Here is a 57671-nt window from a genome sequence, read left to right on the forward strand (position 1 = left end):
AGGTCTGTGACGAGTCAAATGCAATAAGGCTTGAACAAAGTGAAAGCCAGCGTCTTTAGGCGCTGGCTAGTTATCTGGGCTTATAGCCCTGGTACAAACCACCCGTTTGACGGGTGGTCATGATTTTCTTATATGTTATTTTCTAATGAAACAATAGAAATGTTTGTTTTTATTCGTAATCAACTAGATAGTAATAAAAATATTAGAAGGGTAGTTCGGTTTTTTGTTTAAAATCCCTAAGATATATAGTATAATCATAAGTAAGATTAGGAGGAAAACGAAGAGAACAAAGAAAAAATTCGGGATAGAAAATGACAAAAATTTTCCTGATATTTTTACATGATTTTACAGGAATAAACTTGAAAATTAAGTGAGTTTATAGTAAAATAAAAACATGTAGAAAACGCTTTCAAAAACAAAAAGAGGTGAGTTTATGGATAGAAGCACAGATTTATGGACGTTTGGAAGAGGGGATAATTTCCGTCTTCAAGAGTACTTAGGAGCTCACAAAGAGTTCGAAGGAGATCAAGAAGGTTACACCTTCCGTGTATGGGCCCCGAATGCTCAGGCAGTTGATCTGATTGGTGATTTCACTGATTGGGAAGCCCGTAAAATTCCAATGGTTCGTAATGAAGGAGGCGTCTGGGAAGTCTTCTGTCCCGATGCAAAAGAGGGAGATATATACAAGTACTTGGTGACGCGACAAAATGGTCATCAGGTACAAAAAATTGATCCTCTAGCGTTATGGATGGAAAAGAGACCCAATACAGGATCTATTATTAAGACCATTCCAGAGAAAAACTGGAAAGATGGTCTTTGGCGGGCACGCCGTAAAAAGCTTGGTTTTAAGGAACGACCTGTTAATATCTATGAGGTGCACGCAGGATCGTGGAAACGAAATGAAGATCACAGTTCCTATACCTTTAAACAACTAAAAGAAGAACTGATTCCTTATCTGGTTGAGATGAACTACACTCACGTGGAATTTATGCCAGTTATGGCCCATCCATTGGGACTGAGCTGGGGATATCAGCTCATGGGTTATTTTGCACTCGAACAGACTTATGGTAGTCCAGAAGAGTTTCAAGACTTCGTGGAAGAATGTCATCTCAATAATATCGGTGTTATCGTGGATTGGGTACCTGGTCATTTCATTATCAATGATGATGCCTTGGCTTATTATGATGGAACACCAACTTTTGAGTATCAGGATGAACATCGGGCCCATAACTATGGTTGGGGAGCTTTGAACTTCGATTTAGGAAAAAATCAAGTACAGTCATTCTTGATTTCTAGTTTGAAGTTTTGGATTGACACCTATCATTTAGATGGAATTCGGGTTGATGCCGTGAGCAATATGCTCTATCTTGATTACGATAGCGGTCCATGGACACCAAATATTGATGGGGGAAACCTCAACTATGAAGGGGTTCATTTCCTCAGACGTTTGAATGCGATTATCAAGAACGAACACCCAGATGTTATGATGATTGCAGAAGAAAGTTCTGCTGGTCAAAAGATCACAGGCCCTGAAGAAGAAGGTGGTCTTGGTTTTGACTATAAATGGAATATGGGTTGGATGAATGATATTCTCCGATTCTATGAGGAAGACCCGGTCTACAGGAAATTTGACTTTAATCTGGTAACCTTTAGTTATATGTATGCATTTTCCGAAAATTTCCTTCTTCCTTTTTCACATGATGAAGTAGTGCATGGCAAGAAGAGTTTGATGCACAAGATGTGGGGAGATCGTTACAATCAATTTGCTGGACTCCGTAACCTTTTGACTTATCAGATTTGCCATCCAGGAAAAAAATTACTCTTTATGGGTTCGGAATTTGGTCAATTTTTGGAATGGAAGTCAGAAGAGCAACTGGAATGGGGCAATCTAGAGGATGAAATGAATGCTAAGATGCGTCGTTTCACTTCTCAGCTCAATCATTTCTACAAGGAACACAAGGAATTGTGGGAGATTGATGATAGCTTTGATGGCTTAGAGATTATTGATGCAGATAACCGGGATCAGAGCGTCTTGTCTATGGTCCGGAAAAATCGTAAGGGCGATCTTTTGGTGTGCGTTTTCAATATGGCACCAGTAGAACGCAAGGACTTTACGATTGGTGTGCCTGTATCAGCGGTCTATGAAGAAATTTGGAATACAGAATTAGAAGAATGGGGAGGTGTCTGGAAAGAGCACAATCCGACAGTTCAGTCTCAAGAGGGACTGTGGAAGGATTATGAACAAACCTTGACCTTTACTTTGCCGGCTTTAGGAGCTAGTATTTGGAAGGTGAAACGCAAGGTGCGTAAGACAAAATCTAAAACATCAGATAAGAAATGACGATCGGTTGACTCTATGGGAGTCCAGGCTTTAAAAAGAGGAAGTAGTCAATGAAGAATGAAATGCTCGCTTTAATTCTTGCCGGTGGGCAAGGAACACGTCTTGGAAAATTAACCAAAAACATCGCAAAACCTGCGGTTCAATTTGGTGGGCGCTATCGGATTATCGATTTTGCGCTATCAAACTGTGCCAACTCAGGAATTCACAATGTTGGTGTGATTACACAGTACCAGCCACTTGCCCTTAACAGCCATATTGGGAATGGTTCCAGCTGGGGCTTGGATGGAATCAATACGGGTGTGTCTATTCTCCAACCTTATTCAGCTAGTGAAGGAAATCGTTGGTTTGAAGGAACTAGCCATGCCATCCTCCAAAACATCGACTATATCGACAGCATCAATCCGGAATATGTCTTGATATTATCTGGGGACCACATCTATAAGATGGATTACGATGATATGCTTCAAGCGCACAAGGATAATAATGCAAGCTTAACTGTTGCCGTCCTAGATGTACCTTTGAAGGAAGCAAGCCGTTTTGGAATCATGAATACAGATGCCAATAATCGGATTGTCGAATTTGAAGAAAAACCAGCTGAACCAAAATCTACCAAGGCTTCCATGGGGATTTACATCTTTGACTGGGCTCGTCTCCGCAATATGTTGGTTGCTGCTGAAAAGAGTGATATCGATATGTCAGACTTCGGTAAAAATGTCATTCCAACTTATCTAGAATCAGGCGAAAGTGTTTATGCTTATGAATTCAATGGTTATTGGAAAGACGTTGGTACGATTGAGTCTCTTTGGGAAGCCAATATGGAATATATCGATCCAAATAATGCCTTGGATAGTCGCGATCGTCACTGGAAAATCTATTCACGCAACCTCATTTCTCCACCGAACTTCTTTGGGGAACATGGCCACGTCGAAGATTCTCTTGTCGTCGACGGTTGTTCGGTAGACGGTACAGTCAAACACTCCATCTTATCAACAGAAGCTCAAGTTCGTGAAGGAGCAGTTGTCGAAGATGCTGTCGTGATGAGCAATGCCATTATCGGTAAAGGAGCTGTCGTGAAACGCGCGATTATCGGGGAAGGTGCAGTCATTGCAGAAGGTGTCGTGATTGATGGAACAGAGGAAGTACAAGTTGTCGGTTACAATGAAAAAGTGGGGGTAGCAACAGATGAAGATTGATAAATATTCAGCCATTTTAGGAAATACAGTTGGGTATCATGATATGTCCACTTTGACTAGCCATCGTCCGGTAGCATCCCTACCGTTTGATGGGAAATACCGCTTGATTGACTTTCCATTGTCTAGTCTTGCAAATGCTGGTATTCGTAGTGTTTTTGGGATTTTCCAACAAGAAAATATTAGTTCGGTCTTTGACCATATTCGTTCAGGTCGTGAGTGGGGCTTGTCTACTTTATTGAGCCACTATTACCTCGGAATCTATAATACTCCAGTTGAAAATACAACGGTAGGACCAGAATACTACCAACAATTATTGACCTATTTGAAACGGTCTGGTTCTAACCAAACAGTTGCTTTGAACTGTGATGTTTTGATGAATATTGATCTCAATCAGATTTTCCACCTTCATAATACCATTGATCGTCCGATTACAGTGGTTTATAAAAAGTTGCATCTTCAAAATATCTCTGAAGTGAATGCTGTCTTGGAAATTGATGAAACAGACCATGTTACAGAGCAAAAACTTTTTGATGGCAAGGATCCTGATGAAGTATACAACATGTCAACAGATGTCTTTATTGTGGATACTCCTTGGTTGATTGAAAAAATAGAAGAAGAAGCTAAGAAAGAATACCCACAAAAATTGCGCTATATCTTGCGTGATTTGGCGGTGGAATACAATGCTTTTGCTTTTGAATATACAGGCTACCTAGCAAATATTCATTCAGTTGAATCCTACTACCATGCAAACTTGGATATGTTGGAAAACCAAAAATTCATGAAGCTCTTTTCACCAAATCAAAAAGTGTATACGAAGGTGAAGAATGAAGAACCAACTTATTATTCCAAGACTTCAAATATTAAAACGTCTCAATTTGCTTCGGGTAGTATTGTAGAAGGAACCGTTGAACGCTCTGTTGTTTCACGTCGGGTACACCTTCATCAAGGTTCAGAAGTCCGTAGTAGTCTTCTTTTCCCTGGTGTTGTAATTCATGAAAATGCAATCGTCGAACATGCCATCCTGGATAAGGGGGCCGAAGTGGCTGCTGGTGTGACGATTCGTGGGACAGAAGAAGCACCTGTCGTGGTTAAAAAAGGAACGATTGTTACAGAGGATATTGTCTAATGAAACTATTATTTGTTGCAGCTGAAGGAGCACCGTTTTCTAAAACAGGGGGGTTGGGAGACGTCATTGGCGCTCTTCCTAAATCCTTAGCTAAAAGTGGTCATGATGTGCGCGTGATCCTCCCATACTATGATATGGTAGAGGCCAAGTTTAGAGATCAAATCGAAGATGTCTTGCATTTTGAGACCAAAGTTGGCTGGAGAAGTCAATATGTTGGTGTGAAACGCATTGTGCGCGATGGAGTCACCTTTTACTTTATTGATAACCAACACTATTTCTTTAGAGGCCATGTGTATGGTGACTTTGATGATGGCGAACGCTTTGCCTTCTTCCAGCTTGCGGCCTTAGAAACGATGGAACGGGTTGACTTCATTCCAGATGTTCTTCATGCACATGATTACCATACAGCGATGATTCCTTTCTTGCTTAAGGAGAAATACCGTTGGATTCAAGCTTATCATGGGATTAAGACAGTATTGACCATCCATAATTTGGAATTCCAAGGTCAGTTTGACCCAGGAATGTTATGGGATCTATTCGGAGTGGGATTTGAACGCTATGCAGACGGAACGCTTCGGTGGAATGATTGCCTGAATTGGATGAAAGCCGGCATTCTATATGCTGACCGTGTGACAACCGTATCTCCTAGTTATGCACATGAGATTATGACTTCTGAATATGGTTGTGGCTTGGATCAGATCCTTCGGATGGAGTCTGGCAAGGTGACCGGTATTGTTAACGGGATTGATGCGGATCTATATAATCCTGAAACTGATCCGCTTCTGACGTATCACTTCAGTCTCTCAGATCTTTCAGGTAAAGCAGCTAGTAAACGAGCTCTTCAAGAACGTGTCGGTCTACCCGTTCGCGATGATGTACCTTTGTTTGGGATCGTCTCTCGTTTGACACGCCAAAAAGGTTTTGATGTTGTGGTAGAAGAGTTGCATCAACTCTTGCAAAAGGATATTCAGATTGTCTTGCTCGGTACAGGAGATCCTGGATTTGAAAATGCCTTTGCTTGGTTCGGTCAAGCCTACTCAGATAAACTTTCAGCTAATATCACATTTGATGTCCAATTGGCCCAAGAAATCTATGCAGCGTCAGATGTCTTCTTGATGCCAAGCCGCTTTGAACCGTGTGGTCTTTCTCAAATGATGGCCATGCGTTATGGAACCCTTCCTTTGGTGCATGAAGTCGGCGGACTTCGAGATACGGTTCAACCGTATAATGTTGTTGATGGAAGTGGAACAGGCTTTAGCTTCAATAATTTGTCTGGCTATTGGTTTAACTGGGCAGTTGATGAAGCTTTGGCTGTCTACTACAAAGACAAACAGGCTTGGTATGGTCTGCAAGAGCAAGCTATGACTCGTGACTTCTCATGGGATACGGCTAGTCAACGATACAATGATTTGTACCAATCCTTATAAATAGAACTATGATACAAACGCCTTTCGAGGCGTTTTTTGTTTTGCTTTCTTCCTATAAATAAAACGGTTTATTTTTTTGAGTTTTAGTGCTTGCTAAAATAGAAGAAAAAAGATAAGATAGGTGAAGGTAAAAAATCTCGGGAAGTTCCTTGCTTTCGGAAACTATTTTCCTTCTCCATATAAAATAAGGCTTTGACCTGAGGTTTGAATATTACTATATAGGAATTTTAGGATGAAAAAAGCAAAACAATTTTTTGAAAAGAAGACCAAATATTCGATTCGGAAATTATCCGTTGGGGTTGGTCCAGTGGCCATTGGAGCCTTTTTATTTGGAGGAAGTCTGTTAGGAGCTCGTCCTGTCAAAGCTGATCAGGTGACCTTATCTGCTAATGTGCACTTAGGATATGTGACAGAAGAAGAGCTAACTGCTGAAGAAAAGGCACAGGTGATTCATGCAATCCCTGAAGCATATCAAAATGAAGATACTTTCTATCTCGTCTATAAGAAGAAGGAAACAACTCAGCCAGTTCTTCCTCAAACAGGAAGTCAGGAAGTCGCCCTTTTTGGGTTAAGCTTAGCCACTGCTTCCTTTGCGGTCCTCTTGCTTTCTAAAAAGCACCGGAAGAAGGTCATGGGTGTCCTTTTGATTGGAGCCATGGGACAAAGTCTTCTACTTCCAGTTGAAGTTGCAGCCCTACAAAATCAAGTCTTGCGCGCCTATAATCAGGATCTTGCGATCACATCGAGCAAAGATCTTGAAAATGGCGTGCTTCATATTGACGGCTATGATTATGTTGGCTATCTGCGCTACCCGTCAGTCCAAAAGACGAGCTTACAAGAGCCAAAGACTATGCAGGAAACGAAAACTTCTGTAGAAGGAACGATCAAAGCAAGTACAGGGATTCTACCAGTGGAACCACAAGCGCGTGTGACCCCAGAAGTCGCTCCAGCCTTTCCTCAAGTTGAAAAACCAAGCCTGGAAGTCTCTACTGAGCCTGTACCATTTGAAACGGTCCACCAAGCTGATCCTACATTAGCCAAAGGGCAAACCAAGGTGCTGACTGCTGGCCAAAATGGGGAGCGGACCATATTGACGGAAGTGAGTGTGGTAGATGGACAAGAAGTTCGCAGAGTAGTTGAAAGCAAGGTCACTAAAGAACCAGTTTCACAAATTCTTGCTGTTGGGACAAAAGAAGATGCCCAACCAACCCCTCAACCCAATCCTTCTCCAGTTGTAACGGCCAAAGGGACACAAGAAGAAGGTCATGTCGGTGAAGCTCCTGTTCAACCAGAAAATCCAGTCTATACAGGCGTAGTGGAAGCTAAGGGAACACAAGAAGAAGGCCATGTTGGCGAAGCTCCTGTTCAACCTGAGAACCCAGCCTATACAGGAGTGGTGGAAGCGAAAGGAACACAGGAAGAAGGCCATGTCGGCGAAGCTCCTGTTCAACCAGAGAACCCAACCTATACAGGTGTGGTAGAAGCCAAAGGGATACAAGAAGAAGGCCATGTCGGCGAAGCTCCTATTCAACCAGAGAACCCAACCTATCAAGTAACGGAAGGGACAGTAACAGAGACAGAAACGGTAATCCTTCCATATGAAACAGAGTATGTAACGGATGCCAATCGTTACACCGATGAAGAAAGCCTTCTTCAGAAAGGTGAGGCCGGTAGCCAGGAAATTCGCCGTGTTTATAAGACGGTCAATGGTGAGAAAAATGGTGAGCCCCTCAGCACGACAACTGAAACGGTAAAAGCTCCTGTGACAGAAAGAATCAGTCGTGGGACCAAGGCGATTGAAGGCCAAACAGAGGAAGTTGCTTTTGAGGAGATTCCATTTAAGACGGTAACCGAACAAGATGCCACCTTGCTAAAAGGATCAGAAACAGTTTCTCAAGCCGGTAAAAATGGGAAGAAGAAAATCACCAAGGTTTACAAGACTATTAAGGGGGTCAAAACGGCGGATGCTCCTACGATTTCCGAAGAAGTGGTAGAACAAGCGCAAGATCAAATCATTAAAAAAGGAACAAAGGAATTAGATAAGCCAACCTTGACCTTGACCAATCTTGATCAGGAAGTGTTGAAGCGCAGTGCTAAAGCTACTTATCATTTGGACAAACCAGAGGGTGTGACCATCAAGTCTATCCAGGCGGTATTGAAAAAGGGCGATCAAGTGGTGAAAACCCTGACCCTTTCAGAGACGAACTTGGCAGCTACCTTAGCAGACTTAGACTATTACAAGGATTATACGCTCGCAACGACCATGGTCTATGATCGTGGAAATGGGGATGAAGAAGAAGTTCTCAAGGAAGAACCGTTGAGGATTGATCTTAAAAAAGTTGAAATCAAAAACATCAAGGAAACCAGTCTGATTAGTGTGGATGACCACGGACTTGAGACGGATAGCAGTCTCTTGACTGAAACACCGTCTGATGTGAAGCCATACTACTTAAAGGTTACCACCCATGATAATAAGGTCACAAAACTAGCCGTTGATAAAATTGAAGAAGTGACGGTAGATGGCACGACCCTTTACAAAGTAACAGCCAAAGCTCCTGATCTCATCCAACGGACTGCGGACAACCAATTTAGTGAGGAATATGTCCACTATATTGCGAAACCCAAAGCACATGAAGGTGATGTCTACTACAATTTCAACGAACTTGTAAAAGCCATGCAAGCCAATCCGACTGGTACCTTTAAACTGGGTAGCAATATGAATGCGGCTAATGTCCAGCCAGCAGGGAAATCCTATGTGACCAATGCCTTCAAGGGAATTTTGGAAAGTGCGGATGGAAATACATTTGCCATCCATAACATTACAAGACCATTATTTGGGAACATCGAAGGTGGCTCGGTTAAGAATCTCTTGCTTGAAAATGTCAATATTGACCTACCTGGGACAGATCGAGTAGCCCCAATCGCAGGTGTCATCAAAAACAATGCAACTGTCGAGAACGTTAAAGTAACAGGAAGTGTTGTCGGGAACAATGACGTAGCAGGAATTGTCAATAAAATTGATGGCAGTGGGAAAGTCAGTAATGTTGCCTTTATCGGGAAACTGCACGCTGCAGGTAATAGAGGAGGCTATCTAGCGGGTGTCCTTGGTGAGAACTGGAAAGGTGTCGTTGAAAAAGCTTACGTTGACGCTGAAATCACTGGTAACAAAGCCAAAGCGGCAGGTCTCGTTTATTCCTCTCAAAATGGTGCTAATAACTACACGGTCGGTAAAGAAGGGGTCCTCAGAAATTCAGTTGCTAAAGGTTCAATTGAACTCAAAGAAGCGGTCCAATCGGGTGGATTACTCGGGACCAACTGGGCCTTGGGGACTATTGAAGACAATATCACCATGATGAAAGTCAAAACTGGTGAGATGGTCTTCGGACACTCGGATATCGATGCAGATGATTACTTCACCTATTCAAGAACCAAGCGCAATTACAGTGTGGAGGGCGTGAGTGAAGGGAAGAAATCCTTTAACAATTCCCGTAGAATCCCAAGCATCTCGCTGGCAGAAGCTGAGCAGAAGATTGAAGCAATGGGAATCACTGCTGATAAATTTACCAGCAGTAAACCGATTGAAGTTACGCTCAATAACCTTGTTAGCAAAGACGATCAATACAAGGCAATCACTGCTTATGATGCGACTCGTGAGCTAGCTTACCGCAATATTGCTAAATTGCAACCATTCTACAACAAAGAGTGGATTGTAGACCAAGGGAATAAATTGGATGCAACTAGTCCTCTCTTGACCAAGGAAGTCTTGTCTGTGACGGCTATGAAGGGCAATGATTTTATAACTGAACTAGCTGATGCTGATCACATCCTGATCCATTATGCGGATAAGACAAAAGATATTTTTAGCATTACACCGAAAGACTCTAAGGTCAAACAAGTCAAAGAGTACAGTGTAGCGGAGCTCGGTGAAGTGGTCTACACGCCGAATATGGTGGACAAAGACCGGAGTGATCTCATTAGTGCCATTGTTGAAACATTAAATCCCGTCGAATTACAATCAGACCCTATCTACACACACCTTGGTAGAACAGGACCAAACAAAGTCAATGCCATTAAGAATCTTTACCTTGAAGAAAGCTTTCAAGAAGTCAAGGACAATCTGACTCACTTTGTGAAACAACTAGTTGAAAACCAAGACCATCAATTGAATACAGATGAGGTTGCTAAACGGGCCCTTATCAAGAAGATTGATGATCATAAGGCTGCTGTTCTTTTGGGGCTTTCTTACCTCAATCGCTATTATGGAGTGAAGTTCGATGATGTCCATCTCAAACAGCTCATGTTGTTCAAGCCAGACTTCTATGGGAAGAATATCGATGTTTTAGATCGCTTGATCGAAATTGGTTCAAAAGAAGATTATATCAAAGGGACTCGTACCCACGATGCCTTCCGAGAAGTCGTGGCTAAATCGACTCTTTCTGGTAACCTAAATGACTTCTTGAAGTACAATATGGAGCTCTTTACAAGTGATAGAGACTTGAATGATTGGTTCATCAAAGCAACCAAAGACAATGTCTATATAGTGGAGCCTGAGACGACCAATCCAGCGTTCGTATCTGCCAAACACAGAGCTTATGAAGGCTTAAACAATGATGTTCACGGTAAAATGATCTTGCCACTCTTGAACTTAAAAGATGCCCATATGTTCTTGATTTCAACTTACAATACCATGGCCTACAGTTCCTTTGAGAAATATGGCAAGAATACGGAAGCGGAACGAACTGCCTTCAAAGCGGAAATTGACAAGGTGGCTAAAGGACAACAGAATTACCTAGATTTCTGGTCACGTCTAGCAACGGATAAGGTTCGCAATCAACTCTTGAAGAGCAATAATATGGTGCCGACCCCTGTCCTTGATAATCAAAACTACAAGGGCATTAGTACAGATCGCTATGGCCATACCAACAGTGGCAAAGATGTCGCTCCAATTCGTGAATTGTATGGACCAACCGATCGTTACCATGCGACAGATTGGCGTATGGGAGCAACTGCTCGTGTCTATGGAAATCCTTATAAAGATGATTCTGTCTTCTTTATGGTGACGGATATGATCAGTGACTTTGGGATTTCTGCTTTTACCCATGAAACGACCCACGTCAATGACCGTATGGTATACTTGGGTGGCTGGAGACACCGCGAAGGGACAGATATTGAAGCCTTTGCCCAAGGCATGCTCCAAACACCATCTGTATCCAATCCAAATGGGGAATACAAAGCCTTAGGTCTCAACATGGCTTATGAACGTCAAAACGATGGAAACCAATGGTACAATACAAATCCAAATGATCTCACCTCACGTGAGGAGATTGATCGGTACATGAAAGGCTATAACGATACGCTCATGCTTCTGGATTACCTAGAAGGGGAAGCTGTATTGGATAAACATAGCAAGGACTTAAACAATGCTTGGTTCAAGAAGGTTGATAAACAATACCGAGGAGCGAACACCAAGAATCAATTCGATAAGGTTCGACCGTTGAGTGATGAGGAAAAAGCCATTGCTTTACATACAGTAGATGACCTCATCACCAATAATTTCATGACCAACCGTGGTCCTGGAAATGGCGTCTATAATCCATCTGACTTTGGTTCAGCCTATGTGACTGTGCCGATGATGACAGGGATCTATGGTGGGAACACCAGTGAAGGGGCTCCTGGAGCCATGTCCTTCAAACACAATACTTTCAGGATTTGGGGCTATTATGGCTATGAAAAAGGATTCCTGGGTTATGCTTCGAACAAGTATAAACAAGAATCCAAACAAGCTGGACTTGCCACTCTAGGAGATGACTTCATCATTAGCAAGATTTCTGATGGAAAATTTAACACTCTTGAAGACTGGAAGAAAGCTTACTTCAATGAAGTTGTGACAAGTGCCAAAAATGGAATTCAGGCTATTGACATCGATGGTAAAACCTACAATAGCTATGAAGACTTGAAACGTGCATTTGCTGATGCAGTGGATAAAGATAAGGCTACTCTAAGTAACGGTTCTGTCAAATTTGACAATACGGTTGAACTGAAAGAAAAAATCTTTAAGAAATTGCTACAACAAACGGACAGTTTCAAAACCTCTATCTTTAAATAATTGAATTCTCTCATCTGCTGAGCAGGTGAGAGTTTTTTAGAAGAAAAAATGAATAGAGGTGGACAAAGTGTCTAAAAATTAAAAGGAATCAATCGTAGATCGGAAAAATTATCATATTAAAAAAATAACGTAATTTAACAAAAACGCTTTCTTTTCTAGGAAATATTTGACTATTATATCTTTTAGGAGTAAACTAAGGAGGTAAAATTAATAAAAGGAGAATTCATCATGAATTTAACATTTTTAGGTCTTTGTTTAGCCTGTTTTGGTGTATCACTGGCAGAAGGTTTGATGATGAGCAGCTTATTGAAGTCTGCGTCTCGTCAACCAGAAATTATCGGTCAATTACGTAGTCTTTTGATCCTTGGTGTTGCCTTTGTCGAAGGTACTTTCTTCGTAACTTTGGTTATGGCCTTTATTATCAAATAAGCACTTCTAATTTAGAAAAGGAGGTGTCAAAACTTGGAAGAAAGTATCACTCCAACGATAACTCTTGGACCTGTAACTTTTAATTTGACCCTACTTGCTATGACCTTGATTGCTGTTTTGGTGGTTTTTGGCTTTATTTATTGGGCCAGCCGTAAAATGACGATCCGACCCAAGGGCAAACAAAATGTGCTGGAATACGCATATGACTTTGTCGTAGGCTTTACAAAAGGAAATATTGGGGAACATTATATAAAGGACTATTCCTTGTTCTTGTTTGTTCTTTTCCTATTTCTTTTAGTGGCCAATAACATTGGATTGATGGCTAAAATCGAAACGACCAATGGTTACAATTTGTGGACATCACCAACCGCTAACCTCGGTTATGACTTTGCCTTTTCATTTTTGATCACCTTAATCGCCCATGTAGAAGGAATTCGCCGACGTGGTGTGAAGGAATATTTAAAGGCTTTTGTGACACCTGGATTTATGACCCCCATGAATATTTTGGAAGAATTAACGAACTTTGCCTCCTTGGCACTTCGGATCTTCGGAAATATCTTTGCGGGTGAGGTACTAGCAAGCTTACTTGTGACTTTGTCGCATCAGGCTGTTTATTGGTATCCATTTGCCTTTATTGGAAGCATGGCGTGGACAGCGTTTTCGATTTTCATTTCATGTATCCAAGCCTATGTGTTTACCATGTTGTCATCAATCTATATTGGTAAGAAAATTAATGGCGAAGAGTAAGTAGAGGAGGAGTAGAAGAATGCATGTATCAATGAGTGAAATTATTGGTAACTTTATTCTCATTGCTGGTTCCTTCCTATTATTAATCTTTTTAATAAAGAAATTTGCATGGAACAATATCAATGTAATTTTAGAAGCGCGTGCCAAAAAGATTACAGATGATATTGATGGAGCAGAATCAGCTCGTCAAAAAGCTGAGGAACTAGCAAGTAAACGTGAAGAAGAGTTGGCAGGTAGCCGCAAAGAAGCTGCGTCTATCGTCGAAAATGCAAAGGAAACTGCAGAAAAGAACAAATCTCAGATCCTTTCAGAAGCCACTCAAGAAGCAGTACGTTTGAAAGAAAAAGCGCAACAAGAAATTGCGCATAACAAAGAAGAAGCATTGAACAGTATCAAAGGCGATGTGGCAGATCTCACTGTCAATCTTGCCGGCAAATTGTTGAGTCAACAGCTGGATGCTGAAGGTCAACGCCAACTGATTGATCGCTATCTTGATGAATTAGGAGAAGCCTAATGGACAAAAAGCAACTGATGGTGATTGAGAAATATACCCAGCCTTTTGTTCAATTGGTCTTTGAAAAAGGAGAACAAGATCTTGTCTTTGAAAAATTGACCCAAATCAAGGGCATTTTTGAGGAGACTGGACTTGCTAACTTCTTAGCTCATATCGGTGTAGAGGATGAAGAGAAAGCAAAAAGTCTCAGACTTTTTCACCCCTCTGATTCACAATTACTCGACCATTTGATTGAAGTGGTTATTCTCAATCATCGTGAAGCCTTATTTTATGACATTGTAACGATTTGTTTGGATCAGATTCAACTGTTGAGCAACGCATTTGTCGTCACTGTTACGACAGTTGCTGGTTTGGATCCTGTTCAAGAGCAAAAGCTAGTACCCATTATCGAAAGAAAATTTGGGATTCAAGTTCGCTCAATCCAACAAAAGATCGATCCAGATTTAATTGGTGGCTTTGTCGTGACAGCCAATCATAAAACGTTGGATACCAGTCTCAAACACCAATTGCAAGTTATAAAATCTAAATTGAAATAGAAAGTGGTGTGAATTTTGGCGATTAACGCACAAGAAATCAGCGCTTTAATTAAGCAACAAATTGAAAATTTCAAGCCAAACTTTGACGTCACTGAGACAGGTGTTGTAACCTACATTGGTGACGGAATTGCCCGTGCTCATGGGCTTGAAAATGCCATGAGTGGTGAGTTGTTGATCTTTGAAAATGGCTCATACGGGATGGCCCAAAACTTAGAAACAACGGATGTCGGGATCATCATCTTGGGTGATTTCACGGATATTCGTGAAGGAGACTCTGTCCGTCGTACAGGTAAAATCATGGAAGTCCCTGCAGGGGATGCCTTGATTGGTCGGGTTGTCAACCCACTTGGCCAACCAGTAGATGGTTTAGGTGAGATTGTGACAGATAAATTCCGTCCAGTTGAAACACCAGCTCCTGGCGTTATGCAACGGAAATCTGTCTCAGAACCCCTACAAACTGGTTTGAAAGCTATTGATGCCCTTGTTCCAATCGGACGAGGTCAACGGGAATTGATTATCGGGGACCGTCAAACAGGGAAAACTTCGATTGCCATCGATACCATCTTGAACCAAAAGGGTCAAGACATGATCTGTATCTATGTGGCGATTGGTCAAAAAGAATCAACAGTTCGTACGCAAGTAGAAACTCTTCGTAAATACGGAGCCATGGATTATACGATTGTGGTAACCGCTTCGTCTTCCCAACCGTCTCCATTGCTCTACTTGGCACCTTATGCCGGGGTTGCCATGGCAGAAGAGTTCATGTATAACGGTAAACACGTTTTGATCGTCTATGATGATTTGTCAAAACAAGCCGTAGCCTACCGTGAATTGTCCCTTCTTCTTCGTCGTCCACCAGGACGTGAAGCCTTCCCAGGGGATGTCTTCTATCTCCACAGCCGTTTGTTGGAACGTTCAGCTAAAGTTTCAGATGAATTGGGTGGTGGCTCTATTACAGCTCTTCCAATCATTGAAACCCAAGCAGGAGATATTTCTGCTTATATCGCAACCAACGTGATTTCGATCACAGATGGACAAATCTTCTTGCAAGATAGTTTGTTCAATGCTGGTATTCGTCCGGCCATTGATGCAGGTTCTTCTGTATCCCGTGTAGGGGGAGCTGCCCAAATCAAGGCTATGAAGAAAGTTGCGGGTACTCTTCGTATCGACCTCGCTTCATACCGTGAATTGGAAGCCTTCACGAAATTTGGTAGTGACTTGGATGCTGCGACTCAAGCGAAATTGAACCGTGGCCGCCGAACAGTTGAAGTCTTGAAACAACCCGTTCATGAACCATTGACAGTTGAAAAACAAGTCGTGATCTTGTATGCCTTGACTCATGGTTTCTTAGATAGTGTTCCAGTAGACGATATTCTTCGTTTCCAAGAAGAGTTGTTTGATTACTTTGAAGCACATTATAATCAAATCTTTGAGACGATTCGTTCGACACATGATCTTCCAGCAGAAGAAGAACTGGATGCAGCCCTTACAGAATTTGTCAACCAGTCAAATTTCAAATAGAAATAGGAGTGGAAGATGGCAGTTTCATTAAATGATATAAAAAATAAAATTGCATCCACTAAAAATACTAGTCAAATTACCAATGCCATGCAGATGGTGTCTGCTGCTAAACTCGGAAAATCGGAGCAAGCAGCCAAGGATTTTCAGGTTTATGCTGCTAAGGTACGTAAGTTACTAACAGACTTGCTCCATGGACATGAAACAGAAAATGCTAAGTCCAATCCCATGTTGGTGAGTCGGCCGGTAAAAAAGACAGCTTATATCGTGATTACATCCGATCGTGGTTTGGTCGGAGGCTACAATGCCTCCATCCTTAAAACCATGATGGAAATGAAGGCAGAATACCATCCAACTGGAGATGACTTTGAAGTGATCTGTATTGGAAGTGTCGGGGCGGATTTCTTCCGTGCCCGTGGGATTCAGCCGGTTTATGAATTGCGTGGTTTGCCTGATCAACCTAGCTTTAAGGAAGTTCGTACGATCATTTCGAAAACAGTCCAAATGTATCAGGAAGGCTTGTTTGATGAGTTGTACGTCTGTTACAACCATCACGTCAACAGTTTGACTAGTCAAATGCGGGTAGAACAGATGCTTCCGATTATTGATTTGGACCCCAATGAAGCAGATGAGGATTATGTATTGAATCTAGAATTGGAATCTAGTCGAGATGCCATTTTGGATCAATTGCTCCCTCAATTTGCTGAAAGCATGATCTATGGTGCCATTATTGATGCTAAAACAGCTGAAAATGCTGCGGGGATGATGGCCATGCAAACTGCAACAGACAATGCCAAGAAAGTCATTGATGAATTAACGATTCAATACAACCGTGCTCGTCAAGCAGCGATTACACAAGAAATTACTGAAATCGTTGCTGGTGCTAGCGCCCTTGAATAGTTGTCGGATACAATTTTATATACAAAAACAGATGCTCGAAAAAGAACTTTTGAGCAGTAGAAATTACTTAGAATAGGAGAATGACATGAGTTTAGGCAAAATTTCTCAGGTCGTAGGTCCCGTCGTAGACGTTGCCTTTTCCGTTGGAGATAAACTTCCTGAGATCAATAATGCGCTTGTAGTCTATAAAAATGACCAACAAAAATCAAAAGTCGTTCTTGAAGTAGCTTTGGAACTTGGTGATGGGGTCGTACGGACCATTGCCATGGAATCAACTGATGGTTTAACACGTGGAATGGAAGTCTTGGACACTGGTCGTCCAATCTCTGTTCCTGTCGGAAAAGAAACCTTGGGACGTGTCTTCAATGTTCTTGGAGATACCATTGACTTGGATCAACCTTTTGCTGAGGATGCTCCTCGTGACTCCATCCACAAAAAAGCTCCATCCTTTGACGAGCTCTCTACTTCAGAAGAAATTCTTGAAACAGGGATCAAGGTTATTGACCTCTTAGCCCCTTATTTGAAAGGTGGGAAGGTCGGACTCTTCGGTGGTGCCGGAGTTGGGAAGACCGTCTTGATTCAAGAATTAATCCATAATATTGCCCAAGAACACGGTGGTATTTCTGTATTTACCGGTGTTGGGGAACGGACACGTGAAGGGAATGACCTTTACTGGGAAATGAAAGAATCTGGCGTTATTGAAAAAACAGCCATGGTCTTTGGACAAATGAATGAGCCACCTGGAGCACGGATGCGTGTTGCTTTGACTGGTTTGACCATTGCGGAATACTTCCGTGATGTCGAAGGTCAGGACGTTCTCTTGTTTATCGACAATATCTTCCGTTTCACACAAGCCGGATCTGAAGTATCAGCCCTTTTGGGACGGATGCCATCAGCCGTTGGTTACCAACCTACTTTGGCAACTGAAATGGGGCAATTGCAAGAACGGATTACGTCAACGAAGAAAGGTTCTGTTACATCCATCCAAGCCATCTATGTGCCAGCCGATGACTATACAGACCCAGCGCCAGCAACCGCCTTTGCCCACTTGGATTCAACCACCAACTTGGAACGTAAATTGGTACAATTGGGGATCTACCCTGCGGTGGACCCATTGGCATCAAGCTCACGTGCCCTTTCTCCAGAAATCGTAGGAGAAGAACACTACGCAGTAGCTTCTGAAGTCAAACGCGTCCTTCAACGTTACCATGAATTGCAAGATATCATTGCCATCTTAGGGATGGATGAATTGTCTGACGAAGAAAAGACCTTGGTTGCTCGTGCTCGCCGGATCCAATTCTTCTTGTCACAAAACTTCAACGTTGCGGAACAATTTACAGGTCAACCAGGTTCTTATGTACCGGTTGGAGAAACTGTTCGTGGCTTTAAAGAAATTTTGGATGGAAAATATGACCATCTTCCTGAAGATGCCTTCCGTGGTGTTGGATCGATCGAAGATGTGATCGCCAAAGCTGAAAAAATGGGATTCTAAGAAGAGGTGAAAGATGAGTCAAATGAACGTCCAAATCGTTACACCGGATGGACTGGTTTATGATCATCATGCCGCATTTGTATCTGTCAAGACAATTGATGGTGAATTAGGGATTTTACCTCATCATATCAATACCATTGCGGTTTTGGCTGTAGACCAAGTAAAGGTTCGTCGTGTCGACGATGACAAACATATTGATTGGATTGCAGTCAATGGGGGGATTATCGAAGTAGCTGATAATGTCATTACCATTGTTGCCGATTCTGCCGAACGTGCTCGAGATATCGACATTAGTCGTGCAGAACGTGCCAAACTGCGAGCTGAAAAAGCGATTGAAGAAGCCAAAGATCAGCATTCGGTTGATATGGAACGTCGTGCTAAAATTGCTCTTCAACGCGCCATTAACCGGATTAATGTCGGAAATCGTTTATAACATATTAAAAATAAGGTGGAGGTTTTGTCCTCACCTTATTTTTGTTGGGAGAGAATCAAAAGAAGAAAGTAAGGACCAAATATGGTATAATAGCTATATGATTCAAATGATTTTTAATCTTTCTAGCCATCTATTGTTTATCTTTTTTGCCTATTACCTATTGTTGAACCTAGTTCAATGGGAAAAGTTTTTAAAAGTAAGTGCTGAAAATGCGGTTAAAATCCGTTTTTTGATCTTAATGATCAGCGTTGGAATAGGGTTTCTAGCTAGCTCGTTTTTTATCAGTGTATATGAGATGAGTCGGCAGCTATTTATTGGAAATTTCTAACCACATTTTATAAAAAATATGGTATGATAGAAGTCGTGACTTTAAGAAATTGGAGATCGATCTCGTATGGAAAAAATAATCATTAATGGTGGTAATAATCGTCTGGTTGGAACTGTCAAAATCGAAGGAGCAAAAAATGCTGTTCTTCCTCTTCTTGCTGCAACAGTTTTGGCAAGTGAAGGGGTAACAACCTTGAAAAATGTACCTGTTTTATCAGATGTCTATACAATGAACAATGTTGTTCGTGGTTTGAATGCACAAGTAACCTTCAATGAAGAAGAAAATACAGTTGTCGTAGATGCACAAGAGAAATTGTCTGAGGAAGCTCCTTATAAATATGTGAGCAAGATGCGGGCTTCTATCGTTGTCTTGGGTCCTGTCTTGGCACGTAATGGTCATGCTAAGGTTTCCATGCCTGGAGGCTGTACGATCGGCAGTCGTCCGATTGACCTCCACCTGAAAGGTCTGGAAGCCATGGGGGCTGTAATTACCCAAACAGCTGGTTATATTGAAGCGAAAGCAGATCGTCTCAAGGGAGCACATATCTATATGGACTTCCCATCAGTAGGTGCGACTCAAAATATTATGATGGCCGCAACCTTGGCAGATGGGGTCACTGTGATTGAAAATGCTGCGCGAGAACCTGAAATTGTTGACCTAGCTCTCTTGCTGAATAAAATGGGAGCTAATGTCAAGGGAGCAGGAACTGAGACCTTGACCATCGTTGGTGTGGAGAGCTTGCACGGGGCAGACCACAATGTTGTGCAAGACCGTATTGAAGCAGGAACTTTTATGATTGGGGCAGCCATGACGGGTGGAGATGTCTTGATCGAAGATGCCATTTGGGAACACAACCGTCCGCTTCTGTCTAAGATGCAGGAGATGGGTGTGACGGTAACCGAAGAAGAAAATGGAATTCGGATTCAATCGGATATTAGTAAGCTTCGTCCAGTGACCGTTAAAACCCTTCCGTACCCAGGATTCCCAACGGACATGCAGGCTCAATTTACGGCTTTGATGGCTATGGCTAAGGGTGAGTCCACCATGATTGAAACAGTATTTGAGAATCGTTTCCAGCATTTAGAAGAAATGCGTCGGATGGGGGTTCATTCAGACATTATGCGGGATACAGCTCGAATCGTAGGAGGAGAAAGTCTCCAAGGGGCAGAGGTCATGTCGACTGATTTACGAGCGAGCGCAACCTTAGTCTTGATGGGCTTGGTGGCTGAAGGAGAGACAAAAGTCAGCAAATTAAGCCACTTAGACCGTGGTTATTATCAATTCCATGAGAAATTGGTGGCACTAGGTGCAGACGTGAAACGTGTAGAGGAAGCAGACGATGAAAACTAATCTTCGCTATGTTGGAAAACAGCTAGGAATTGTCCTCCTGTTGGCTGTGATTGGAATCATCATTTTTGCAGTTGGTTTGGTCATTGGCTATGGAGTGATTGGAGATGGAAAAAATCCATGGTCCATTCTCTCTCCGGATACTTGGTCAGAGATCATTGGAAAGCTAACAGGCAAATAAGATTTAAATAAAATTGAGTAAAAAGGAGAGCAGCGATCGGGTCAATGACCCATCTAGAGCTGCTCTTTTTTGGAGAGAGGAATGACAAAACAAATAGTAAGCAAACGAACCAAACAAACCCTAGCAGGCTTCGTGGTTGCAACAGCCTTAGCAATTGGTGGTTATTATTTTAATCAACCGTCGGTAAAAGAAGCGACGGATCAGGTTGTTTCCGTGGTGACTAGTAGCCAACAAGAAACACCCAGTAAAGAGTTAGCTAGCTCTGTACTAACGAAATCTGCCCATTCACAATTGGGGAATGACTTGGAATGGAACGGAGCTGGAGCCTTTGTAGTTAAGGGGAATCGAACAGATCTGGATGCCAGTGTGGCTAGTCAACCCTATGCGGATAACAAGACAAAAGAAGTGAATGGAAAGACCGTGCCGACGGTTGCGAACGCCATTATGACCAAGGCGACTCGCCAGTATAGAGATCGCAATGCAACAGGAAGTGGCCTAACCGAATGGAAACCTGCAGGTTGGCATCAGGTCCACAATCTGTCAGGCGAGTATGACCATGCAGTGGATCGAGGCCATCTATTGGGCTACGCCTTGATCGGCAATCTCAAAGGTTTCGATGCTTCGACAAGCAATCCCCAAAATATCGCCGTACAAACGGCTTGGTCCAATCAAGCCAATGATCCTCATTCCACTGGTCAAAACTACTATGAGACCCTGGTTCGAAAAGCACTGGATAAGAACAAGCGGGTTCGCTATCGGGTCACCTTGATCTACAACCAGCCAGAAGATTTGATTCCTTTAGGTTCTCAGATCGAAGCTAAATCGAGTGATGGAACCCTTGAGTTCAATGTCTTTATTCCCAATGTTCAAAGTGGGATTAGCCTGGATTATCAGACAGGCAAAGTAACCGTCCATCAATAAGCTAGAAAGCATGGCTATTTAAGTTATTTTTAAGAATGGGGTGTTACAATAGCATACCTTCTTTAAGAGAAAGGAGAATGTATGAGAACCATTTTTCGATTTTTCAGAGGAATCCTTCGTATAGCATGGAGTCTCTTTTGGGGATTTTTCTGGACCATTGCGATCAGTTTTCTCGTCCTAGTGGGGATCATCTATTTTACAGATTCTCCTAGTTCTGGTATGGATGGAGTTGGGCGAGCTGCCCAAAAGGTTGTTTATCAAGTCGGCAATTTGTTTGGTGATCAGGGCTTTGCATCGCGCTTTGGGATGACACCTAGTTCACAGACCACGCAGACGGACAATCATGAGCATAGTGGGGCTCGCTGGGAAAAAGCGGAGGCCACAGTCTACCTGGATCCCAATATCAGTCAAACTTTTGTAAAAGCTTATCGGGATGCTATTGAGGCTTGGAACCAAACAGGCGCCTTTACCTTCAAGTTGGTTACAAATGAAAAAGAGGCTAATGTGGTCTTGACGGAAATGGATAACGCATCGGTTTCTGCAGCAGGAGAGACTGCCTCTCAGACCAACCTCTTAACCAACCGCTTCACCCACATCACAGTGCGTCTCAATCGCCATTATCTTTTAAATTATGTCTATAACTATAGTTATGATCGGATTGTCAATACAGCTGAGCATGAGTTAGGCCATGCGATAGGGCTGGACCACACGGATGGAGAATCGGTCATGCAACCGGCCGGCTCTTTCTACAGTATTCAGGATACAGATGTGGAAGCAGTCCGACAATTATACAAGGAAGAATAAGTTTTAAAATACTTTCTAAAAGTTCTGAGCCTCAAGGGGCTCAGGATTTTTTTGATGGCTCGTCTTTCCTTGTTTAATCTGAAAAAAGATAGTAAAATAGGGACATGATTATTTTACAAGCCAACAAAATTGAACGCTCTTTTGCAGGGGAGGTTCTTTTTGATAATATCAGCCTGCAGGTGGATGAACGGGACCGGATTGCCTTGGTTGGAAAGAACGGAGCCGGTAAGTCTACCCTCTTAAAAATCTTGGTGGGAGAAGAAGAGCCGACTTCTGGGGAAATCAATAAAAAGCGGGATCTTTCTCTCTCCTATCTGGCCCAGGATAGCCGCTTTGAGTCGTCCAATACCATCTACGATGAGATGCTTCATGTCTTTGACGACCTCCGTAAAACGGAGAAAACTTTGCGGCAGATGGAGCTTGAGATGGGGGAAAAAACTGGGGCTGACTTAGAAAAGCTCATGCAGGATTATGACCGTTTATCGGAAGAATTCCGTCAAGCTGGTGGCTTTACCTATGAGGCAGATATCCGCGCTATTCTTAACGGCTTCAAGTTCGATGAGTCCATGTGGCAGATGAAGATTGAAGAGCTGTCTGGTGGGCAAAATACCCGTCTCGCTCTGGCCAAGATGCTCTTGGAAAAGCCAAATCTCTTGGTGTTGGATGAGCCAACCAACCACTTGGATATTGAGACCATCGCCTGGTTGGAAAATTACTTGGTTAATTATAGCGGAGCTCTTCTCATTGTCAGCCACGACCGGTATTTCCTAGACAAGGTCGCCACCATTACACTGGACTTGACCAAGCATTCCTTGGACCGCTATGTCGGCAATTACTCCAGCTTTGTCGAGCAAAAAGAACAAAAATTGCTGACCGAAGCCAAGAACTACGAGAAGCAACAAAAAGAAATCGCGGCGCTGGAAGATTTTGTTAATCGCAATTTGGTGAGGGCGTCGACTACCAAGCGAGCCCAGTCTCGACGCAAGCAGTTGGAAAAAATGGAGCGCTTAGATAAGCCTGAAGCTGGGACCAAGTCTGCCCATATGACCTTCCATTCCGATAAGACATCTGGAAATGTCGTCCTGACAGTAGAAGAGGCAGCCGTCGGCTATGACGATCAAATCCTCTCAGAGCCTATTAATTTGGATATCCGCAAGATGAATGCAGTCGCTATTGTGGGACCAAATGGGATCGGGAAATCGACCTTAATCAAGTCTATTGTCGGACAGATTCCTTTTATCAAGGGGGAAGCCCGTTTTGGGGCCAATGTCGAGGTGGGCTACTATGACCAGACCCAAAGTAAACTAACGCCTCACAACAGTGTCTTGGATGAGCTCTGGAATGACTTTAAACTGACGCCAGAAGTGGAAATTCGCAATCGCCTGGGAGCCTTTCTTTTCTCTGGGGATGATGTTAAGAAAACCGTCGGCATGCTGTCAGGTGGAGAGCGGGCCCGCTTGCTTCTAGCCAAGCTGTCTATGGAAAATAACAATTTCTTGATTCTCGACGAGCCGACCAACCACTTGGATATCGATAGCAAGGAAGTGCTGGAGAATGCCTTAATTGATTTTGACGGCACCTTGCTCTTTGTCAGCCACGACCGTTACTTTATCAATCGGGTTGCTACACAAGTTTTGGAACTCTCAGAAGAGGGCTCAACTCTTTATCTAGGAGACTACGATTATTATCTGGAGAAAAAAGCTGAGTTAGAGGCTCTTGCTGCAGCGAAAGCAGAAGCCGTGTCTGTCTCTTCGACCGAAGAAGTCACCAGCAATGACTATCACCTGCAAAAGCAAAACCAGAAGGAACTCCGGAAAATCACTCGTCGTATTGAGCAATTGGAAGCAGAGATGGAAGAGCTGGATCAAAAAATCCAAGACATCACCGAAACCATGCATAGCACCAACGATGCAGCTGACTTGGTCCAACTCCAGAGCGAGCTGGATCAACTGACTGTCCAGCAGGAAGCAGTCATGGAAGAGTGGGCAGAACTGTCAGAGCAGGTGGAATAGATGGAAGATCTTGGAAAAGTTTTTCGCGAATTTCGAATCAGTAAGAATTATTCGTTAAAAGAAGCTGCAGGCCATCAATGAACCCGGCGAACTCATGGAGAGCCAGTAGCAAATCGACCAGCTGACTGTCGCCCAAGAAGAAGCCATGCTAGAATGGGAAGAACTAGCGCAGTAAGTATAGTTTTCTAATTTGTATAAGGAGAACATTATGGCGACTGAAAATGATTGGTTTATGAAGCAGGTTAAAGGTGTAGCCGACATGATTGGTACAACTTTGCGCCTACAGATTCAGAATTTAGATTTGGGGCAGTATGAGGATGAGGAAGGAAGACTCATCAACGGGGCTCACTATCTTCAGCAAGTTCTAGAAGAGCAGCGCTTTGCAGAGGCCATTTCTTTTGTTGAAGAGCAGATGAAACGCCTACCTCTTCATCAGTATGATCTATTGGTTGATTGGCTGATTTCCTACCTAAGACAATTAGATGTTTCCGTGAAAGAAGATCAAGGATTCTACGAAGGGTACTTGCAAGAGTTAGAAAGGCACTTAAAGGAATTTAAGTGGTAATCAAATGGAAGATCTTGGAAAAGTTTTTCGTGAATTTCGAATTAGTAAAAATTTTTCATTGAAAGAAGCTGCAGGAGAAGCTTGCTCGACCTCCCAATTATCCCGTTTTGAATTGGGAGAGTCGGATCTGGCTGCTTCACGCTTCTTTGACATTTTGGACAATATCCATGTGACGATTGAGAATTTTATGGATAAGGCCAGAAATTTTCAACACCATGAGCATGTCGCCTTAATGGCTCAGTTGGTTCCTCTTTATTACGCCAATGATATTGCAGGTTTTCAAAAACTTCAAGAGGAGGAACTTGAAAAAGCTAAGAGTTCGACCAATCCCCTCTATTTTGAGCTGAACTGGATCCTGCTACAAGGCCTCATTTGCCAGAGAGATGCAAACTTCTCGATGAAGCAGCCTGATCTGGACAAGGTGGCAGATTATCTCTTTCAAACGGAAGAGTGGACCATGTATGAGTTGATCCTCTTTGGCAATCTCTACAGCTTTTATGAGGTGGACTATGTTACACGGCTTGGGAGAGAAGTGATGGAGCGCGAGGATTTCTACAAAGAAATTGGTCGCCATCGAAAACTGGTCTTAATTCTAGCCCTGAATTGTTACCAGCATTGTTTAGAACACCGTTCTTTTGAAAATGCCAGCTATTTTGAAGCCTATGTAGAAAAGATTATCGGGAAGAGCATCAAGCTCTACGAACGCAATATCTTTCATTATCTCAAGGGATTTGCCCTCTATCAGAAGGGGCAAACAGAAAAAGGGTGGCAGCAAATGCAGGAAGCCATGCATATTTTTGACGTGCTAGGACTGCCGGAGCAGGTGGCCTATTATCAAGAACACTTTGATAAATTTGTAAAAAATGAATGTTATAAATAGGACAGTGATAAAGGAGATTTTATGAACCGACATGCGGTCCAATTAATTAGTCGTGGAGCTATTAACAAAATTGGAAATATGCTCTATGACTATGGAAATAGTGTCTGGCTGGCTTCGATGGGGACTATAGGAAAGACGGTATTAGGGATCTATCAAATTTCTGAATTAGTGACAGGGATTCTCGTGAATCCTTTTGGAGGAGTGATTTCAGACCGTTTTTCTCGTCGCAAGATTTTGATGACGACCGACCTGGTTTGTGGACTCCTTTGTTTGGCGATTTCTTTTATCACAAATGATAGCTTGATGATTGCGGCTCTTATTTTTGCCAATATTGTTCAGGCCATTGCCTTTGGTTTTTCTCGACCTGCCAATAAAGCCATTATTACCGAGGTAGTAGAGAAAGACGAGATTGTGACCTATAACGCTCACTTGGAGTTAGTCTTACAGGTTGTTAGTGTCTGTTCACCTGTTTTTTCTTTCCTAGTTCTACAATTTGCCAGTCTTCATATGACCCTCTTATTAGATGCACTGACCTTTTTCATTGCTTTTGTCCTAGTGGCTTTCCTTCCGAAAGAAGAAGCTAAGGTTCAAGAGAGGAAACAGTTTACCGGGAAAGATATTTTTTCTGATATCAAGGATGGGTTAGACTATATCTGGCATCAGAAAGAGATTTTCTTTCTCTTGTTGGTGGCTTCTAGCGTCAATTTCTTTTTTGCAGCTTTTGAGTTTTTACTTCCCTTCTCGAATCGTCTATACGGGGTTAAAGGAGCTTATGCGACTATTTTAACGCTGGGAGCTATTGGATCTATTCTAGGAGCGCTTGTTGCCAATAAAATGAAATCAAGTATGAAAATTCTCCTGTTTTTACTGATCATGGCAGGGGTCGGAGTGTTCATAATGGGCTTGCCCCTTCCGCCTTATCTTTCATTTTCAGGAAATCTGGTCTGTGAATTTTTTGTGACCATTTTCGACATCCACGTTTTTACCCAAGTACAAACCAAGGTGGAAGATGATTATCTGGGGAGAGTCTTGAGCACAATTTATACTTTGGCTGTTCTCTTTATGCCCATCGCCAAGGGTTTGATGACTTGGTTGCCAAGCGTCCGCATGGAATCATTTCTTTTTATTGGAGCTGGAGTTATTCTCTTTTCACTCTTGGCTCAGCTAGTAGCTAAGCAGCTTCAATCAAAAGAACAGTAGGGATCCTTTGATAAATTTGTAAACCGTTATTTTTCCCAAATAGGGGACAAAATGAAAACCTCTTTCATGAACTGATACAATAGTTTCAGAAAATGAAGGAGGTTTTTTATGAATCGACATGCTATCCAGTTGATTGCTCGTGGAGCGATCAATCGAATGGGAAATATGCTCTATGACTATGGGAACAGTGTTTGGCTGGCCTCGATGGGGACGGTGGGAAAAACGGTATTAGGGATTTATCAGATTTCTGAACTTGTCACCTCCATTCTAGTCAATCCATTTGGTGGCGTGATCTCAGACCGTTTTTCCCGTCGCAAGATTTTGATGACAACCGACTTGGTTTGTGGTCTCCTTTGTTTGGGCATTTCCTTTATCACAAATGATAGCTTGATGATTGCAGCCCTGATTTTTGCCAATATTGTCCAGGCCATTGCCTTTGCATTTTCTCGTACGGCTAATAAAGCCATTATCACAGAAGTTGTAGAGAAGGACGAGATTGTGACCTATAATGCCCACTTGGAGTTGGTCTTACAGGTTGTTGGTGTCAGCTCTCCTGTGTTCTCTTTCCTTGTTTTACAATTTGCCAGTCTCCATGCGACCCTCTTACTGGATGCGCTAACTTTTTTCATCGCCTTTATTCTGGTGGCATTCCTTCCGAAAGAAGAAGCCAAGGTTCAGGAAAAGAAACGGTTTACGGGAAAAGATATTTTTTCGGATATGAAAGATGGACTAGACTATATCTGGCATCAGAAAGAGATTTTCTTTCTCTTGTTTGTGGCTTCCAGCGTCAATTTCTTTTTTGTAGCTTTTGAGTTTTTACTCCCCTTTTCCAATCGCCTTTACGGGGTTAAAGGAGCTTATGCGACTATTTTAACGCTAGGAGCTATTGGCTCCATCATCGGAGCCTTGATCGCCAATAAATTTAAATCAAGCATGAAGATGCTTCTCTTCTTATTGATTTTAACAGGAGTAGGAGTCTTCATGATGGGCTTGCCCCTTCCGCCTCTTCTTTCTTTTTCTGGAAATTTGGTCTGTGAACTCTTTATGACAATTTTTAACATTCACTTTTTTACCCAGGTTCAAACCAAGGTAGAAGGAGACTATCTGGGACGGGTCTTAAGTACCATTTTTACCTTAGCCATTCTCTTTATGCCCGTAGCTAAAGGCTTGATGACCTGGTTACCAAGCGTCCGTGTAGAATCTTTTCTCCTGATAGGAGCTGGTGTCATTCTCTTTTCACTCCTAGCTCAAGTAGTCGCCAAGAAATTGCAAGCAAAAGAAGGTACATCAGCATGAAAAAAGCACCAATCGGTGCTTTTTTAGTCTTTTATTTCTTCTTTTGCCATTTTTTGTCCTAACTGCTTTTTGGCTGACTTGAGTTCATTTTTTAGTGAAAAGTCTTTTGGGAGGCTGACCAAGAAGGTGACCAAGGAACCCAACAAGACACAGATTAAGATCAAAATAATTAATGGCAGTTTGAATTGGACCAGTAGAAAATTTACCGTCACAGTCTGCATATTGGCTAGTGAAATGATCGCAATCAATAAAATGGATATCAAAAGTGCTACATATTGAACTTTCTTTTTCGTCATTTGTATCTCCTCATAAATGGTGGCTTTATTCAGCCTTGCTTTTCACATCAGCGTACTCTTCCGGCTGCTCTAGGCTTAGAATCTCTTCATAAGACGGTAGGGAAAGGTCCTTGCCATATTTATTTTTTAGGGCAGTGCTCACTAGGCGGTAGGCCAAATTGGCATTTCGAGATAAGATAGGACCGTGGAAGTAGCTGCCAAAGACGTTCTTATAATGAACCCCTTCGCATCCATCTTCTTTGTTGTTCCCATTTCCATAGACGACCTTACCCAGCGGTTTTTCATCCTCCGCCAAGAAGGTCCGACCTTGGTGGTTCTCAAAACCATAATAGGTTTCGTTAAATTCTTCGTTATGGATTTTGATATCACCGATATAGCGGTTGTTGACTTGGTTGAGCGTATAGTGGCCCATGATACCAAGTCCCTCAATGCGTTTGCCAGAAGCTTCAATGTAGTATTGGCCTAGAAGCTGAAAGCCACCACAGATAGCCAGGACCACGCCATTGTCATGAATGAAGCGTTCGAGGTCTTCTTTTTTATCTGGTAGATCCTCGGATACAATGGTCTGTTCGTAGTCTTGCCCGCCGCCGAAAAAGGCGATATCGTAGGCATCAGGGTCGAACCGATCTTTGAGAGAGACGATATCAACAGTGACATGAGCTCCAAGCTTTTCCGCAACGTACTTGAGCATGAGGATATTCCCATTGTCCCCATAAGTATTCATTAAGTTGCCATAGAGATGGGCAATGCGCAGGCTGTAGGGATACTGTGCCTGATCAGAAGATTCTAGGGAAGTATAAGTCATTAGTGCATCTCCTTTTCAATCAGGTGTTCTTGGGCCAAGAGTTCACGGAATTCTAGCATGGCTGTATAGGTAGCTAAAATGTAAGCGTGAGGGGTTTCCTGTTGCTTGATGCGGTGGAAAACCTCTTTTAATTCAGCCATTTCTGTGATCTTTTCAGCAGGATAGCCAGTGACCCGAAGCCGCCGAGCAATCTCAGAGTGGCGCACTCCGCCAGCATTGATCTCTGGAATGTCCATCTGGGTGATTTGCTCAAAGTCTGCATCCCAAATCCAGCTTGTATCGATTCCGTCTGCATAATTCGCATTGAGGAGAACCGACAAGCTAAAGGGATAAGGGGCTAGTTTGATCATTTCAATGGCTTGGGTCGCACCAACCGGATTTTTAATCAGGACCAAGGTACATTCCTTATCCCCAATCTTAAAGGTTTCCTGGCGACCAAAGACAGCGCGACTGCGATCAAATCCTTGCTTAATCACTTCAGGTTGTACTCCAAAGAATCCAGCAACAGAGACAGCTGCTAAGGCATTGTAGATGTTGTATAGACCACCGATATTGATGTGGTAATCTTGCCCTTGGATCCGGAAGTTGGAAGATCGATGGGTTAAAGAGAGGAGGTCTGATACGGCATAGGTCAGTGGTGGCCGGTGGAAACCACAGTGCTCACAGATATAATCTCCCAGGTTAGCATAGGTATTGAGCTTGTACTTGAGGATGTTGTGGCAATGCGGGCACAGGATTCCTTCTGTATTGTAATGGGCTAGTTGAGGCTCTGATTTTTCTGTATCAAATCCATAATATTGGATCGGATTGGATAAGGTCTGACTATTAAAGAGCGGACTATCTCCATTTAACAGAACCGTCGCAGTTGGGACCTTGTGAATGGCATCCAAAATCATTTGGTAGGTCGTATAGATCTCTCCATAGCGGTCCATCTGATCTCGGAAAATATTGGTGACCACAAAAAGTCTGGGCTTAATATAATCACAAATCCGAGAGAGGCTGGCCTCGTCAATTTCAAGTACCGCGATCGGTCGATTTGATTTCGAATGCTTAGCCCGTAAGAAGGTCGTTGTAATTCCAGAGATCATATTGGCCCCACTTGGATTGGTTAAAATCGGTCCAAAAGCTTCTTGGAGAATACCTACGGTTAGTGCAGTGGTCAGGGTTTTTCCGTTTGTCCCTGTAATCACAACAATCTCATAGTTTTTGGCCAGTTGACTGAGAATATCTTTATCAAATTTGAGGGCTACTTTACCTGGTAGGGTTGATCCCCGCCCCATTTTTTCTAGAATAGAGCCGGAAAGCTTTCCTGCCAGAAGGCCCAAGGTTGTATTTATCTTCATAAATCATATTTTATCATAAAAAGCATCAGAAGGTTACAGAAAAATCTGTTGAAACATGTTATAATAAGGTGATGTCTTTTAGAGAAGTGGTAGGTATGAGAATATGAATATTCAACAGTTTACAAATCCACAATTTTGGACCAGTTTGTTCCCGAATTGGTGGAGTATTATTATCAATATCATTGATATTGCCCTGGTGGCTTGGTTGTTGTATTTTTTGATCAAGGCCATCGTCGGGACCAAGATCATGATTTTGGTTCGTGGAGTTATTATCTTTTTCTTGGTGCAGTTTTTAGCCAATTTCTTAGGGCTCACGACTATTTCATGGCTGATCAATCAAGTGATTACTTATGGGGTTATCGCCCTGGTTGTGATTTTCTCCCCTGAGATTCGGATTGGTTTAGAGCGTCTGGGTCGGGCGACAGAATTCTTTACGACGAGTGAAGTCAGTCAGGAAGAGAAGATGGTGCAGGCCTATGTTAAGGCAGTGGCTTATATGAGCCCACGTAAGATTGGTGCCTTGGTAGCTATTCAAGGAGCTAGAACCCTTCAGGAATATATTTCCACAGGGATTCCTCTAGATGCAGATATTTCAGGAGAATTGCTGATTAATATCTTCATTCCTAATACGCCCTTGCATGATGGAGCCGTCATTGTCCGCAATGACAAAATCGCTGTTTCTTGTGCTTATCTACCCTTGACTGAAAACACTGAGATTTCAAAAGAGTTTGGAACGCGTCACCGTGCAGCCATTGGCTTGTCTGAAGTCTCTGATGCTTTTACATTTGTGGTATCAGAAGAAACGGGTGGCATCTCTGTGACCTACAACGGAACCTTCCGTCATGATTTAACTTTAGAAGAGTTTGAGACGGAATTGAGAGCCTTCTTGGTTCCTGAAGAGAATAAAACGAGTAGTTGGAAAGAGCGTCTATTTGGGAGGGTGACAAAATGAGATCGAAAAAAGAATTTCTTTATGTTTTCGCCTCCGTCTTATTGTCCTTTATCTTATTTATCAATGCGTCTTCCTTTAATTTTCAAAATAATAGTAGCGCAAGACAAGTGAGTTCAGAGACCTATACCAATACCTTGACCAATATTCCAATTGATGCCAAGTACAATGACAAGACATATTTTGTCAGTGGTTTAACATCAGAGGTAACGGTCTTTCTGAAAGGTTCAAATCGGGTTGCCCTTGCTAGTGAGATGCAACCGGGCACTCGGAAGTTTCGAGTGGTGGCTGATCTTCGTAAGGCCAAGGAAGGTACCGTCGAAGTACCTTTGATTATAGAAGATCTTCCAGCCGGTTTGACAGCAACTGTAGAGCCTCAGAAAGTTTCAGTAAAAATCGGGAAGAAAGCGAAAAAATCATTTGCTGTCAGGGCTACGATCCCGGACAATCAAATTGTGGATGGGATAACAGTAACGGATATTTCTCTTGAAACCACCAAGGTAGAAGTGACCAGTGATCAAGAAACCTTAAGTCGCATTGATCATGTCGAAGCTGTCTTTCCATCCAGTGAGATCATTAGTGGAAATTATAGTGGAACCATTTCCTTAAATGCAGTGGATGCCCAAGGAAATGTTCTACCAGGTCTGGTCAAGCCGAGTGAAACACGGATTAAAGTGACCACAAAGAGTAGCTCGTCTACGTCAAGCTCTAGCAGTTCGTCGTCGACCTCTTCCAGTTCAAGTAATTAGAAAGTAAAAAAAGGTAATTAAGAATGGGTAAATATTTTGGAACGGACGGTGTCCGTGGAGAAGCAAATGTAGAATTAACGCCAGAATTGGCCTTTAAATTAGGCCGTTTCGGTGGCTATGTGTTGAGCCAACATGAAGAAGAAACGCCCTTGGTATTTGTTGGACGTGATACGCGTATTTCTGGTGAAATGCTGGAGCATGCCTTAATTGCTGGCCTCTTATCTGTTGGAATTCGTGTCTACAAGTTGGGTGTGATTGCAACACCAGGTGTTGCTTACCTAGTTCGTACGGAAAAAGCCAGCGCCGGAGTTATGATTTCTGCTAGCCACAATCCAGCCTTGGACAATGGCATCAAATTCTTTGGTGGTGATGGCTTCAAATTGGATGATGATCGCGAACTTGAAATTGAAGACTTGCTTGATGCGGCTGAAGATACGCTTCCACGTCCAAGTGCCCAAGGTTTAGGAACGGTCATGGAATATCCAGAAGGCTTGCGTAAGTATCAAGAATTCCTTGTATCGACAGGCGTTCAACTCGAGGGCATGCACGTAGTCTTAGATACAGCAAATGGAGCAGCCTCTACTAGTGCTCGTCAAATCTTTGCAGATTTGGGAGCTCAATTGACCGTCATCGGTGAAAACCCAGATGGTTTGAACATCAATGATGGGGTTGGTTCTACTCACCCAGAGCATTTGCAGGAGAAAGTGAAAGAAGTAGGTGCAGCGATTGGTCTTGCCTTTGACGGAGACAGCGATCGCTTGATTGCTGTTGATGAAAATGGAGAGATCGTAGATGGAGATAAGATCATGTACATCATCGGTTCTTATCTTTCAAGCAAGGGCTTGCTCGAAAAAAATACGATCGTCACAACCGTCATGTCCAATCTCGGCTTCCACAAGGCATTAGATGCGAAGGGAATTCAAAAAGAAATCACAGCTGTCGGAGACCGTTATGTGGTCGAAGAAATGCGCAAGTCTGGTTACAATCTGGGTGGTGAACAATCTGGTCACGTAGTCATCATGGATTACAACACAACTGGTGATGGTCAATTAACAGGAGTTCAATTGACTAAAATCATGCAAGAAACTGGCAAGAAATTATCTGAATTGGCTGCTGAAGTGACCATTTATCCACAAAAACTGGTCAATATCCGGGTTGAAAATAGCATGAAAGACAAGGCGATGGAAGTGCCTGCCATTCGTGAAATCATTGAAAAAATGGAGGCGGAAATGGCAGGAAATGGTCGCATCCTTGTGCGTCCAAGTGGAACGGAACCCCTCCTTCGTGTGATGGCAGAAGCACCAACCCATGAAGAAGTGGACTACTATGTGGATACCATTGCTACAGTTGTCCAAGCAGAAATTGGACTATAAAGTCTAGGTGTGAGCTTTGTGTGTTCATAAAGTCGGTACTCATAGACGTAGCCATTCCTATTAATCCTGCCTATGAGCTTTTAAACGGTTTGTTCATGGAAAAACACACCTAAAGATAAAAAGAGATCAGACTTCTGTCTGGTCTTTTTGTGTAGGCTCGATTTGAAAAATCCCCTATTTCGTGGTAAAATAGGGCTAATGAATTTATAGTAATCGAGGTATTAGAAGTGGCTTTTGGAGATAACGGAAAACGTAAAAAAACACCATTTGAAATGATCACGATGGTTGTTATTGTGATTATGTTGATTGTAACGGTTGGTGCAATTTTTGCAACCGCAATTGGTGCTCTTTCTTATTAAGACGCACACAGAAATAAAGGAAATCATCTATTTATGAGTATGTTTTTAGATACAGCCAAGATTAAGGTCAAGGCTGGAAATGGTGGCGATGGCATGGTGGCCTTTCGCCGTGAAAAATATGTCCCTAATGGCGGACCTTGGGGTGGTGATGGAGGTCGTGGAGGCAACGTCATCTTCGTAGTAGACGAAGGCTTGCGCACTCTGATGGACTTTCGTTATAACCGGCATTTCAAAGCCCAAAATGGGGAAAAAGGAATGACCAAAGGGATGCACGGACGGGGAGCAGAAGATCTCTATGTACGAGTCCCTCAAGGAACGACAGTCCGAGATGCTGAGAATGGCAAGGTCATTACAGACCTGGTTGAAAATGGACAAGAGTACATTGTCGCACACGGTGGCCGTGGCGGACGTGGAAATATTCGTTTTGCCACTCCAAAGAATCCAGCTCCAGAGATTTCTGAGAATGGGGAACCTGGTCAGGAACGCGAACTCGAATTAGAACTCAAGGTCTTGGCAGACGTTGGTTTGGTTGGCTTCCCTTCTGTTGGAAAATCAACCCTTCTCAGTGTGATCACTTCAGCCAAACCAAAGATTGGAGCTTATCATTTCACTACCATCGTTCCAAATTTGGGAATGGTTCGGACGCCATCAGGTGAATCCTTTGCAGTCGCTGACCTTCCTGGATTGATTGAGGGAGCTAGCCAAGGAGTCGGACTAGGAACCCAGTTCCTTCGCCACATCGAGCGCACCCGTGTTATCTTGCATGTTATTGATATGTCAGCGAGTGAAGGACGCGACCCTTATGAAGACTACGTTCAAATTAATAAAGAGCTTGAAACCTACAATCTTCGTTTGATGGAACGTCCTCAGATTATCGTGGCAAATAAGATGGATATGCCAGAGAGCCAAGAAAACTTGAAAGAATTCAAGAAGAAATTGGCAGCCAATTACGATGAGTTTGATGAATTGCCACAGATCTTCCCGATCTCTAGTTTGGCGCATCAAGGTTTGGACAACTTGTTAGAAGCAACGGCAGAATTGTTAGACAAAACGCCAGAATTCCTCTTGTATTCAGAAGACGAAATGGCCCAAGAAGAAGTCTACTATGGCTTTGATGAAGACCAGCCAGCCTTTGACATCAGTCGGGATGACGATGCTGCTTGGGTCTTGTCTGGTGAAAAACTTGAAAAACTCTTTAATATGACGAATTTCGATCGTGATGAAGCGGTCATGAAATTTGCTCGTCAATTGCGTGGCATGGGTGTTGATGAAGCCCTTCGTGCGCGTGGGGCAAAAGATGGCGATATCGTCCGGATCGGTAAATTTGAATTTGAGTTTGTAGATTAAGATAGATCCCCAGTGGATCAAGGATTCCAAATAAGAAGTGAGGCTTTTTCAGTGGGAGATAAACCAATATCTTTTCGAGATGAAAATGGAAATTTTGTTTCAGCAGCCGATGTTTGGAATGCTGAAAAACTAGAAGAACTCTTTAATACGCTAAATCCTAAGCGCAAATTGCGTTTACAAAGGGAAAAATTAGCAAAAGAAAACCAGCAGAAGTAAATAGACTTGGAGAATACTATGGCAAAAACAATTCATACAGATAAAGCACCCGCAGCAATTGGACCTTATGTTCAAGGGAAAATCGTAGGGAATCTTCTCTTTGCAAGTGGACAAGTTCCCTTGTCACCTGAAACAGGCGAAATCATTGGCGAAACCATCCAAGAACAAACAGAGCAAGTCTTAAAGAACATTGGGGCTATTTTGGAAGAGGCTGGTACAGACTTTGACCACGTGGTGAAAACCACTTGTTTCTTAAGTGATATGAATGACTTTGTACCTTTTAATGAGGTCTATAAAACAGTCTTTACTACAGAGTTTCCAGCTCGATCTGCTGTTGAAGTAGCACGCCTGCCACGTGATGTGAAGGTTGAAATTGAAGTTATTGCGGAAATCAAAGCCTAATAACCATTCAAAGACAAAAAGACAGAGTGGAGAGCAGGAAACTGTAGGCCACTCTGTTTTATTTATGGGAGGAGAAAATGACAGAAAGTAAGATTCAACTGGTCATGGTAACAGGGATGAGCGGTGCTGGAAAGACCGTCGCCATCCAATCGTTTGAGGATTTGGGTTACTTTACCATCGATAATATGCCACCGGCGCTCTTGCTGAAATTTATTGAGCTCATGCGCCACAGTCCCGATAACAATAAATTAGCCGTTGTTGTGGACATGCGGAGCCGTTCTTTTTTCAATGAAATTCGCACCATTTTGGATGAATTGGACAATCAAGAAGACCTCGATTTCAAGGTCTTGTTCTTGGATGCCACTGATAGTGAGTTGGTAGCACGATACAAGGAAACCCGTCGTAGCCATCCATTAGCGGCAGATGGCCGTGTCTTAGATGGGATTACCCTAGAGCGCGAACTCTTGTCCCCTTTAAAAAATATCAGTCAAAATGTAGTGGATACGACTGAGTTGACACCTCGTAATCTGAGAAAAACCATTGCAGAACAATTTGCCAGTCAAGACAATCAGCCAGATTTTCGGGTTGAGGTCATGTCATTTGGGTTTAAATATGGCCTTCCGATCGATGCTGACCTTGTCTTTGACGTGCGTTTCCTTCCAAATCCCTACTACAAATTGGAACTTCGGAATTTAACCGGTCAAGATCCAGCAGTCTATGATTATGTCATGGATCACCCTGAATCAGAGGAGTTTTACAGTCATCTTCATGACTTGATCGCTCCTATTTTACCGTCCTATAAACGGGAGGGTAAATCCGTTCTCACCATCGCTATGGGCTGTACCGGTGGGCAACACCGTTCAGTAGCCTTTGCAGAGCGCTTAGCGCATGATTTAGAAAAAAATTGGCAGGTCAATTGCAGTCATAGAGACAAGGACAGACGGAAAGAAACGGTGAATCGCTCATGAGAAAACCTAAAGTAACCGTTATTGGAGGAGGAACAGGGATTTCTGTTATTCTCGATAGTCTGAGAAAGAAACCGGTCGATATCACTGCCATTGTTACAGTTGCAGATGATGGTGGGAGTTCAGGTGAATTGCGGAAGAACATCCAAAAATTGACACCACCTGGGGATCTTCGAAATGTGCTGGTTGCCATGTCAGATATGCCTCGTTTTTATGAGAAGGTCTTTCAATACCGCTTTGCAGACGATGATGGACCTTTGGCTGGACACCCTTTGGGAAACTTGATCATTGCAGGGATTTCGGAGATGCAAGGCTCGACCTATAATGCCATGCAGTTGTTAACCAAATTCTTTCATACGACCGGAAAGATCTATCCTTCCAGTGATAGTCCCTTGACCCTTCATGCCGTCTTTCAAGATGGAAAAGAAGTGGTAGGAGAAAGCCACATTGCCAACTACACCGGCATGATTGATCATGTCTATGTGACCAATACCTTCGATCAAGAGCGGCCAAAGGCTAGTAAGAAAGTGGTGGAAGCTATTCTTGAAAGTGATATGGTCGTCTTAGGTCCTGGTTCGCTCTTTACCTCGATCCTTCCAAATTTGATGATCGATGAAATTGGGAAAGCCATCCTTGAAACCAAGGCTCAGGTAGCCTATGTTTGTAACATCATGACCCAAAGAGGAGAAACCGAGCATTTCACAGACAGTGACCACGTTGCCGTTCTCCATAAACATTTGGGAGAGAAGTTCATCGATACCGTCCTTGTCAATATCAATCAGGTTCCCGCAGCTTACATGAACAGTAACAAATTTGATGAATACTTGGTGCAGGTAGAGCACGATTTCAAGGGGCTGCACTCGCAAGTTCCCCAAGTGATTTCTTCTGATTTCTTGAAGTTGGTCAATGGAGGAGCCTTTCATGATGGCGAAAAAGTGGTCGAAGAGCTGATGCAGATCGTGCAGGTGAGAAAATGAGTTTTACGGTTCGTGTAAAAGAAGAATTATTGTCTCTCAAGCGATTTGAAAAGAGTGAATTGGCTGCCATTATCAAGATGTCTGGAAGTCTTGGGATTTCAATGGGGGGCTTGACGCTCTCGGTGACGACAGAAAATGCCAAGATTGCCCGCCATATCTATGAATTGTTGCATCATTTCTATGAGGCCAAATCGGATATTCGCCACCACCAAAAAACCAATTTGAAAAAAAATCGTGTCTATACAGTATTCTTGGATGAAAAGGTGGAAGAGATTCTGGCTGACTTACATTTGGCAGATGCCTTCTTTGGGATTGAGACAGGTATTGATGCTAGTGTTTTAGAAGATGAAGCAGCTAGTCGTGCTTATCTTCGGGGGGCATTTCTGTCGAGTGGTTCCATCAAGGATCCTGAAAAAGGGAAGTACCAGCTGGAAATTCATTCTGTTTATACAGACCACGCGGAAGGAATTGCCCTTCTCATGCAAGGATTTTTACTAGATGCAAAAACCATCGAGCGGAAAAAAGGAGTGGTGACCTATCTGCAACGAGCGGAAGATATTATTGATTTTCTCATTGTAGTAGAGGCCATGCAAGCCATGCAGGAATTTGAGTCTATCAAGGTCATGAGAGAGACGCGCAATGACCTCAATCGGGCCAATAATGCCGAGATGGCCAACATTCAGCGGACAGTCACAGCTAGCATGAAAACCATTAATAATATTAGTAAAATTGTGGATACGGTCGGTCTAGGAAGCTTACCAAGTGACCTGCAAGAAGTTGCCTATATCCGGATGAACCATCCAGATTATTCCATCCAGCAGATCGCTGATAGTTTGCAAAAACCTATTTCAAAAAGCGGTGTCAATCACCGCTTGCGTAAGATCAATAAGATCGCAGACGATTTAGACAAATAAAAAAGGCCAAAGGCCTTTCATAATGAGGATAAAGTCTTTTTAAAAACTTTCCTTAGGTGAGTACGGACGTCAGCGAACTTCATAGAAGTTCCATGACTTAGTTTTGAGCCTAATGTCTCAAAACTCCCGAGTGCCTGAAACGTAATGTTTCAGGCACTTTTCTCACAGCGGAAAGTTTTTGTATTTTCTTGATTCATACTAAAAATAGGAACTCATTTTTACTTCTTTGCAGAATCGATTAACTTAAAATAGTTTGACTTCAATTTAAAAAAGGCCAAAGGCCTTTTTTATTATAAACTGGTTGAATGCGTTGGTTGGACTTTCTTATCTGGATAGATATAGTTGATGGCATTGTTTACGGCTGTTGGAGCTTCCCCCAGACCTGTAGCGATGAGATCAATCTTTCCTTCGTAGAAGCAGCAGTCTCCACAGGCATAAATTCCAGGAAGGCTGGTTTCTTGTTTTTGGTTCACCTTGATTTTATGGCGTTGCAATTCTACACCCCATTCTTTCAAGTTTCCGATTGAAGATTTAAAGCCATAGTTGACAAATAAGTGATCAATCGGGAGGAGTTCAGTTTTATCGGATTTAACTTTTGTGATTTCAAGGTGTGTGGCATGACCATTTTCTCCAATCAAGCGACTAGGAACAAATGGTGTTTTGATGTTGACAGAAGATTGTTTGAGTTCTTCTACACTATGTTCCAAGGCGCGGAAGTTGTCCCGACGGTGAATGATTGTAGTTGAAGCAATCTTGTCAAAAGCAAGAGCCCAGTCCACAGCAGAGTCCCCACCACCAAGGACGGTCACCTGCTGTCCTTCATATTGCTGGATGTTTGAAACATGGTAGTGGACGTTATCAAAGTCTTCAGCTCCCTCAATGTCAAGGGCACGTGGTTTAAAGGAACCGCCACCCATAGCAATGATGACTGCTTTAGACTGATGTACTTGGCGAGAAGTAGTGATAGTGAAGAGGTCACCTTCTTTTTGAATTTTTTCTACAGTTTCATTGAGGAAGATTGGTGTATCAAATCGTTTGACTTGCTCGATCAAGCGATTGCTCAATTCTTCACCAGTTAAATTAGTAAATCCAGGTACATCGAGGATATTTTTTTCTGGATAGAGAATGGCTGGTTGCCCTCCAAGTTGAGGTAAGGAATCAATCAGTTTGACTTTAACTTGGCGCATATTGCCATAAAAAGCAGCAAACAGACCAACTGGTCCGCCCCCAACAATCGTAATATCATAAATTTCTGACATGGTATCTCCTTCAGGGTTTTCTTTGTTTCCATTGTATCATAAAATAGGAGGAATGAAAAAGTCGGAAAAAAGGAAATGGAATGAAGGTTAAGAAGACTAGAAAAATTTCAAAATATCTTGACAGGATCTTTCAAGTATGATAAAATAATTAAGATTTTAGGCTTGAAGGGAGTGAAAAATATGTCAAAAACAGTAGTACGTAAGAATGAATCTCTTGACGATGCTCTTCGTCGTTTCAAACGTGCGGTTACTAAAGCTGGTACTCTTCAAGAAACACGCAAACGTGAATTCTATGAAAAACCTTCTGTAAAACGTAAACGTAAATCAGAAGCAGCTCGTAAACGTAAAAAATTCTAATTGAATACAGGAACAGACTTCGGTCTGTTTTTTGTTTCTCTTAAACAAGAAAGACAAAAAAGCCGACCTTCTACTTAGAAGATCGGATCTTTTAATGATTATTTGTTAGCAAGCAAGTCGCGGATTTCTGCAAGCAACTCTTCTTGAGTTGGAGCAGGAGCTTCTTCTTCGACAGCTTCTTCTTTTTTTCCAAAGTTTTGAGCTTTTTCAGCAGCTTTAACAACGAAGAAAAGTACTGTACCGATAACAAGGAAGTTGATCACAGCGCTCAAGAAGCTACCGTATGCAACACCGTTCCATGACAATTGTGCAATATTTTGAACACGAGCAGCTTTCAAAGCAGGGTTCAAAATAAGTGGTGTAATGATATCGTTAACGAGTGATGTTACGATAGCTCCAAAAGCAGCTCCAATGATAACTGCGACAGCAAGATCAACAACGTTTCCACGAAGGAGGAAGGCTTTTAATTCTTTCAACATAACGTTTATATGTCCTTTCATAATAATTTTATACTAAGTTAGTATAACGGAAAAAAATTTGACTGACAAGAAATATGCCTAATTTTTTTAAATTAGTGATAAAGGTTGAAAATCTTTTCTTTTCTGTGTGAAATAGGTAGGAAAAAATTTACTTTTACTAACTTTTAGTATAAAATATAAAGTGATAATCTATGGTAAAATGGAGGCACTGTTTATGGTTGATAAAGAGCTCATTGCAGAAATTAAAAACAGTGTAAACATTGTTGAAGTCATTGGAGAAGTTGTTTCCTTGACCAAGGCTGGCCGTAACTTTTTAGGCCTATGTCCTTTTCATGGTGAAAAGACTCCTTCCTTTAATGTCGTTGAAGACAAGCAGTTTTACCATTGTTTCGGATGTGGTCGCTCTGGAGATGTTTTTAAGTTTATTGAAGACTACCGTGGAGTCGCCTTTATGGATGCGGTCCAGATCGTAGCAGACAAGGCTGGCATTGCGCTTCAGTACCAGGCAAGGCCGGCCCAACCAGCGTCTGTCAATCCAAACCAAGAACTTTATGAGATTCATCAGGAAGCTAGTAAGTTTTATCAGGCGATTTTGATGACGACCAAGATGGGGGAAGAAGCGCGAAACTATCTGCATGAACGGGGTCTGACGGATGAGGTGATCCGACATTTTCAATTGGGCTTAGCACCTGCAGAAGGAAATTATCTCTATCGAAATCTCTCTGAGAAATTCTCTGAGAAAGTCATTACCGATTCAGGTTTGTTTACAATCTCAGATGCTGGAACGGTTTTTGATGCCTTTCAGGATCGGATCATGTTTCCCCTGACGGATGATAGTGGACGGGTCATTGCCTTTTCTGGTAGGCTGTGGAAAATGACGGAGGATGGTAGTCATCAAGCCAAGTACAAGAATAGTCGTAGTACCCGTCTATTTAATAAAAGTTATGAACTCTATCATTTGGATCAAGCCAAAACGAGCGCCAAAAAGAAACATGAAATGTATATCATGGAAGGCTTTATGGATGTCATTGCAGCTTATCGAGCTGGGATAGAAAATGCAGTCGCCTCTATGGGGACAGCCTTGACACCAGAGCATGTCCAGCACCTGTCTCATTTTACTAAAAAGGTCATCTTGACCTATGATGGAGATAAGGCAGGGCTTGAAGCAACAGCTAAGGCCTTGGATGTCTTGCAGGATCTGGAGTTGGAGATCGTCCGTATCCCAGATCAGATGGACCCTGATGAGTACCTCAAAAAGACGTCCCCAGAAGATCTAGCTACCCTCTTGAAGAATTCTCGGATCAGTAAGGTTGAATTCTTGATGCACTACTGGAAACCCCAGTATATTGAGAACTTGCAAGCGCAAATTGAGTTTGTCGAAAAGTTGGCACCGATGATCGCTCAGACGCGTTCTATTACAGCGCAAAACACCTATATTTATAAGTTGGCCGATTTATTGCCGGACTTTGATTACTTGCAGATTGAGCAGATTGTCAATAATAGTCGCTTGCATCAACGGCAAGAAGCGCAAGAAGGTGGACGATCAAAAACGTCGAATTTTTCAGTGGAGCTCCTGCCGAATCGTGGGATGACGCGCTTGATCAAGGCGGAAAATCATTTATTAAGTAGGATGAAGGATTTTCCAATGGTCCTCAATGATTACCGTTTGCGACCTGATTTTACCTTCGACACGCCGGAGTTACAGATCTTGTATCAATTGCTCTGTCAAAATGGAGAAGTCACCTCTCAGGATCTATCCGAGCAGCCTGAAGGGGTCCAGCACGCCTGGTACCGCATGTTAGAAGAAGATTTACCAGATGAGATAGCAGATGGTGAGTTAGAAGAAGTAGAAGCGACACGGAATCGTGAGCTTCTTCGCAAAGAAAGTCAACAAATTGGAAATAAAGTGAAGGAAGCTTCCTCAATAGGGGATGCGGAAAAGGCTTTATTGGAACTCGAGCGTTTAATCGCTCAAAAAAGAAGAATGGAGTAAGAATGGCTAAAGAACAAAAAGATATTACAACATTGGACGTTCAAATTGCAGAATTTATTCGTAGCCACAAGAAAAGCGGAACTGCAACAGATGATGAAATTAATGACCAATTGGTTATTCCATTCACGCTAGATGCAGATGGGATTGAAGATCTTTTGCAACGCATTCAAGATGCAGGGATTTCGATCACTGATAAAGACGGCAACCCAAGTGCGCGTGTGTTGAACAATGAGGAAGAGCCAGAGTTGTCAGATGAGGAATTGCTTGGAAGCAACTCTGCTAAGGTCAATGACCCGGTACGGATGTACTTGAAAGAAATTGGGGTTGTTCCTCTTTTGACCAATGAAGAAGAACAAGAATTGGCTATCTTGGTGGAACAAGGTGACTTGGAAGCTAAGCAACGTCTAGCAGAAGCCAACCTTCGTTTGGTTGTATCCATTGCGAAACGTTACGTTGGTCGTGGGATGCAATTTTTGGATTTGATCCAAGAAGGAAACATGGGCTTGATGAAGGCGGTTGATAAGTTTGACTATACCAAAGGGTTCAAGTTCTCTACTTATGCTACTTGGTGGATCCGTCAGGCCATCACTCGTGCCATTGCAGACCAAGCGCGTACCATTCGGATTCCTGTTCACATGGTGGAAACCATTAACAAGTTGGTTCGTGAGCAACGCAATCTCTTGCAAGAATTGGGACAAGATCCAACACCTGAACAAATCGCTGAACGTATGGATATGACACCAGACAAGGTGCGTGAAATCTTGAAGATTGCTCAAGAGCCTGTTTCTCTTGAAACTCCAATCGGAGAAGAAGACGATAGCCATTTGGGAGATTTCATCGAAGACGAAGTGATTGAAAATCCAGTAGACTACACCACTCGTGTGGTTCTACGTGAACAATTGGATGAAGTCCTCGATACCCTGACAGACCGGGAAGAAAATGTTTTGCGTCTTCGTTTTGGTCTGGATGATGGAAAAATGCGGACCTTGGAAGATGTGGGGAAAGTCTTCAATGTGACCCGTGAACGGATCCGTCAGATCGAAGCCAAAGCCCTCCGCAAACTCCGCCACCCAAGCAGAAGCAAACCATTGCGTGACTTTATAGAGGATTAAAAATGTCCAGTGGACATTTTTAACCCGAGCCAAGAAATTCTATCGAGAGTAAATAGCAGAAAAAGGAAGTCATATGGCATATACAACTGAGCAAATTGAAGAAATTAAAAATAAAATTTTAAATGCTTTGGAAGAGGTAATCGATCCTGAGCTTGGGATTGATATTGTCAATTTAGGTCTTGTCTACGAGATCCATTTTGACGGTGAAACTGGAGCAACCATCATTGATATGACTCTAACGACCATGGGATGTCCATTAGCGGACCTTCTGACAGATCAGATTCATGATGTTTTAGCAGAAGTAGAAGAAGTGACATCTGTGGATGTGAAGTTGGTCTGGTACCCTGCTTGGACGGTTGAAAAGATGAGCCGTTATGCACGGATCGCACTTGGAATTAGTTAAACATTCTATGCATCAAAATAAATCAGAGGTTGGGGTTTCCCTAACCTCTGATTTATTTATCCCTATTTTTTTGAACAAGTATTTACAAATTCTTAGCAAATTTTCAGATAAAGTTGCAATCATCAAGGGGACAGGGTATAATAGCATAAATAGAAAATAAAGGAGATTTACATGAATCAGTATCCTTTGGTCTACTTGGACCATGTGACAAAGAATTATGGGCATGAAGTTGCTCTCATGGATGTTAGTTTGAACATCCAACCTGGCCGTATTATTGGCCTTTTGGGTCCCAATGGTAGTGGGAAAACAACCATCATTAAATTGATTAATGGTTTGTTGCAACCAAGCCTTGGAAATATCTATATTCATGGGCAATTACCATCCCCAGCTTCTAAAAAAGTGGTTTCCTATTTGCCAGATACAACTTATCTGAATGAAAATATGAAAATTATTGATGCTATTAACTATTTCCAAGATTTTTATGCAGATTTTAATGTCCAACGAGCTTACCAATTGCTCAACGATTTGCATTTGCAGCCAAATCAAAAATTGAACAGCCTTTCAAAAGGGAACAAGGAAAAAGTGCAATTGATTTTGGTGATGAGCCGTGAAGCTGACTTGTATGTTCTTGATGAACCAATCGGTGGGGTTGACCCAGCAGCGCGTGATTATATTTTGCGGACCATTATTCAAAACAGACGTCCAAACTCTTCTGTCTTGATTTCTACTCACTTGATTGCGGATATTGAGCAAGTTTTGGATGAGGCCATTTTCATCAACCAAGGAAGAATCCTCTTGCATGAAAATACGACTGTTATGCGCAATCAACACGGAAAATCAATCGATGAGATCTTCCGTGATCAATTCCGTGTTTATTAGGAGGAACCCATGTTTGGTAAATTATTAAAATATGAATTTAAATCGACAGCTAAGTGGTATTTATTGATCACCCTGATCGCACTAGGTTTGTCAGTGATTACAGGTGTTATTGGTGGAAGTGCTACAAACGGTTTTGTGAATATGGAAACCAATAGTATGCAAATCATAACGGGGACTCTTGGGATTCTCATTTTTGGAGGAGTCATTGGTCTTTATCTTAGTAACTACTATATTATTATCCGTCGTTTCTATTCCAACTTATACGGACGCGAAGGTTACTTGACCTGGACCCTTCCAGCTAGCCCGCATGCGATCATTTTATCTAAATTTGTGGGAGCTTTAGTAGCGAGTCTTTACTGCCTATTCCTTCTATTTTTGAGTGGTTTTATCACAATACTTGTGATGGGCGCTGTCATTGGACAAGACCTCTCTCCTGTATTTAGTATTATCGCTGAGGCTTTTAGTCATTCAATTGCTTATTGGATTATCGTTTGGTGGATTTTTACCACAGCTTCAGGGATCTTCCTATTTTATGTATCGATCGCACTTGGCCAACTCTTCCAAAATCGTCGTGGATTGAAGGCTATTCTGTTTTTCTTTCTCTTGTGCCTTGTTTTAAGTATCATCGGTACAGCAGTCAATCCATTAAAAGATTCATATGCTGTTGGGTCTGCATTGGTTTATGGAAATATTGATGAATTTGGACCTAACTTCATCCCAGGTCTTATCTATGAAGTCATCAAGATTGTTTCTATGTACTTCACGATTCACTATATCAGCAAGTACAAGTTGAATCTTCAATAAGAACAGTTAATTGAACAAGGAGCTTCCCGGTGGAAGCCTTCTTGTTCAATTTTTTTCTTTTGCATTTTTGGCTACATTTTGATATACTAATTGTATTCGTTTTGGGGTCGTTACGGATTCGACAGGCATTATGAGGCATATTTTGCAACTCATCTAGCGGATGTAAAACGCCAGTTAAATATAACTGCAAAAAATAATAATTCTTACGCTTTAGCTGCCTAAACACCAGCATGCGTGACCCGATTCGAATCGCTCGTGTTTGATGACAGGTCTTAATTATAGCGAGATACGATCTAGCTTGGTCTAGGAGTTAGATAAGAGATTGATAGACTCGCAGGTACAGGGCTTGAGTTATGTGTCATGTAGCTGTTAAACTAAGACATAACCTATGGTTGTAGACAAATATGCTGGCAGGTGTTTGGACGTGGGTTCGACTCCCACCGGCTCCATATTTTTATTCATGGAAGATTACTCAAGAGGCTTAAGAGGCCGTGTTGGAAACGCGGTAGGCGTGTAAAAGCGTGCGTGGGTTCGAATCCCATGTCTTCCGTTGTTGAGACATCATTGTGTAGCAGTGGTGTTTTTTTGTACAAAAAGGAGTTACCAAAGGAGGCACCAAAATAGACAATGCAGAAAGGAGAAAAAGTGATTATACAGCTAGATACCAAATCAGTCTATACCTTTATGGAAAGTCTTGTGACCATAAAAGACTATGTCCAAGTGGCTAAAAGCATGGGGTATGGCGCATTGGGAATCATGGATGTAGATAATTTGTATGGTGCTTATGAATTTATCGAAGCCTGTCAGGCCCACAATCTCAGCCCCTTGGTCGGTTTAGAAATTGGACTAAAAGTAGACAATGAAACAATTCCGTTTCGGATGATGGCCCTGTCAACGAAAGGCTACCAGAATCTGATGAAGATGTCGACCGTCAAAATGATGGGGAAAAACAATTGGGAAGATGTGAAGCACCTCACAGAAGGAGTAGCGGTCATTGTCCCAGCGCCTTTTGCTAGTGAAGACATACCGCTTGGTCTAGATTACTTCATCGGAGTTTTTGCCGATACGCCGGACCAAGAGTTTAGTCACCCTGTGCTCCCGCTTCATACTGTGCGTTTTTTTGAGGCGGAAGATATGGAAGCCATGCAGATGCTCGCGGCCATCAAGGACAATCAAAGCTTGACAGAAACAGGACAAATTGATCCTAGAACTGTCCTAAAAACTCCTCAGGAGTTACAGAATGATTTTGCTGAGCGATTTCCTCAAGCCCTCACAAATCTTGAAAAACTTGTCCAAGGAATTCGATACGACATTGATACTCAGTTGAAATTGCCTCGCTTCAATCCTCAGAAACCAGCTGTTGCGGAATTGAGAGAATTAGCTCAAGCGGGTCTTCTTCGAAAGAACTTGACTAGTCCGGTCTATCAAGAACGTTTGGAGCATGAATTAGACATTATTCACCAAATGGGCTTTGATGATTATTTCTTGATTGTCTGGGATCTTCTTCGTTTCGGACGAAGTCAGGGATATTATATGGGAATGGGGCGTGGGTCTGCTGTAGGCTCACTGGTAGCTTATGCCCTGGAGATTACAGGGATTGATCCAGTGGAGAAGAACCTTCTGTTTGAGCGCTTTTTAAATGTGGAGCGCTATACCATGCCGGATATTGATATTGATATTCCTGATATCTATCGTCCAGAATTTATCCGTTATGTGAGAGACCGTTATGGGAGTTACCATGCGGCTCAGATCGTGACCTTTTCAACCTTTGGGGCCAAACAAGCCATTCGAGATGTTTTTAAACGTTTTGGGGTACCAGAGTACGAATTAACCTCCATTACCAAGCGGATTGGGTTTAGAGATACGTTGACAACCGCGTATGAACAGAATCTAGCTTTTCGACAAGTGATTCATAGCCGAGCAGAATTTGAACGTGGCTTTGAAATTGCCAAAAGAATTGAGGGCCAACCTAGACAGACCTCGATCCATGCGGCGGGTGTTGTGATGAGTGATCAGGATTTGACGGATCACATTCCTCTCAAGTATGGAGAAGACATGTTTGTCACCCAGTACGATGCTCATGCGGTTGAAGCCAATGGTCTATTGAAGATGGACTTTTTGGGTCTGCGAAACTTAACCTTTGTTCAAAAAATGAAGGAAGCCGTCTATGAAAAGTACCAAGAAGAGATCGTGATTGAAGCCATTGATTTAGAAGATCCAGAAACCTTGGCCTTATTTGCTGCTGGGGATACCAAGGGGATTTTCCAATTTGAACAGGCTGGAGCCATTCGCCTTTTGAGACGTGTGAGACCCAATCATTTCGAAGAAGTGGTAGCGACCACTTCTCTCAATCGTCCAGGAGCTAGTGATTACATTGATAATTTTGTTAAAAGAAAGCACGGCCAAGAAAAAGTTGACATTCTGGATCCAGCTATTGAAGAAATCTTACGGCCCACTTATGGGATCATGCTCTACCAAGAGCAGGTCATGCAGGTTGCCCAGCGTTTTGCAGGCTTTAGCCTAGGGAAAGCCGATATCTTACGTCGGGCCATGGGCAAAAAAAATGCGACTGAAATGCACAAGATGGAAGACGATTTTGTCACAGGTGCTCTTAAACTTGGGCATACGGAAGAAAAAGCTAAAGAGGTCTTTGCGATCATGGAAAAATTCGCAGGCTATGGGTTTAACCGTTCCCATGCCTATGCCTATTCTGCCTTGGCCTTTCAGATGGCCTATTTCAAGGTCCATTATCCAGATGTTTTCTTTGATGTCATGCTCAATTATTCGAGCAGCGATTATCTGACAGATGCTCTCCAGTTTGATTTTAAAGTCGCACCATTATCCATCAATACCATCCCTTACAGAGATAAGTTCCAGGATCGAAAAATCTACTTGGGCATGAAAAATATCAAGGGACTCCCGAGAGATTTAGCGTATTGGATCATTGATAATCGTCCCTTTGAAAGTGTCGAAGATTTTATTTTACGCCTCCCCAATCAGTATCATAAATTACCTCTGTTAACACCTTTAGTGGAGCTTGGATTGTTTGATATTTTTGAAAAAAATAGGCGCAAGGTGCTTCACAATTTGCCGAATTTGTTTGTCTTTGCTGATGAGCTAGGCAGTTTGTTTGCGGATTCTAACTATTCCTGGACAGAAGCGGAGGACTTTAGCCAGGCTGAAAAATATGAGAAGGAAGAGGCCATTATTGGCGTCGGGCTCAGTACTCACCCATTGGTTGCGATTGGGCAAATGAGTCCCTATGAGATCCAACCAATTTCTCAATTAGTTCAAGGAGAGCAGGCACGCATTCTCATTGAGGTACAAAACATTCGAACCATTCGAACCAAGTCAGGTGATCTCATGGCTTTCTTACAAGTCAGTGATACCAAGAAAAAATTGGATGTGACCCTTTTCCCTGAAACCTACAATCGATTTTCCTCCTTGATAAAAGAAGGTGGCTTTTATTACTTGACAGGGAAGATACAAGAGCGTGATGGGCGCTTGCAGATGATTCTAGCAGAGGCACAACTAGCGACCAATGAAAAATTCTGGATCCAGTTGCTCGATCATCGTCAGGATAAAACGATTCTTTCTATCTTGAAAAAATATCCGGGCCCATATCCTGTGATATTACGCTATGAAGACGAGAAAAAAACTCTTCAATTGAAGGGCTATACCGTCCAGAAAAACAAAGAATTGGAAGATGAATTAAAGAATCTCGTTATGAAAACGATTTATCGGTAAAAACTGCGAAAAATACGAGAATTTTAGTCTTCTTTGTGTTATAATTACGTAGAATGTAAAAGAAAAAAAGGAGCAAACAACGAAATGAAACGTATTGCTGTTTTAACTAGTGGTGGAGATGCCCCTGGTATGAATGCTGCCATCCGTGCAGTTGTTCGTCAAGCAATTTCAGAAGGAATGGAAGTTTTCGGTATCTATGATGGATATGCGGGAATGGTTGCTGGTAAAATTCAGCCCCTTGACGCCTCATCTGTTGGAGATATTATTTCCCGTGGTGGTACCTTCCTTCATTCAGCTCGTTACCCTGAATTCGCACAACGCGAAGGTCAATTAAAAGGGATCGAGCAATTGAAGAAACACGGGATCGAAGGTGTTGTCGTTATTGGTGGAGATGGTTCTTACCATGGTGCGATGCGCTTGACTGAGCTTGGATTCCCAGCTGTGGGTCTTCCTGGTACGATCGACAACGATATCGTCGGAACTGACTTTACAATTGGTTTTGATACGGCAGTCACAACTGCAATGGACGCGATCGATAAGATCCGTGATACTTCATCTAGTCACCACCGTACTTTCGTAATTGAAGTTATGGGACGTAATGCTGGAGATATCGCTCTTTGGGCAGGGATTGCATCTGGTGCAGATGAAATCATCATCCCTGAAGAAGGATTCAAGATCGAAGAAGTTGTTGAGAGCATCAAAGAAGGTTACGCAAAAGGTCGTACCCACAACATCATTATCTTGGCTGAAGGCGTGATGTCTGCAGATGAATTTGGTAAAGCGTTGAAAGAAGCTGGTGATGAAAGTGACCTTCGTGTGACTGAGCTTGGTCACATCCAACGTGGTGGTTCACCGACTGCGCGTGACCGTGTTCTTGCTTCACGTATGGGAGCACACGCTGTTAAATTGTTGAAACAAGGAATCGGTGGTGTAGCCGTTGGTATCCGTAATGAAAAAATGGTGGAAAACCCAATCCTTGGTAAAGCAGAAGAAGGAGCCCTCTTTAGCTTGACAGAAGATGGTAAGATTGTGGTAAACAATCCACATAAAGCTGATCTTGGTCTTGCCGAGTTGAACCGTAGCTTGTCTTCAATTTAATTTTATTTCATAAATTCGTTAACCTTGTCTTAAAAAGACAGATATATTTAAAAAGGAGTCATATATATCATGAACAAACGTGTAAAAATCGTTGCAACTTTGGGTCCTGCGGTAGAAATCCGTGGTGGTAAAAAATTTGGTGAAGATGGATACTGGGCTGAAAAACTGGATGTTGAAGCTTCAGCACAAAACATTGCTAAATTGATCGAAGCTGGCGCTAACACTTTCCGTTTCAACTTCTCACACGGTGACCACCAAGAACAAGGTGAACGTATGGCGACTGTTAAACGTGCAGAAGAAATCGCTGGTAAAAAAGTTGGTTTCCTTCTTGATACTAAAGGTCCAGAAATCCGTACTGAATTGTTCGAAGGCGAAGCTAAAGAGTACTCATACAAAACTGGTGAACGTATTCGCGTTGCTACAAAACAAGGCATCAAATCAACTCGTGACGTTATCGCATTGAACGTTGCTGGTGCGCTTGACATCTTTGATGACGTTGAAGTTGGACACCAAGTATTGGTTGATGATGGTAAATTGGGTCTTCGCGTTGTAGAAAAAGACCCTGCAAAGCGTGAATTTGTTGTTGAAGTTGAAAACGACGGTATCATTGCTAAACAAAAAGGTGTGAACATCCCTAACACTAAGATTCCTTTCCCAGCACTTGCTGAACGCGATAACGACGATATCCGCTTCGGTTTGGAACAAGGTATCAACTTCATCGCGATCTCATTCGTACGTACTGCAAAAGACGTAAATGAAGTTCGTGCAATTTGTGAAGAAACTGGTAACGGTCACGTTCAATTGTTTGCGAAGATCGAAAACCAACAAGGTATCGATAATTTAGATGAAATCATTGAAGCTGCAGACGGTATTATGATTGCTCGTGGTGACATGGGTATCGAAGTACCATTTGAAATGGTTCCAGTTTACCAAAAAATGATTATCACTAAAGTGAATGCTGCTGGTAAAGTTGTTATCACTGCAACAAACATGCTTGAAACAATGACTGAAAAACCACGTGCAACTCGTTCTGAAGTATCTGACGTTTTCAACGCTGTTATCGATGGTACTGATGCTACAATGCTTTCAGGTGAATCTGCAAACGGTAAATACCCACTTGAGTCAGTTACAACAATGGCTACAATTGACAAGAACGCTCAAACTCTTCTTAAAGAATATGGACGTTTGAACTCAGATTCATTTGAACGTAACTCTAAGACAGAAGTTATGGCTTCAGCTGTTAAAGATGCTACAAACTCAATGGACATCAAATTGGTTGTAACTCTTACTAAGACTGGTCACACAGCACGTTTGATTTCTAAATACCGTCCAAATGCTGATATCTTGGCATTGACATTTGACGAATTGACAGAACGTGGATTGATGTTGAACTGGGGTGTTATCCCAATGTTGACAGAAGCTCCATCATCAACTGATGACATGTTTGAAATTGCTGAACGCAAAGCAGTTGAAGCTGGTCTTGTACAATCTGGTGATGATATCGTTATCGTTGCAGGTGTACCACTTGGTGAAGCAGTTCGTACAAACACAATGCGTATCCGTACAGTACGTTAATAGACAGTTTGATCTTAAAGCCTTGCTGGTTGGTCCGAAAGGATCGGCCGCGAGGTTTTTCTTTTTCTTCTGTAGTGTGTTGATAAGAATTCTCACTAATGCTTACTTTCTCTTTTTTAAAGATCAAAAACATGGTATAATAAATAAAAAGGAAGGGAGACATACATGCCAAGGAGAGATTTAATTAGAAATGTCATCATTGTTGGTGTACTGGTTTTGGCACTGATTTTGCTTCGAATTTTTGTATTTCATCCATTTAGTATCAATGATAAAATGGCCAATGCTTCTGTGAAAACTGGAGATCTTGTGGTAGCGACTAGAAATGCTCAGGTAGATCGCAGTGATTTGGTCTTATACAAGGTCGGTGGAAAAGAATACCTTGGACGTGTCATTGCCAAAGAAAACGACGAAGTCAGCTACGTAGATGACGTCCTCTATTTGAATGGACAGGCAACACCAGAACCTTACCTAAATAAAATACTGAATAAACACTTGGCGGCTCCAACGAGTAATGGGTATTATACGGATGATTTCTTCTTATCAGAGTTAAAGGGAACCAAGGCTGGCCGCGTACCATCGGATACTTACTTGGTTTTAAATGATAACCGTGGGGATACAGAAGATAGTCGGGAATTTGGGTATATCCATAAAAATCAGATCGAAGGAGTCGTGAATCTGCGTCTCTATCCCCTCAATAAATTTGGATTTATAAAAGTAGAAGAATAGCCGAAAGGCTATTTTTTTTTATAAATATCAATATGAACTAGTTTTTTTTTCCATTTTTGTGGTAAGATGTTCATTAAATAATTTTTTAGGAGGAGAATGCTATGCAGTATGCTTTGGAAATTTTACCAAGTTTGTTAAAGGGAGCAAGCCTCACCTTGCAAGTGTTTGCTTTCGTATTGATTTTATCGATTCCACTAGGAATCGTTGTTTCCTTTTTGCTTCAATTGCGCTCAAAGATCCTGCATGGACTCCTAACAATTTATATCTGGATCATGCGAGGAACCCCTCTTTTGCTTCAGTTGATCTTTATTTATTACGTCCTTCCAAGTATTGGGATTCGAATTGATCGGTTGCCTGCAGCTATCATAGCCTTCACTCTCAATTATGCAGCCTATTTTGCAGAAATCATCCGTGGAGGAATTGTCGCCATTCCGACAGGTCAGTATGAGGCGGCCAAGGTCTTAAAATTGAGTTCATGGCAAACAATTCGCTATATCATTTTGCCTCAGGTGGTGAAGATCGTTCTTCCAAGTGTCTTCAATGAAGTCATGTCCTTGATTAAAGATACCTCCTTGGTCTATGCTCTGGGAATTAGTGATTTGATCCTGGCTAGTCGGACGGCAGCCAATCGTGATGCCAGTCTAGCACCCATGTTTTTAGCGGGAGCTATTTATTTAATCCTCATTGGGATCGTGACCATCATTGCCAAGCGAGTTGAAAAGAACTTTTCATATTATAAATAGGAGGAGAAGCATATGTTAGAATTAAAACAAATTTCGAAACGGTTTGGGGATAAGCAGATCTTATCAGATTTCAATCTTCTCGTTCCTGAAAAACAAATCGTCGCCATTGTTGGACCTTCTGGAGGAGGAAAGACCACCTTGCTTCGCATGTTAGCTGGTCTTGAAACCATTGATTCTGGTCAGATCATCTACAATGGTGAAAACTTGCCTCTGGATGCCTTAGAAAAACGAAATCTTCTCGGTTTTGTCTTTCAAGATTTTCAATTATTTCCACATTTATCGGTCATGGAAAACCTTATCTTGTCTCCTGTTAAGACCATGAATGTGACTAAGGAAGAAGCGAGTAAAAAAGCCATGAGTTTACTGGAGCGTTTGGGACTCGAACAACATGCGGATGCTTATCCCTTCTCTCTATCTGGTGGTCAGAAGCAACGGGTGGCATTGGCTCGTGCTATGATGATCGATCCAGAAATTATTGGCTATGATGAGCCGACTTCGGCCTTGGATCCAGAATTGCGATTAGAAGTTGAGAAGCTAATCTTGCAAAACCGTGAACTGGGGATGACTCAGATCGTTGTTACCCATGATATTCCATTTGCAGAAGCAATTGCGGATGTTCTTCTCAAGGTTGAGTCTAAATAGGAGGAGACTATGAAACGAGTAATACCATGGCTGCTAGGTGTCCTTAGTCTCGTTCTTCTGACTGCCTGTGGACAGACAGTGAGTGATCCTAAAGTGGACAACTGGCAAAAATACCAAAAAGAGCAGTCCATTACGATTGGTTTTGATAATACTTTCGTTCCCATGGGTTTTGAGCAAAAAGATGGGAGCTACGCTGGTTTTGATATTGATTTGGCCAATCAAGTCTTTGAATCTTATGGGATTCATGTCAACTGGCAACCCATTGATTGGGATATGAAAGAGACGGAACTGAAAAATGGGACCATTGATACCATCTGGAATGGCTATTCTGCAACAGATGAACGTCGGGAAAGTGTTGCTTTTACCAAGCCCTATATGAAAAATGAACAAGTCTTGGTCACTAAGAAAGCTTCTGGGATCCAATCAGTCGATGGGATGAAAGAGAAACGATTAGGTGCCCAGACTGGATCTTCCGGCTATAGGGATTTTGAAGCCAATCCTAAAATCTTAAAAAATAAGGTTAAAAATCAAAAAGCTACCCAATACCAGAGTTTCAACGAGGCGCTGATCGATCTTCAGAATGATCGGATCGATGGCCTCTTAATCGACCGTGTCTATGCCAACTATTATCTGCAAACGGAAGGAATTTTAAAAGACTACAATGTCTTTCCTGTCGGTTTTGAGACAGAATCCTTTGCGGTAGGGGTGCGCAAGGCGGATAAAACCTTGAAGAAAAAAATTGATGAAGCTTTCGTAAAACTTTATCAAAAGGGCCAGTTCCAAAAGATCTCTAAGAAGTGGTTCGGGACGGATGTAGCGACAGATGACATCAAGTAAAAAAGAGAGTGGGACAGAAATTGGTAATTCGTTAGAATTCGATTTCGTCGTCCCACCTCCGCACAGTTGAGTAGGGCTGTAAAAGCTGATGAAATCAGCGTAGTAGAGCCCACTCAACCACTGCGTCTTGCTCGACAATCCAAAAACAATTGAGAGGCTAGGACTTTTGTCCCAGCCTCTTTTAGTCGGTTTTATTTGTGATTTGATGGAAAATCTTTTGCCAAGTTTCGTGGCGACGCCAGAGACTGGTATGGATTTGACCGTCTAGTTCATAACGGATAAGTTTGGTTTTTTGACTGATGGACTCCAGTTCAAAGTTTTGGAATTGAACTTGGTCGCTTGCGAGAGCCTCTATTAATTCTGCCTTGTTGTGTTCGTGACCGGTATCGTCAATCAAGGTATAATTATCCGCTAGCAATGTATCAAACTCTTGCTTAGCATAGAGGCGTTTTTCGTAGGTCAAGAGTTTCTTTTCAACGTTTTCGATCAACTCATCCTCAGGAATTGAGCTAGGTTCTACATGGACGTCAATGTCAAATACTCCAAATTCTTCTTTCAGAAGATCCTCGACTTCTTCTGTGATCGCATGGCTTTCATAGACTGAAAGATCGGGATTCATCTCCAAGACAACGTCCAGATAGATATTGCTTCCGTAGGTTCGTCCGCGTTGTGATTTCACACGTGCAATCTTAGGGAGTTTTAAAATAGCTTTTTCGTAATCTTCGAGGAGACTATCGTCAAAGCCGTCTGAAAGACTAAAGGAAGATTCCATAAAGATATCGTAGGCTGTTTTGAGGATAAAGAAGGTGATGATAATGGCTGCGATCTTATCGACAATTGGATAGTTAAAAGCACTAGCAGCGATCGCGATCGACGTTCCAAGAGAAGTGACGACGTCTGAAAGATTGTCTTTTGCGGCCGCTTTTAAGGCTTTTGATTTGGCCTGTGTTGCTAAGCGAAGATTGTAGAAATAAACGCCTAGCATGACAAGGGCTGAAACTACTCCGACACCAGCACCGAGTGGATCAATGCTAACTGTTTCATTGCTGAAGATCTTTTGGAGGGTATCGCGTAAGACATCAAAACCGACATAAAACATAATGATGGAGGTGACTAGACTAGCTAGATCTTCAATTTTCCAGTGACCAAATTTGTGATCACGGTCAGCTGGTTGGCGCGCGAGACGAATCCCGATGAGCAGGGCAGCATTGCTGATAATATCTGATAAGTTGTTAAATCCATCGGCTACCAAACTAGAGGAGTGAAGCAAATGGCCGGTAGCTAATTTTGCTGAAGAAAGTAGTAAATAGGCTAAAATACTGATGATGGCACCACGTTCAGCCAGTTTTAAGTTACTGTATGGTTTTTCCAAAATTTCCTCCTACAACCTCGGATATGAACCTGTTTTCTTTAAGCTACTATTATATCGTTTTTGGAAGGGAAATTCAAATGAGTCCTTTTTTAAAAGAAGCTAGGCCGGTTTTTGTGGTATAATAGAACGATTGAATGAATGAGGAGTATGAGATGAATCCTTTATTGAATGGTATGAATGATCGCCAGGCAGAGGCGGTCCAAACGACAGAAGGTCCCCTCTTGATCATGGCGGGGGCTGGTTCGGGTAAGACACGTGTCCTGACCCACCGCATCGCTTACTTAATCGATGAAAAAATGGTCAATCCTTGGAATATTTTGGCCATTACCTTTACCAATAAAGCCGCTCGGGAAATGAAGGAGCGGGCATATCAGTTGAATCCAGCCACCCAAGATTGCTTGATTGCCACCTTCCACTCCATGTGTGTGCGCATCCTCCGTCGAGATGCGGATCATATTGGCTACAATCGCAATTTTACCATTGTCGATCCAGGTGAGCAGCGGACCTTGATGAAGCGGATCTTGAAGTCCTTGAATTTAGATCCAAAAAAATGGAATGAACGGACCATTTTGGGGACTATTTCCAATGCCAAAAATGACTTGATCGATGAAGTGGCCTATGCTGCTCAGGCGGGAGATATGTATACTCAGATCG

General features: G+C 42.3%; 53 protein-coding genes, 1 tRNA gene and 1 other RNA gene (1 of these 55 running past the window's edge). 49 read left to right on the forward strand and 6 right to left on the reverse strand.

The window, feature by feature from the left end; translation table 11 throughout:
* Positions 1 to 433 precede the first annotated feature (433 nt).
* From glgB to PCY07_RS03730, 23 genes are all read left to right on the forward strand, one after another.
* Complete coding sequence (gene glgB / locus PCY07_RS03620) at positions 434 to 2341, forward strand: 1,4-alpha-glucan branching protein GlgB (protein ID WP_301355303.1); 1908 nt, start codon at positions 434 to 436, stop codon at positions 2339 to 2341.
* 50 nt (positions 2342 to 2391) lie between these two features.
* Positions 2392 to 3534 carry a glucose-1-phosphate adenylyltransferase gene (locus PCY07_RS03625; protein ID WP_014713084.1) on the forward strand — a complete coding sequence of 381 codons (1143 nt, stop codon included), beginning with the start codon at positions 2392 to 2394 and terminating at the stop codon, positions 3532 to 3534.
* Positions 3524 to 4660, forward strand: a complete 1137-nt coding sequence (glgD, locus tag PCY07_RS03630) for a glucose-1-phosphate adenylyltransferase subunit GlgD (protein WP_301355304.1) — start codon at positions 3524 to 3526, stop codon at positions 4658 to 4660. The genes PCY07_RS03625 and glgD overlap by 11 nt, the downstream gene beginning before the upstream one ends.
* The gene (glgA, locus tag PCY07_RS03635; protein ID WP_301355305.1) at positions 4660 to 6087 is read left to right on the forward strand and encodes a glycogen synthase GlgA; all 1428 of its coding nucleotides are present in this window, start codon (positions 4660 to 4662) and stop codon (positions 6085 to 6087) included. Before glgD ends, glgA begins: the two co-directional genes overlap by 1 nt.
* Positions 6088 to 6319: 232 nt before the next feature.
* Positions 6320 to 12193 carry a ZmpA/ZmpB/ZmpC family metallo-endopeptidase gene (locus PCY07_RS03640; protein ID WP_301355307.1) on the forward strand — a complete coding sequence of 1958 codons (5874 nt, stop codon included), beginning with the start codon at positions 6320 to 6322 and terminating at the stop codon, positions 12191 to 12193.
* Positions 12194 to 12421: 228 nt separating this feature from the next.
* Positions 12422 to 12622: a F0F1 ATP synthase subunit C gene (locus PCY07_RS03645; RefSeq protein WP_003006433.1), complete on the forward strand. Its 201-nt coding sequence runs from the start codon at positions 12422 to 12424 to the stop codon at positions 12620 to 12622.
* Positions 12623 to 12655: 33 nt separating this feature from the next.
* The gene (atpB, locus tag PCY07_RS03650; RefSeq protein ID WP_003017795.1) at positions 12656 to 13369 is read left to right on the forward strand and encodes a F0F1 ATP synthase subunit A; all 714 of its coding nucleotides are present in this window, start codon (positions 12656 to 12658) and stop codon (positions 13367 to 13369) included.
* Positions 13370 to 13388: 19 nt separating this feature from the next.
* On the forward strand, positions 13389 to 13883 hold the full coding sequence (gene atpF / locus PCY07_RS03655) for a F0F1 ATP synthase subunit B (RefSeq protein WP_014713088.1): 495 nt from the start codon (positions 13389 to 13391) through the stop codon (positions 13881 to 13883).
* Positions 13883 to 14419, forward strand: a complete 537-nt coding sequence (locus PCY07_RS03660; protein WP_301355309.1) for a F0F1 ATP synthase subunit delta — start codon at positions 13883 to 13885, stop codon at positions 14417 to 14419. Before atpF ends, PCY07_RS03660 begins: the two co-directional genes overlap by 1 nt.
* A 15-nt stretch (positions 14420 to 14434) precedes the next feature.
* Positions 14435 to 15940: a F0F1 ATP synthase subunit alpha gene (gene atpA / locus PCY07_RS03665; protein WP_301355311.1), complete on the forward strand. Its 1506-nt coding sequence runs from the start codon at positions 14435 to 14437 to the stop codon at positions 15938 to 15940.
* Positions 15941 to 15955: 15 nt separating this feature from the next.
* Positions 15956 to 16837, forward strand: a complete 882-nt coding sequence (locus PCY07_RS03670) for a F0F1 ATP synthase subunit gamma (protein ID WP_049504025.1) — start codon at positions 15956 to 15958, stop codon at positions 16835 to 16837.
* A gap of 85 nt (positions 16838 to 16922) precedes the next feature.
* Positions 16923 to 18329 (forward strand): F0F1 ATP synthase subunit beta, encoded by a 1407-nt coding sequence (gene atpD, locus PCY07_RS03675; RefSeq protein ID WP_003006453.1) that lies wholly within the window; start codon positions 16923 to 16925, stop codon positions 18327 to 18329.
* Positions 18330 to 18342: 13 nt separating this feature from the next.
* Positions 18343 to 18762, forward strand: coding sequence for a F0F1 ATP synthase subunit epsilon (locus PCY07_RS03680; RefSeq protein WP_003002471.1), 420 nt, complete (start codon positions 18343 to 18345; stop codon positions 18760 to 18762).
* Between the two features lie 97 nt (positions 18763 to 18859).
* Positions 18860 to 19090 carry a DUF1146 family protein gene (locus PCY07_RS03685; RefSeq protein ID WP_003017716.1) on the forward strand — a complete coding sequence of 77 codons (231 nt, stop codon included), beginning with the start codon at positions 18860 to 18862 and terminating at the stop codon, positions 19088 to 19090.
* A gap of 66 nt (positions 19091 to 19156) precedes the next feature.
* Positions 19157 to 20440, forward strand: a complete 1284-nt coding sequence (gene murA, locus PCY07_RS03690) for a UDP-N-acetylglucosamine 1-carboxyvinyltransferase (protein ID WP_003017843.1) — start codon at positions 19157 to 19159, stop codon at positions 20438 to 20440.
* Positions 20430 to 20618, forward strand: a complete 189-nt coding sequence (locus PCY07_RS03695) for a DNA-directed RNA polymerase subunit beta (RefSeq protein WP_003006464.1) — start codon at positions 20430 to 20432, stop codon at positions 20616 to 20618. The genes murA and PCY07_RS03695 overlap by 11 nt, the downstream gene beginning before the upstream one ends.
* An 81-nt stretch (positions 20619 to 20699) precedes the next feature.
* The gene (locus PCY07_RS03700; protein ID WP_301355317.1) at positions 20700 to 21539 is read left to right on the forward strand and encodes a DNA/RNA non-specific endonuclease; all 840 of its coding nucleotides are present in this window, start codon (positions 20700 to 20702) and stop codon (positions 21537 to 21539) included.
* A gap of 81 nt (positions 21540 to 21620) precedes the next feature.
* A complete protein-coding gene (locus tag PCY07_RS03705) occupies positions 21621 to 22343 on the forward strand; it encodes a M57 family metalloprotease (protein WP_003017757.1) in 723 nt (240 codons plus the stop codon).
* Positions 22344 to 22447: 104 nt separating this feature from the next.
* Positions 22448 to 24355, forward strand: a complete 1908-nt coding sequence (locus PCY07_RS03710; protein WP_014713094.1) for an ABC-F family ATP-binding cassette domain-containing protein — start codon at positions 22448 to 22450, stop codon at positions 24353 to 24355.
* A gap of 208 nt (positions 24356 to 24563) precedes the next feature.
* A complete protein-coding gene (locus PCY07_RS03715; RefSeq protein WP_041826267.1) occupies positions 24564 to 24920 on the forward strand; it encodes a hypothetical protein in 357 nt (118 codons plus the stop codon).
* 4 nt (positions 24921 to 24924) lie between these two features.
* A complete protein-coding gene (locus PCY07_RS03720) occupies positions 24925 to 25800 on the forward strand; it encodes an XRE/MutR family transcriptional regulator (RefSeq protein WP_014713096.1) in 876 nt (291 codons plus the stop codon).
* A gap of 21 nt (positions 25801 to 25821) precedes the next feature.
* Positions 25822 to 27000, forward strand: coding sequence for an MFS transporter (locus PCY07_RS03725; RefSeq protein WP_014713097.1), 1179 nt, complete (start codon positions 25822 to 25824; stop codon positions 26998 to 27000).
* Positions 27001 to 27108: 108 nt separating this feature from the next.
* Positions 27109 to 28296: an MFS transporter gene (locus PCY07_RS03730; protein WP_301355320.1), complete on the forward strand. Its 1188-nt coding sequence runs from the start codon at positions 27109 to 27111 to the stop codon at positions 28294 to 28296.
* 23 nt (positions 28297 to 28319) lie between these two features.
* Here PCY07_RS03730 and PCY07_RS03735 read toward each other — a convergent pair whose 3' ends face one another.
* Genes PCY07_RS03735 through murT form a run of 3 tightly spaced genes read right to left on the reverse strand, consistent with a single transcriptional unit; the run spans position 28320 to position 30740 of the window.
* On the reverse strand, positions 28320 to 28592 hold the full coding sequence (locus tag PCY07_RS03735; RefSeq protein ID WP_014713099.1) for a lipopolysaccharide assembly protein LapA domain-containing protein: 273 nt from the start codon (positions 28590 to 28592) through the stop codon (positions 28320 to 28322).
* Between the two features lie 25 nt (positions 28593 to 28617).
* A complete protein-coding gene (gene gatD / locus PCY07_RS03740; RefSeq protein ID WP_014713100.1) occupies positions 28618 to 29397 on the reverse strand; it encodes a lipid II isoglutaminyl synthase subunit GatD in 780 nt (259 codons plus the stop codon).
* Positions 29397 to 30740: a lipid II isoglutaminyl synthase subunit MurT gene (gene murT, locus PCY07_RS03745; protein WP_014713101.1), complete on the reverse strand. Its 1344-nt coding sequence runs from the start codon at positions 30738 to 30740 to the stop codon at positions 29397 to 29399. Before murT ends, gatD begins: the two co-directional genes overlap by 1 nt.
* 103 nt (positions 30741 to 30843) lie before the next feature.
* Here murT and cdaA point away from each other — a divergent pair, with 103 nt between their 5' ends.
* The 10 genes from cdaA (at position 30844) to whiA (ending at position 38991) form a co-directional block, all read left to right on the forward strand.
* Entirely contained in the window at positions 30844 to 31692 is an 849-nt protein-coding gene (cdaA, locus tag PCY07_RS03750; protein ID WP_049499304.1) for a diadenylate cyclase CdaA, read from the forward strand.
* Positions 31689 to 32438, forward strand: coding sequence for a CdaR family protein (locus PCY07_RS03755; RefSeq protein WP_195412096.1), 750 nt, complete (start codon positions 31689 to 31691; stop codon positions 32436 to 32438). Before cdaA ends, PCY07_RS03755 begins: the two co-directional genes overlap by 4 nt.
* Before the next feature lie 23 nt (positions 32439 to 32461).
* A complete protein-coding gene (gene glmM / locus PCY07_RS03760; RefSeq protein ID WP_301355324.1) occupies positions 32462 to 33811 on the forward strand; it encodes a phosphoglucosamine mutase in 1350 nt (449 codons plus the stop codon).
* 227 nt (positions 33812 to 34038) lie between these two features.
* Positions 34039 to 34170, forward strand: coding sequence for a DUF4044 domain-containing protein (locus PCY07_RS03765; protein WP_003011566.1), 132 nt, complete (start codon positions 34039 to 34041; stop codon positions 34168 to 34170).
* 33 nt (positions 34171 to 34203) lie between these two features.
* On the forward strand, positions 34204 to 35517 hold the full coding sequence (obgE, locus tag PCY07_RS03770) for a GTPase ObgE (RefSeq protein ID WP_003017864.1): 1314 nt from the start codon (positions 34204 to 34206) through the stop codon (positions 35515 to 35517).
* Positions 35518 to 35568: 51 nt separating this feature from the next.
* A complete protein-coding gene (locus tag PCY07_RS03775; RefSeq protein WP_003006512.1) occupies positions 35569 to 35733 on the forward strand; it encodes a hypothetical protein in 165 nt (54 codons plus the stop codon).
* A gap of 18 nt (positions 35734 to 35751) precedes the next feature.
* A complete protein-coding gene (locus PCY07_RS03780; protein WP_003006514.1) occupies positions 35752 to 36135 on the forward strand; it encodes a RidA family protein in 384 nt (127 codons plus the stop codon).
* Between the two features lie 77 nt (positions 36136 to 36212).
* The gene (rapZ, locus tag PCY07_RS03785; RefSeq protein ID WP_003017793.1) at positions 36213 to 37103 is read left to right on the forward strand and encodes an RNase adapter RapZ; all 891 of its coding nucleotides are present in this window, start codon (positions 36213 to 36215) and stop codon (positions 37101 to 37103) included.
* The gene (locus PCY07_RS03790; RefSeq protein ID WP_003017791.1) at positions 37100 to 38077 is read left to right on the forward strand and encodes a YvcK family protein; all 978 of its coding nucleotides are present in this window, start codon (positions 37100 to 37102) and stop codon (positions 38075 to 38077) included. The genes rapZ and PCY07_RS03790 overlap by 4 nt, the downstream gene beginning before the upstream one ends.
* Positions 38074 to 38991, forward strand: coding sequence for a DNA-binding protein WhiA (gene whiA, locus PCY07_RS03795; RefSeq protein WP_049518483.1), 918 nt, complete (start codon positions 38074 to 38076; stop codon positions 38989 to 38991). The genes PCY07_RS03790 and whiA overlap by 4 nt, the downstream gene beginning before the upstream one ends.
* A gap of 290 nt (positions 38992 to 39281) precedes the next feature.
* Here whiA and PCY07_RS03800 read toward each other — a convergent pair whose 3' ends face one another.
* A complete protein-coding gene (locus tag PCY07_RS03800) occupies positions 39282 to 40250 on the reverse strand; it encodes an NAD(P)/FAD-dependent oxidoreductase (protein WP_301355327.1) in 969 nt (322 codons plus the stop codon).
* Positions 40251 to 40430: 180 nt separating this feature from the next.
* Here PCY07_RS03800 and rpsU point away from each other — a divergent pair, with 180 nt between their 5' ends.
* Entirely contained in the window at positions 40431 to 40607 is a 177-nt protein-coding gene (gene rpsU / locus PCY07_RS03805; protein ID WP_000048054.1) for a 30S ribosomal protein S21, read from the forward strand.
* 98 nt (positions 40608 to 40705) lie between these two features.
* Here the strand turns inward: rpsU and mscL are convergent, their stop codons facing one another.
* Positions 40706 to 41086, reverse strand: coding sequence for a large conductance mechanosensitive channel protein MscL (gene mscL, locus PCY07_RS03810; RefSeq protein WP_041826269.1), 381 nt, complete (start codon positions 41084 to 41086; stop codon positions 40706 to 40708).
* 214 nt (positions 41087 to 41300) lie between these two features.
* On the opposite strand from mscL, the gene dnaG reads away from it, so the two are divergent.
* The 14 genes from dnaG (at position 41301) to PCY07_RS03880 (ending at position 55645) form a co-directional block, all read left to right on the forward strand.
* Positions 41301 to 43079, forward strand: a complete 1779-nt coding sequence (dnaG, locus tag PCY07_RS03815; RefSeq protein ID WP_049506669.1) for a DNA primase — start codon at positions 41301 to 41303, stop codon at positions 43077 to 43079.
* A 2-nt stretch (positions 43080 to 43081) separates the two neighbouring features.
* Positions 43082 to 44191 carry an RNA polymerase sigma factor RpoD gene (gene rpoD, locus PCY07_RS03820; protein ID WP_003003251.1) on the forward strand — a complete coding sequence of 370 codons (1110 nt, stop codon included), beginning with the start codon at positions 43082 to 43084 and terminating at the stop codon, positions 44189 to 44191.
* Positions 44192 to 44264: 73 nt separating this feature from the next.
* On the forward strand, positions 44265 to 44594 hold the full coding sequence (locus PCY07_RS03825) for a metal-sulfur cluster assembly factor (protein WP_004220168.1): 330 nt from the start codon (positions 44265 to 44267) through the stop codon (positions 44592 to 44594).
* A gap of 171 nt (positions 44595 to 44765) precedes the next feature.
* Entirely contained in the window at positions 44766 to 45473 is a 708-nt protein-coding gene (locus PCY07_RS03830) for an ABC transporter ATP-binding protein (protein WP_024054676.1), read from the forward strand.
* 9 nt (positions 45474 to 45482) lie between these two features.
* On the forward strand, positions 45483 to 46277 hold the full coding sequence (locus PCY07_RS03835) for a hypothetical protein (RefSeq protein ID WP_049506670.1): 795 nt from the start codon (positions 45483 to 45485) through the stop codon (positions 46275 to 46277).
* A gap of 103 nt (positions 46278 to 46380) precedes the next feature.
* Positions 46381 to 46729: a transfer-messenger RNA gene (ssrA, locus tag PCY07_RS03840) on the forward strand.
* Between the two features lie 10 nt (positions 46730 to 46739).
* Positions 46740 to 46827, forward strand: a tRNA-Ser gene (locus PCY07_RS03845).
* A 95-nt stretch (positions 46828 to 46922) separates the two neighbouring features.
* Positions 46923 to 50024 carry a DNA polymerase III subunit alpha gene (locus PCY07_RS03850; RefSeq protein WP_301355403.1) on the forward strand — a complete coding sequence of 1034 codons (3102 nt, stop codon included), beginning with the start codon at positions 46923 to 46925 and terminating at the stop codon, positions 50022 to 50024.
* An 84-nt stretch (positions 50025 to 50108) separates the two neighbouring features.
* Positions 50109 to 51122 (forward strand): 6-phosphofructokinase, encoded by a 1014-nt coding sequence (gene pfkA / locus PCY07_RS03855; RefSeq protein ID WP_049486313.1) that lies wholly within the window; start codon positions 50109 to 50111, stop codon positions 51120 to 51122.
* 69 nt (positions 51123 to 51191) lie between these two features.
* Positions 51192 to 52697: a pyruvate kinase gene (gene pyk, locus PCY07_RS03860; RefSeq protein ID WP_301355331.1), complete on the forward strand. Its 1506-nt coding sequence runs from the start codon at positions 51192 to 51194 to the stop codon at positions 52695 to 52697.
* Positions 52698 to 52862: 165 nt separating this feature from the next.
* Complete coding sequence (gene lepB / locus PCY07_RS03865) at positions 52863 to 53423, forward strand: signal peptidase I (RefSeq protein WP_301355332.1); 561 nt, start codon at positions 52863 to 52865, stop codon at positions 53421 to 53423.
* Positions 53424 to 53524: 101 nt separating this feature from the next.
* Complete coding sequence (locus tag PCY07_RS03870) at positions 53525 to 54166, forward strand: amino acid ABC transporter permease (RefSeq protein ID WP_301355333.1); 642 nt, start codon at positions 53525 to 53527, stop codon at positions 54164 to 54166.
* Positions 54167 to 54178: 12 nt separating this feature from the next.
* On the forward strand, positions 54179 to 54808 hold the full coding sequence (locus PCY07_RS03875) for an amino acid ABC transporter ATP-binding protein (protein ID WP_301355335.1): 630 nt from the start codon (positions 54179 to 54181) through the stop codon (positions 54806 to 54808).
* 9 nt (positions 54809 to 54817) lie between these two features.
* Positions 54818 to 55645 (forward strand): amino acid ABC transporter substrate-binding protein, encoded by an 828-nt coding sequence (locus tag PCY07_RS03880; protein ID WP_301355337.1) that lies wholly within the window; start codon positions 54818 to 54820, stop codon positions 55643 to 55645.
* A gap of 181 nt (positions 55646 to 55826) precedes the next feature.
* Here PCY07_RS03880 and PCY07_RS03885 read toward each other — a convergent pair whose 3' ends face one another.
* Complete coding sequence (locus PCY07_RS03885; protein ID WP_301355339.1) at positions 55827 to 57017, reverse strand: cation diffusion facilitator family transporter; 1191 nt, start codon at positions 57015 to 57017, stop codon at positions 55827 to 55829.
* Positions 57018 to 57169: 152 nt separating this feature from the next.
* Between PCY07_RS03885 and pcrA the strand changes: the two genes are divergently transcribed.
* Positions 57170 to 57671 carry the beginning of a DNA helicase PcrA gene (gene pcrA, locus PCY07_RS03890; RefSeq protein WP_301355341.1) on the forward strand. 1784 nt of this gene lie beyond the right edge of the window, so only the first 502 of its 2286 coding nucleotides appear in the window; it begins with the start codon at positions 57170 to 57172; its stop codon lies beyond the right edge, outside the window.

Source organism: Streptococcus sp. SP1, from assembly GCF_030440005.1.
Taxonomy (GTDB): domain Bacteria; phylum Bacillota; class Bacilli; order Lactobacillales; family Streptococcaceae; genus Streptococcus; species Streptococcus parasanguinis.

Excerpts from the sequence above, each read along its gene's own strand:
- PCY07_RS03695 (WP_003006464.1), top strand. The coding sequence starts at position 20,430 with ATGAAAACTAATCTTCGCTATGTTGGAAAACAGCTAGGAATTGTCCTC.
- glgB (WP_301355303.1), top strand. The coding sequence starts at position 434 with ATGGATAGAAGCACAGATTTATGGACGTTTGGAAGAGGGGATAATTTC.
- rpsU (WP_000048054.1), top strand. The coding sequence starts at position 40,431 with ATGTCAAAAACAGTAGTACGTAAGAATGAATCTCTTGACGATGCTCTT.
- PCY07_RS03730 (WP_301355320.1), top strand. The coding sequence starts at position 27,109 with ATGAATCGACATGCTATCCAGTTGATTGCTCGTGGAGCGATCAATCGA.
- PCY07_RS03670 (WP_049504025.1), top strand. The coding sequence starts at position 15,956 with ATGGCAGTTTCATTAAATGATATAAAAAATAAAATTGCATCCACTAAA.
- PCY07_RS03720 (WP_014713096.1), top strand. The coding sequence starts at position 24,925 with ATGGAAGATCTTGGAAAAGTTTTTCGTGAATTTCGAATTAGTAAAAAT.
- PCY07_RS03660 (WP_301355309.1), top strand. The coding sequence starts at position 13,883 with ATGGACAAAAAGCAACTGATGGTGATTGAGAAATATACCCAGCCTTTT.
- PCY07_RS03825 (WP_004220168.1), top strand. The coding sequence starts at position 44,265 with ATGGCATATACAACTGAGCAAATTGAAGAAATTAAAAATAAAATTTTA.
- atpD (WP_003006453.1), top strand. The coding sequence starts at position 16,923 with ATGAGTTTAGGCAAAATTTCTCAGGTCGTAGGTCCCGTCGTAGACGTT.
- lepB (WP_301355332.1), top strand. The coding sequence starts at position 52,863 with ATGCCAAGGAGAGATTTAATTAGAAATGTCATCATTGTTGGTGTACTG.
- PCY07_RS03780 (WP_003006514.1), top strand. The coding sequence starts at position 35,752 with ATGGCAAAAACAATTCATACAGATAAAGCACCCGCAGCAATTGGACCT.
- atpF (WP_014713088.1), top strand. The coding sequence starts at position 13,389 with ATGCATGTATCAATGAGTGAAATTATTGGTAACTTTATTCTCATTGCT.
- rpoD (WP_003003251.1), top strand. The coding sequence starts at position 43,082 with ATGGCTAAAGAACAAAAAGATATTACAACATTGGACGTTCAAATTGCA.
- murT (WP_014713101.1), bottom strand. The coding sequence starts at position 30,740 with ATGAAGATAAATACAACCTTGGGCCTTCTGGCAGGAAAGCTTTCCGGC.
- glgD (WP_301355304.1), top strand. The coding sequence starts at position 3,524 with ATGAAGATTGATAAATATTCAGCCATTTTAGGAAATACAGTTGGGTAT.
- glgA (WP_301355305.1), top strand. The coding sequence starts at position 4,660 with ATGAAACTATTATTTGTTGCAGCTGAAGGAGCACCGTTTTCTAAAACA.
- PCY07_RS03715 (WP_041826267.1), top strand. The coding sequence starts at position 24,564 with ATGGCGACTGAAAATGATTGGTTTATGAAGCAGGTTAAAGGTGTAGCC.
- PCY07_RS03835 (WP_049506670.1), top strand. The coding sequence starts at position 45,483 with ATGTTTGGTAAATTATTAAAATATGAATTTAAATCGACAGCTAAGTGG.
- PCY07_RS03710 (WP_014713094.1), top strand. The coding sequence starts at position 22,448 with ATGATTATTTTACAAGCCAACAAAATTGAACGCTCTTTTGCAGGGGAG.
- glmM (WP_301355324.1), top strand. The coding sequence starts at position 32,462 with ATGGGTAAATATTTTGGAACGGACGGTGTCCGTGGAGAAGCAAATGTA.
- PCY07_RS03680 (WP_003002471.1), top strand. The coding sequence starts at position 18,343 with ATGAGTCAAATGAACGTCCAAATCGTTACACCGGATGGACTGGTTTAT.
- rapZ (WP_003017793.1), top strand. The coding sequence starts at position 36,213 with ATGACAGAAAGTAAGATTCAACTGGTCATGGTAACAGGGATGAGCGGT.
- PCY07_RS03790 (WP_003017791.1), top strand. The coding sequence starts at position 37,100 with ATGAGAAAACCTAAAGTAACCGTTATTGGAGGAGGAACAGGGATTTCT.
- PCY07_RS03705 (WP_003017757.1), top strand. The coding sequence starts at position 21,621 with ATGAGAACCATTTTTCGATTTTTCAGAGGAATCCTTCGTATAGCATGG.
- PCY07_RS03870 (WP_301355333.1), top strand. The coding sequence starts at position 53,525 with ATGCAGTATGCTTTGGAAATTTTACCAAGTTTGTTAAAGGGAGCAAGC.
- PCY07_RS03640 (WP_301355307.1), top strand. The coding sequence starts at position 6,320 with ATGAAAAAAGCAAAACAATTTTTTGAAAAGAAGACCAAATATTCGATT.
- PCY07_RS03700 (WP_301355317.1), top strand. The coding sequence starts at position 20,700 with ATGACAAAACAAATAGTAAGCAAACGAACCAAACAAACCCTAGCAGGC.
- PCY07_RS03725 (WP_014713097.1), top strand. The coding sequence starts at position 25,822 with ATGAACCGACATGCGGTCCAATTAATTAGTCGTGGAGCTATTAACAAA.
- mscL (WP_041826269.1), bottom strand. The coding sequence starts at position 41,086 with ATGTTGAAAGAATTAAAAGCCTTCCTCCTTCGTGGAAACGTTGTTGAT.
- pfkA (WP_049486313.1), top strand. The coding sequence starts at position 50,109 with ATGAAACGTATTGCTGTTTTAACTAGTGGTGGAGATGCCCCTGGTATG.
- whiA (WP_049518483.1), top strand. The coding sequence starts at position 38,074 with ATGAGTTTTACGGTTCGTGTAAAAGAAGAATTATTGTCTCTCAAGCGA.
- PCY07_RS03880 (WP_301355337.1), top strand. The coding sequence starts at position 54,818 with ATGAAACGAGTAATACCATGGCTGCTAGGTGTCCTTAGTCTCGTTCTT.
- PCY07_RS03800 (WP_301355327.1), bottom strand. The coding sequence starts at position 40,250 with ATGTCAGAAATTTATGATATTACGATTGTTGGGGGCGGACCAGTTGGT.
- obgE (WP_003017864.1), top strand. The coding sequence starts at position 34,204 with ATGAGTATGTTTTTAGATACAGCCAAGATTAAGGTCAAGGCTGGAAAT.
- PCY07_RS03755 (WP_195412096.1), top strand. The coding sequence starts at position 31,689 with ATGAGATCGAAAAAAGAATTTCTTTATGTTTTCGCCTCCGTCTTATTG.
- cdaA (WP_049499304.1), top strand. The coding sequence starts at position 30,844 with ATGAATATTCAACAGTTTACAAATCCACAATTTTGGACCAGTTTGTTC.
- pyk (WP_301355331.1), top strand. The coding sequence starts at position 51,192 with ATGAACAAACGTGTAAAAATCGTTGCAACTTTGGGTCCTGCGGTAGAA.
- PCY07_RS03645 (WP_003006433.1), top strand. The coding sequence starts at position 12,422 with ATGAATTTAACATTTTTAGGTCTTTGTTTAGCCTGTTTTGGTGTATCA.
- murA (WP_003017843.1), top strand. The coding sequence starts at position 19,157 with ATGGAAAAAATAATCATTAATGGTGGTAATAATCGTCTGGTTGGAACT.
- PCY07_RS03875 (WP_301355335.1), top strand. The coding sequence starts at position 54,179 with ATGTTAGAATTAAAACAAATTTCGAAACGGTTTGGGGATAAGCAGATC.
- PCY07_RS03830 (WP_024054676.1), top strand. The coding sequence starts at position 44,766 with ATGAATCAGTATCCTTTGGTCTACTTGGACCATGTGACAAAGAATTAT.
- PCY07_RS03685 (WP_003017716.1), top strand. The coding sequence starts at position 18,860 with ATGATTCAAATGATTTTTAATCTTTCTAGCCATCTATTGTTTATCTTT.
- PCY07_RS03625 (WP_014713084.1), top strand. The coding sequence starts at position 2,392 with ATGAAGAATGAAATGCTCGCTTTAATTCTTGCCGGTGGGCAAGGAACA.
- gatD (WP_014713100.1), bottom strand. The coding sequence starts at position 29,397 with ATGACTTATACTTCCCTAGAATCTTCTGATCAGGCACAGTATCCCTAC.
- PCY07_RS03735 (WP_014713099.1), bottom strand. The coding sequence starts at position 28,592 with ATGACGAAAAAGAAAGTTCAATATGTAGCACTTTTGATATCCATTTTA.
- dnaG (WP_049506669.1), top strand. The coding sequence starts at position 41,301 with ATGGTTGATAAAGAGCTCATTGCAGAAATTAAAAACAGTGTAAACATT.